49 protein-coding genes (2 of these 49 cut by a window edge) are annotated in these 57,279 nt (G+C 69.9%); 18 read left to right on the top strand and 31 right to left on the bottom strand.

Annotation, left to right across the window (positions count from 1 at the left end; translation table 11 throughout):
- Positions 1-247 carry the 5' end (the start) of a hypothetical protein gene (locus WMF19_RS30940; protein WP_437893673.1) on the bottom strand. Its footprint begins 1,175 nt before the window's first position, so only the first 247 of its 1,422 coding nucleotides appear in the window; the start codon lies at positions 245-247; its stop codon lies off the left edge, out of view.
- A 283-nt stretch (positions 248-530) separates the two neighbouring features.
- Here WMF19_RS30940 and WMF19_RS30935 point away from each other — a divergent pair, with 283 nt between their 5' ends.
- The 4 genes from WMF19_RS30935 (at position 531) to WMF19_RS30920 (ending at position 4,022) form a co-directional block, all read left to right on the top strand.
- Complete coding sequence (locus WMF19_RS30935) at positions 531-809, top strand: hypothetical protein (RefSeq protein WP_437323440.1); 279 nt, start codon at positions 531-533, stop codon at positions 807-809.
- Between the two features lie 540 nt (positions 810-1,349).
- Positions 1,350-2,507 (top strand): sensor histidine kinase, encoded by a 1,158-nt coding sequence (locus WMF19_RS30930; protein WP_437893672.1) that lies wholly within the window; start codon positions 1,350-1,352, stop codon positions 2,505-2,507.
- Positions 2,504-3,160 carry a response regulator gene (locus WMF19_RS30925; protein WP_437893671.1) on the top strand — a complete coding sequence of 219 codons (657 nt, stop codon included), beginning with the start codon at positions 2,504-2,506 and terminating at the stop codon, positions 3,158-3,160. Before WMF19_RS30930 ends, WMF19_RS30925 begins: the two co-directional genes overlap by 4 nt.
- Positions 3,161-3,290: 130 nt before the next feature.
- Positions 3,291-4,022, top strand: coding sequence for a DUF2306 domain-containing protein (locus WMF19_RS30920; RefSeq protein WP_437893670.1), 732 nt, complete (start codon positions 3,291-3,293; stop codon positions 4,020-4,022).
- On the opposite strand, the gene xylA is transcribed toward WMF19_RS30920, so the two are convergent.
- Positions 4,003-5,334, bottom strand: a complete 1,332-nt coding sequence (gene xylA / locus WMF19_RS30915) for a xylose isomerase (protein WP_437893669.1) — start codon at positions 5,332-5,334, stop codon at positions 4,003-4,005. The genes WMF19_RS30920 and xylA overlap by 20 nt on opposite strands.
- Before the next feature lie 1,018 nt (positions 5,335-6,352).
- Here xylA and WMF19_RS30910 point away from each other — a divergent pair.
- Positions 6,353-7,816, top strand: a complete 1,464-nt coding sequence (locus tag WMF19_RS30910; protein WP_437893668.1) for a hypothetical protein — start codon at positions 6,353-6,355, stop codon at positions 7,814-7,816.
- Between the two features lie 196 nt (positions 7,817-8,012).
- On the top strand, positions 8,013-10,457 hold the full coding sequence (locus tag WMF19_RS30905; protein WP_437893667.1) for a substrate-binding domain-containing protein: 2,445 nt from the start codon (positions 8,013-8,015) through the stop codon (positions 10,455-10,457).
- A 34-nt stretch (positions 10,458-10,491) separates the two neighbouring features.
- Here the strand turns inward: WMF19_RS30905 and WMF19_RS30900 are convergent, their stop codons facing one another.
- Positions 10,492-10,935, bottom strand: a complete 444-nt coding sequence (locus WMF19_RS30900; RefSeq protein ID WP_272094341.1) for a DoxX family protein — start codon at positions 10,933-10,935, stop codon at positions 10,492-10,494.
- A 171-nt stretch (positions 10,936-11,106) separates the two neighbouring features.
- Here WMF19_RS30900 and WMF19_RS30895 point away from each other — a divergent pair, with 171 nt between their 5' ends.
- Positions 11,107-12,045 carry a LysR family transcriptional regulator gene (locus WMF19_RS30895; protein WP_437893666.1) on the top strand — a complete coding sequence of 313 codons (939 nt, stop codon included), beginning with the start codon at positions 11,107-11,109 and terminating at the stop codon, positions 12,043-12,045.
- Positions 12,046-12,185: 140 nt separating this feature from the next.
- On the opposite strand, the gene WMF19_RS30890 is transcribed toward WMF19_RS30895, so the two are convergent.
- A complete protein-coding gene (locus WMF19_RS30890; protein ID WP_437893665.1) occupies positions 12,186-14,048 on the bottom strand; it encodes a vWA domain-containing protein in 1,863 nt (620 codons plus the stop codon).
- Positions 14,049-14,377: 329 nt separating this feature from the next.
- On the opposite strand from WMF19_RS30890, the gene WMF19_RS30885 reads away from it, so the two are divergent.
- The 3 genes from WMF19_RS30885 (at position 14,378) to WMF19_RS30875 (ending at position 19,004) form a co-directional block, all read left to right on the top strand.
- Positions 14,378-15,589 (top strand): hypothetical protein, encoded by a 1,212-nt coding sequence (locus WMF19_RS30885; RefSeq protein ID WP_437893664.1) that lies wholly within the window; start codon positions 14,378-14,380, stop codon positions 15,587-15,589.
- Between the two features lie 78 nt (positions 15,590-15,667).
- Positions 15,668-17,362, top strand: a complete 1,695-nt coding sequence (locus tag WMF19_RS30880) for a DUF1592 domain-containing protein (RefSeq protein ID WP_437893663.1) — start codon at positions 15,668-15,670, stop codon at positions 17,360-17,362.
- Positions 17,363-17,531: 169 nt separating this feature from the next.
- Positions 17,532-19,004: a protein adenylyltransferase SelO gene (locus WMF19_RS30875; RefSeq protein ID WP_437893662.1), complete on the top strand. Its 1,473-nt coding sequence runs from the start codon at positions 17,532-17,534 to the stop codon at positions 19,002-19,004.
- A 265-nt stretch (positions 19,005-19,269) separates the two neighbouring features.
- Here WMF19_RS30875 and WMF19_RS30870 read toward each other — a convergent pair whose 3' ends face one another.
- The gene (locus WMF19_RS30870; protein ID WP_437893661.1) at positions 19,270-20,940 is read right to left on the bottom strand and encodes an alpha/beta hydrolase; all 1,671 of its coding nucleotides are present in this window, start codon (positions 20,938-20,940) and stop codon (positions 19,270-19,272) included.
- Positions 20,941-21,156: 216 nt separating this feature from the next.
- Complete coding sequence (locus WMF19_RS30865) at positions 21,157-22,407, bottom strand: hypothetical protein (RefSeq protein ID WP_437893660.1); 1,251 nt, start codon at positions 22,405-22,407, stop codon at positions 21,157-21,159.
- A 477-nt stretch (positions 22,408-22,884) separates the two neighbouring features.
- Between WMF19_RS30865 and WMF19_RS30860 the strand changes: the two genes are divergently transcribed.
- A complete protein-coding gene (locus WMF19_RS30860) occupies positions 22,885-23,730 on the top strand; it encodes a helix-turn-helix domain-containing protein (RefSeq protein WP_437893659.1) in 846 nt (281 codons plus the stop codon).
- Positions 23,731-23,883: 153 nt separating this feature from the next.
- Here WMF19_RS30860 and WMF19_RS30855 read toward each other — a convergent pair whose 3' ends face one another.
- From WMF19_RS30855 to WMF19_RS30845, 3 genes are all read right to left on the bottom strand, one after another.
- Positions 23,884-24,039: a hypothetical protein gene (locus WMF19_RS30855; RefSeq protein ID WP_437893658.1), complete on the bottom strand. Its 156-nt coding sequence runs from the start codon at positions 24,037-24,039 to the stop codon at positions 23,884-23,886.
- Between the two features lie 383 nt (positions 24,040-24,422).
- Positions 24,423-24,794 (bottom strand): hypothetical protein, encoded by a 372-nt coding sequence (locus WMF19_RS30850; RefSeq protein WP_437893657.1) that lies wholly within the window; start codon positions 24,792-24,794, stop codon positions 24,423-24,425.
- A gap of 59 nt (positions 24,795-24,853) precedes the next feature.
- Positions 24,854-25,834 carry an aldo/keto reductase gene (locus WMF19_RS30845; protein WP_437893656.1) on the bottom strand — a complete coding sequence of 327 codons (981 nt, stop codon included), beginning with the start codon at positions 25,832-25,834 and terminating at the stop codon, positions 24,854-24,856.
- A 52-nt stretch (positions 25,835-25,886) separates the two neighbouring features.
- Between WMF19_RS30845 and WMF19_RS30840 the strand changes: the two genes are divergently transcribed.
- A complete protein-coding gene (locus WMF19_RS30840; protein WP_437893655.1) occupies positions 25,887-26,498 on the top strand; it encodes a TetR/AcrR family transcriptional regulator in 612 nt (203 codons plus the stop codon).
- Between the two features lie 338 nt (positions 26,499-26,836).
- Here the strand turns inward: WMF19_RS30840 and WMF19_RS30835 are convergent, their stop codons facing one another.
- The 4 genes from WMF19_RS30835 to WMF19_RS30820 all read right to left on the bottom strand — a co-directional run bounded on the left by WMF19_RS30835 (position 26,837) and on the right by WMF19_RS30820 (position 32,946).
- On the bottom strand, positions 26,837-27,202 hold the full coding sequence (locus WMF19_RS30835) for a tetratricopeptide repeat protein (protein WP_437893654.1): 366 nt from the start codon (positions 27,200-27,202) through the stop codon (positions 26,837-26,839).
- Positions 27,203-27,281: 79 nt separating this feature from the next.
- Entirely contained in the window at positions 27,282-29,876 is a 2,595-nt protein-coding gene (locus tag WMF19_RS30830) for a helicase HerA-like domain-containing protein (RefSeq protein WP_437893653.1), read from the bottom strand.
- Positions 29,877-29,881: 5 nt separating this feature from the next.
- A complete protein-coding gene (locus tag WMF19_RS30825) occupies positions 29,882-32,080 on the bottom strand; it encodes a hypothetical protein (RefSeq protein WP_437893652.1) in 2,199 nt (732 codons plus the stop codon).
- Positions 32,077-32,946, bottom strand: coding sequence for a hypothetical protein (locus WMF19_RS30820; protein WP_437893651.1), 870 nt, complete (start codon positions 32,944-32,946; stop codon positions 32,077-32,079). Before WMF19_RS30820 ends, WMF19_RS30825 begins: the two co-directional genes overlap by 4 nt.
- A gap of 25 nt (positions 32,947-32,971) precedes the next feature.
- Between WMF19_RS30820 and WMF19_RS30815 the strand changes: the two genes are divergently transcribed.
- Both WMF19_RS30815 and WMF19_RS30810 read left to right on the top strand, forming a co-directional pair.
- Positions 32,972-33,241, top strand: a complete 270-nt coding sequence (locus WMF19_RS30815; RefSeq protein WP_437893650.1) for a hypothetical protein — start codon at positions 32,972-32,974, stop codon at positions 33,239-33,241.
- Between the two features lie 91 nt (positions 33,242-33,332).
- Complete coding sequence (locus tag WMF19_RS30810; RefSeq protein ID WP_437893649.1) at positions 33,333-34,883, top strand: outer membrane protein assembly factor BamB family protein; 1,551 nt, start codon at positions 33,333-33,335, stop codon at positions 34,881-34,883.
- 110 nt (positions 34,884-34,993) lie between these two features.
- Here WMF19_RS30810 and xseB read toward each other — a convergent pair whose 3' ends face one another.
- The 5 genes from xseB to WMF19_RS30785 all read right to left on the bottom strand — a co-directional run bounded on the left by xseB (position 34,994) and on the right by WMF19_RS30785 (position 40,322).
- Complete coding sequence (gene xseB, locus WMF19_RS30805; RefSeq protein WP_437791589.1) at positions 34,994-35,308, bottom strand: exodeoxyribonuclease VII small subunit; 315 nt, start codon at positions 35,306-35,308, stop codon at positions 34,994-34,996.
- 4 nt (positions 35,309-35,312) lie between these two features.
- Positions 35,313-36,956, bottom strand: a complete 1,644-nt coding sequence (gene xseA, locus WMF19_RS30800) for an exodeoxyribonuclease VII large subunit (RefSeq protein WP_437893648.1) — start codon at positions 36,954-36,956, stop codon at positions 35,313-35,315.
- Between the two features lie 187 nt (positions 36,957-37,143).
- Positions 37,144-37,767, bottom strand: coding sequence for a glutathione S-transferase family protein (locus tag WMF19_RS30795; RefSeq protein WP_437893647.1), 624 nt, complete (start codon positions 37,765-37,767; stop codon positions 37,144-37,146).
- A gap of 206 nt (positions 37,768-37,973) precedes the next feature.
- Positions 37,974-39,338 (bottom strand): MATE family efflux transporter, encoded by a 1,365-nt coding sequence (locus tag WMF19_RS30790; protein ID WP_437893646.1) that lies wholly within the window; start codon positions 39,336-39,338, stop codon positions 37,974-37,976.
- A gap of 6 nt (positions 39,339-39,344) precedes the next feature.
- Complete coding sequence (locus WMF19_RS30785) at positions 39,345-40,322, bottom strand: phosphotransferase family protein (RefSeq protein WP_437893645.1); 978 nt, start codon at positions 40,320-40,322, stop codon at positions 39,345-39,347.
- 186 nt (positions 40,323-40,508) lie between these two features.
- Here WMF19_RS30785 and lepB point away from each other — a divergent pair, with 186 nt between their 5' ends.
- Positions 40,509-41,954 carry a signal peptidase I gene (gene lepB / locus WMF19_RS30780; protein ID WP_437893644.1) on the top strand — a complete coding sequence of 482 codons (1,446 nt, stop codon included), beginning with the start codon at positions 40,509-40,511 and terminating at the stop codon, positions 41,952-41,954.
- Between the two features lie 221 nt (positions 41,955-42,175).
- Here the strand turns inward: lepB and WMF19_RS30775 are convergent, their stop codons facing one another.
- The gene (locus WMF19_RS30775) at positions 42,176-42,733 is read right to left on the bottom strand and encodes a hypothetical protein (protein ID WP_437893643.1); all 558 of its coding nucleotides are present in this window, start codon (positions 42,731-42,733) and stop codon (positions 42,176-42,178) included.
- A gap of 27 nt (positions 42,734-42,760) precedes the next feature.
- Complete coding sequence (locus tag WMF19_RS30770) at positions 42,761-44,764, bottom strand: DUF4041 domain-containing protein (protein WP_437893642.1); 2,004 nt, start codon at positions 44,762-44,764, stop codon at positions 42,761-42,763.
- A gap of 110 nt (positions 44,765-44,874) precedes the next feature.
- On the opposite strand from WMF19_RS30770, the gene WMF19_RS30765 reads away from it, so the two are divergent.
- Positions 44,875-45,093 (top strand): hypothetical protein, encoded by a 219-nt coding sequence (locus WMF19_RS30765; RefSeq protein ID WP_437893641.1) that lies wholly within the window; start codon positions 44,875-44,877, stop codon positions 45,091-45,093.
- Positions 45,094-45,713: 620 nt separating this feature from the next.
- Positions 45,714-46,838 (top strand): ATP-grasp domain-containing protein, encoded by a 1,125-nt coding sequence (locus WMF19_RS30760; RefSeq protein ID WP_437893640.1) that lies wholly within the window; start codon positions 45,714-45,716, stop codon positions 46,836-46,838.
- 263 nt (positions 46,839-47,101) lie between these two features.
- Here the strand turns inward: WMF19_RS30760 and WMF19_RS30755 are convergent, their stop codons facing one another.
- The 9 genes from WMF19_RS30755 to WMF19_RS30715 all read right to left on the bottom strand — a co-directional run bounded on the left by WMF19_RS30755 (position 47,102) and on the right by WMF19_RS30715 (position 54,691).
- Positions 47,102-48,325: a protein kinase domain-containing protein gene (locus WMF19_RS30755; protein ID WP_437893639.1), complete on the bottom strand. Its 1,224-nt coding sequence runs from the start codon at positions 48,323-48,325 to the stop codon at positions 47,102-47,104.
- A gap of 392 nt (positions 48,326-48,717) precedes the next feature.
- Entirely contained in the window at positions 48,718-49,116 is a 399-nt protein-coding gene (locus WMF19_RS30750; protein ID WP_437893638.1) for a 1-deoxy-D-xylulose-5-phosphate synthase, read from the bottom strand.
- 108 nt (positions 49,117-49,224) lie between these two features.
- Positions 49,225-49,608, bottom strand: coding sequence for a VOC family protein (locus WMF19_RS30745; protein ID WP_437901696.1), 384 nt, complete (start codon positions 49,606-49,608; stop codon positions 49,225-49,227).
- A gap of 310 nt (positions 49,609-49,918) precedes the next feature.
- The gene (locus WMF19_RS30740; protein WP_437893637.1) at positions 49,919-50,473 is read right to left on the bottom strand and encodes a hypothetical protein; all 555 of its coding nucleotides are present in this window, start codon (positions 50,471-50,473) and stop codon (positions 49,919-49,921) included.
- A 420-nt stretch (positions 50,474-50,893) separates the two neighbouring features.
- A complete protein-coding gene (locus tag WMF19_RS30735) occupies positions 50,894-51,433 on the bottom strand; it encodes a carboxymuconolactone decarboxylase family protein (RefSeq protein WP_437323405.1) in 540 nt (179 codons plus the stop codon).
- A 75-nt stretch (positions 51,434-51,508) separates the two neighbouring features.
- Entirely contained in the window at positions 51,509-51,973 is a 465-nt protein-coding gene (locus WMF19_RS30730) for a MarR family winged helix-turn-helix transcriptional regulator (RefSeq protein WP_437893636.1), read from the bottom strand.
- A gap of 108 nt (positions 51,974-52,081) precedes the next feature.
- Positions 52,082-53,404: a hypothetical protein gene (locus WMF19_RS30725; protein WP_437893635.1), complete on the bottom strand. Its 1,323-nt coding sequence runs from the start codon at positions 53,402-53,404 to the stop codon at positions 52,082-52,084.
- Positions 53,405-53,466: 62 nt separating this feature from the next.
- Positions 53,467-54,207: a HEAT repeat domain-containing protein gene (locus WMF19_RS30720; RefSeq protein ID WP_437893634.1), complete on the bottom strand. Its 741-nt coding sequence runs from the start codon at positions 54,205-54,207 to the stop codon at positions 53,467-53,469.
- A gap of 82 nt (positions 54,208-54,289) precedes the next feature.
- Complete coding sequence (locus tag WMF19_RS30715; protein ID WP_437893633.1) at positions 54,290-54,691, bottom strand: type II toxin-antitoxin system PemK/MazF family toxin; 402 nt, start codon at positions 54,689-54,691, stop codon at positions 54,290-54,292.
- Positions 54,692-55,021: 330 nt separating this feature from the next.
- On the opposite strand from WMF19_RS30715, the gene WMF19_RS30710 reads away from it, so the two are divergent.
- Complete coding sequence (locus tag WMF19_RS30710) at positions 55,022-56,362, top strand: serpin family protein (protein ID WP_437893632.1); 1,341 nt, start codon at positions 55,022-55,024, stop codon at positions 56,360-56,362.
- Between the two features lie 24 nt (positions 56,363-56,386).
- On the opposite strand, the gene WMF19_RS30705 is transcribed toward WMF19_RS30710, so the two are convergent.
- Positions 56,387-56,623 carry a DUF433 domain-containing protein gene (locus tag WMF19_RS30705; protein WP_437893631.1) on the bottom strand — a complete coding sequence of 79 codons (237 nt, stop codon included), beginning with the start codon at positions 56,621-56,623 and terminating at the stop codon, positions 56,387-56,389.
- A gap of 77 nt (positions 56,624-56,700) precedes the next feature.
- Positions 56,701-57,279: the final stretch of a xylulokinase gene (locus tag WMF19_RS30700; RefSeq protein ID WP_437893630.1), read on the bottom strand. The gene runs 939 nt beyond the window's last position; only the last 579 of its 1,518 coding nucleotides appear in the window; its start codon lies off the right edge, out of view; its stop codon occupies positions 56,701-56,703.

Genomic DNA, 57,279 nt, shown 5'->3' with positions numbered 1-57,279 from the left:
GCTGGTTGATGTATGCGATGAACGCCTCCTTCTCGCGCGGACCGACGTAGTAGAGGTCGTTGTAGGTCGCCGTCGCCTCGAGCAGCGCGTAGTATTTCTGCTGGTTGTGGACGTTCGAGTCGTCGAAGACGACCATCGGGATCGCATGTCCGTTGCGCCAGAAGTGCTCGTCGTAGAGGTGGATGGTCTCGCCCACGTCGCGCAACCGGTACGTGGGGATGACGAAGAGTGGTGGCCTGTTCTGCATGACAGCCCCAAAGCTAGGGCCGCCGGCTTCAGGAAAACGTCAAGAGTCGTTCGGGCGGCGTCAAGAAGTCGTCAAGCAGAGGGCGCTCGCGGGCTCGGCGACGAGCTCGGGGAGGCCAGACGCGCGAGGGCGTGCGAGCGCCGGTGTCCTCGCGGCGGCCGGGACGCCTGGCGGCGTCATCGATGCGGTCTTTACGCGGGGCAATTGCGTCCTGAGGAGATCTTGACGCGGCGAGGGTTACGTTGTCGCCATCGCCGGCTGGCGGACATCCACGGAGCGCAGCATGAAATCGCCGATAGCCTTTCTCTCCACGCCCTTCAGGGTGCATGCTAAAAAAGACGACCCGTCGACCTCGGGAGATGAACCCCGGACCGACGCGGACCTCGCCGCCGTCTTCGGGCTCGCGTGGCTCGCCTGCGCGCTGACGACGATCTGGATGGTCACGCGGGGCGACACGAGCGGGGACGGGAGCGCGCTGCCCGCGCTCGTCGTGCTCCTCATCCCGTACCTGCTCCGAGACTGGGGTCACAAGCCAGCCCGGAGGCTCACTCCTGGGGCTTGACGTCCTCGAAGCGTTTGGATTTCCTTCTCTCTCATGCGTGGTATGAATTCAGCCGCCGGAACTTCCGGCCAAGGCGCGATAGCCCGGGGGGCGGTCCGTTTGTGGTTCGGCCGGCTGACGCTGATGGCCGCGGTATCATCGTTCGTCGCGTGCGGTTCAGGCGATGGGCACAGCGCCAGCGCGGGCGACACGGCCACGGGGGGCTCGGGCGGCCCGACGAGCAGGGCCTCCAGCGGCTCGTCGGGAGGTCTGAGCGGAGGTAGCGGTGGCGGCGGGGCGGGGGAGGGCGGCTCGGGCGGGGACACGGACCCTGGCGCGACGTCGGGGGCTTCCGCTGGGGGCGCTGGGGATTCCGGAGAAGGCGGCGCCGGAGATCGCGAGAGCGGCCCGGAGGCGCTCGAAGGCAGCGCCTATGAAGGCGGTCTGCTCATCGCGTCGGACGCGGACGCCCTCGCAGCGCGTGCTTACTCTGTCATCAATGGCAGCTCTGCGTGTAACGAGCGTCGATCCGTGGCAGCGCCGAGGATGTGAGCCATCGTCATGAGGCAGGTGCGCGAGTTCTTTCGATCCGTGTGGTCCGAGCCACGAGCACCGCACCCCCCTCGACGCGCCCGGATGGACTGGGTGCTCCTGGCCGTGTTCGCCGCGCTCGGGTCTCTCGAGGTCGCGACCCGGCGCGACCTGCCGTGGCGGAGCGCTTCGCTCGTCCTCTGCCTCGGGCTCCTGCCGACGCTGCTCTGGCGGAGGACCAGGCCGCTGGAGATGGTCGTGATCGCGTTCGGCCTCCTCATGGCGATACAGCTCGCCGTGATGGTGACCGGCAGCGCGTCGCCGGGGCTGTACGCGATGGTCTACATGGTGCTGCTGCCCTACTCGTTGTTCCGGTGGGGGACGGGGCGTGAAGCGATGATCGGGCTGCCGATCATGGTGACCTCGGCGGCGCTCGACATGATCCGTTCTCATGCCAGGACGGGCGACGTCATCGGGGGCTACGCGGTCCTGCTCTCCACGATGGCGCTCGGCGCGGCGGTGCGCTATCGGGATCGCGTGCGTCTGCGAGAGCTCGATGAAGCCAAGCTGGCCGAGCGAGAGCGTATCGCCCGCGACCTGCACGACACCGTGGCCCACCATGTCTCGGCGATCGCGATCCGCGCGCAGGCTGGCCTGGTCGCCGCGTCGGCTCGCCCCGAGGCTCCCGTCGACGCGCTCCGCGTGATCGCGGACGAGGCATCTCGCGCCCTCGGCGAGATGCGCACGATGGTCCGGCTCCTGCGTCGCGGCGAGTCGGCCGAGCTCGCGCCGAGCCCGCGGGTCGCCGACCTCGGACAGCTCGCGGACCCGTCCGCCACGGGGGCTTCCGTCGAGGTGAAGTTGACCGGGAGCTTCGATGACCTGCCATCGTCGGTCTCCGCCGCGATCTTTCGCCTCGCGCAGGAGTCGATCACCAACGCTCGCCGGCATGCTCGCCACGCGACCCGGATTGACGTGGAGGTCACGGCCGACGACACATCGGTACGTTTGCGGGTCACCGACGACGGCCAGGGGGCCCACGGCGGCCATTCGACGTCGACGGGATACGGGCTGGTCGGCATGATCGAACGAGCGACGCTGCTCGGGGGTACGTGCCATGCGGGCCCGGGCCCAGAGCGCGGCTGGACGGTGACGGCCGTACTGCCTCGGAAAGGACAACCCAGTTGAGCATTCGCGTCATCGTCGCCGACGATCAGGAGATCGTCCGCACCGGGCTCAGCATCATCCTCGACGCCCAGCCCGACATCGAGGTCGTGGGCGTGGCCGACAACGGAAACAAGGCGGTCGAGCTGGCGCTCGCTCTCCGTCCCGACGTGTGCCTGTTCGACATTCGCATGCCCGGGATCGACGGCATCGAGGCGACCCGACGGCTCGCCGGCCCGGCGGTCGATCCTCCCCTGGCGGTCGTGGTGATCACCACCTTCGATCATGACGAGTACGTGGTTGGCGCCCTCAAGGCCGGCGCCCGCGGCTTCCTGCTGAAAGACGCCGGTCCCGACCTGCTCGCGCAGGCCATCCGCGCCGCCGCGAGCGGCGACGCCTTGATCGCTCCACGCGTCACCGCCCGCCTCCTCTCCACGTTCGCCGCCTCTCGGCCTCAGCTGCCGCGAGCGCAGCCCGGGGAGGCCCTCACCGCCCGCGAGGAGGAGGTCCTCCTCACCGTGGCCCGCGGTCGAACCAACGCCGAGATCGCCGACGAGCTCCACATCAGCCTGAGCACCGTCAAGGCGCACATCGCCAGCCTCATGACCAAGCTCGGCGCGCGCAACCGGGTCGAGATCGCCATCTGGGCCTACGAGACGGGTCGCGTCCGGGACTGACCCGTCGGCCCGGGGCGAGGTGGCGGTGCACCTGGCCGAAAGTACGATTGCCCCATCGGGCAATCGGCCGACTCGGATCCGACATTTGCGCCAATTGCGACGCAACCATGGCCGTCCCTAGCTTGGCGGCATGACGAACGAGAGCACCACGTCCCCCTCGGCGAAGCGAGACTGGCTCGTACCCGCGCTTCTGCTCGGCCTCAGCGCGGTCCCTGTAGTGGCCGGCGCCTTCCGCCTGGCCGAGCTGAGCGTCGGCGCCAAGGTCACCCCGGACAACGCCCGCTTCTTCGCTGCGCCCGTGCCCATCGTGCTGCATATTTTTAGTGTGACCGTATTCTCGGTCCTGGGTGCGTTCCAGTTCTCCTCGGGCTTTCGCCGCCGGAAGCCTCGCTGGCATCGCATGACGGGGTGGGCCGTCGCCCCGTCGGGGCTCGTCGCTGCCGCTTCGGGTCTGTGGATGCAGGCTTCCTACGAGCTCCCCAGGGGGGACGGCGACGCTCTCGCCGTCCTCCGGGTGCTGTTCGGCTCTGCCATGTTCGCGTCGCTCGTGCTCGGCCTCGTCGCCATCTGGCGGCGCGACTTCGTCGGTCACGGCGCCTGGATGCTGCGAGGCTATGCGATCGGTCTGGGCGCGGGGACTCAGGTGCTGACCCACGTACCGTGGGTGTTGCTCGTCGGCGTGCCGGGCGAGGGCGTCAGAGCGCTCCTGATGGGCGCCGGCTGGGTGATCAACGTCGCCGTCGCGGAGCGGATCATCCGCAGGAGAGCGACATCTCCTCGGAAAGAAAAACAGCCGGGCGCGCAGCTGCGTCGCCCGGCCGTCGTTCCCGCGATCGCTCGACTTATCGGATCCAGCGATTGACGATGTTTTCGTACAGCTCTTGCTGACCGCTCGTGAGCTTGACCTCGCCGCCGGCGTTGCCGATCTCGGCCAGCTGCTCTAGCGTCAGCTTGCCCTGCTCGAACTCGGCGCCCTTGCCGCCGTCGAAGGACGCGTAACGCGCCTTGCGCATCGCCTCGAGCGGCGACTTGCGGATCAGGTCATCGGCGATGAGGAGCGAGCGAGCGAACACATCCATGCCTCCGATGTGCCCGTGGAAGGTGTCGACGAGATCGCTCGAGTTGCGGCGGCGCTTGGCGTCGAAGTTGACGCCGCCGCCCTGGAACCCACCGCTGCGGAGCAGGATGAGCATCATCTCGACCGTCTCGTTGATGTTGTAGGGGAACTGATCGGTGTCCCACGCGTTCTGGTAGTCGCCGCGGTTGGCGTCGATGCTGCCGAGCATGCCGTTGTCCGCGGCCACCTGCATCTCGTGGTCCATGGTGTGGCCGGCGAGCGTCGCGTGGTTCGTCTCGAGGTTGAGCTTGAAGTCCTTGTCCAGGCCGTGCTGGCGCAGGAACCCGATCACGGTCTCGGCGTCGAAGTCGTACTGGTGCTTGGAGGGCTCCATCGGCTTGGGCTCGATGAAGAAGACCCCCTTGAAGCCGCGCGCGCGCGCGTAGTCGCGAGCGATGGTCAAGAAGCGGGCGAAGTGCGCCTTCTCGCGCTTCATGTCCGTGTTCAGCAGGCTCATGTAGCCTTCGCGGCCGCCCCAGAACACGTAGTTCTCGCCGTTCAACGCGATGGTGGCGTCGAGGGCGTCCTTGAGCTGGGCGCCGGCGTAGGCCAGCACGGAGAAATCCGGGTTCGTGGAGGCGCCGTTCATGTAACGCGGGTTGGAGAACAGGTTCGCCGTGCCCCACAGCAGCTTGACGCCCGACTGCGCCTGCTTCTGCTTGGCGTACTCGACGATGCTCTGGAGGCGACGCGACGTCTCGGCGCGGTTCTCGCCCTCTTCGACGAGGTCGATGTCGTGGAAACAGTAGTGCGTCGCGCCCAGCTTGGTGATGAACTCGAAGTTCGCGTCCATCTTCATGCGAGCGCGGGCCAGCGCGTCCTTGCCCTCATCCCAGGGGAAGTTGATCGTCCCCGGGCCGAACGGATCGTGCCCACGCCCGCAGAACGTGTGCCAGTAACACACGGCAAACTTGAAGTGATCCTTCATGGCCTTGCCGGCAACGACGCGGTTGGCGTCGTACCACTTGAAGGCGAGGGGGTTGTCGGACTCGGGCCCCTCGTAGGGGATCTTGCCAACACCCGGGAAGTACTCTCTGTCTCCAGTGACAACGGTCATAAACGGATCTCCAGCTCGTGGTTTGCGTGTGCCTTAGTTCAGAGGGCGCTTTCGACAACGGTGTCCGCGGCAAGCCCCAGGGCTCTGGTCTGCGGGCCAGGGTGGAGGCGGCGTCTCCACGCCCAGGTTGGGCTTCCAGGCATGTTGCGGTTGTTGTGGCTCCAGCGCTCCTCAAGTCAGGTGAACCACCGGCGCGCATCAATTGCGCGCGTGGCGGAATCGGCGGGCTAGCAATAACATGGTGCCGGGTCGGAGGCTAGGGCGGGCCTCCGGCGCCGGGGCCTCGCACCGTCGACTCTGGCTAGCTGTGCCGCGTCAACCTCCCCCGCGCGGACGAGCCGCTGGACCTTACCGAGGTTGCCTGCGTTTCCCTCGCTGGATCCGTCGAGGCGCTCAGGCTGCCGCCCTCTGCGACGCCGGCCGTGTTGGGGGAGCCGGTCCGCGGTGGTGGTCTCTTACAGCCACATGGCATTAAAGCGCCTGGCGGCGGAACTCGACGTGGGCGGCGCCTGGGCAGGGCCAAGCGCTGCGCGACGTCGCCTCGCGAGGCAAGAACTCACCCGCATCTTTTGCCGTCAGCCGTGCTCGCTCGGTCGGTCGGGTCACGTACCAGGTCAACGTGTGCGTGTCAACGCTCGCCAGGACCCGCGTGACGAGGGGGCGGAAGGGCGCAGAGGAGGCGTTGCCGAGCCGCCCGGCCCCCGGTGAGGTGGCGCGTCGCGCGGGGGTGGGTGAGCGGATGTCCTCCATCGATGGCTGTTCTGGGTCAGGGTGCTGGCGTGGCTTCCCAGGCGGCGAGATCTCCGCACAGCAAGCGGAGAGCCCAGGAGCGCTCCTCCGCGCCGAGCGGAGATTCTGCCCCATCAGGGGCCGGTCAGCGCGGTAGCGTGGCGAGATGTCGAGACGATGCATGCGAGTCATCTGGTCTTTGGTTCTCGTCTCCCTGCCCCCGGGCTGCGTTGGCGAGTCGGGCGGTGAGGTGTCGAGCAGTGGCGGAGGCGCATCGAGCGGGGGAGGGGTGTCGAGCGCGAGCGGCGGCGGAGCGTCGAGCGCAAGCGGGGGAGGGGCATCGAGCGCGACCGGCGGTGGAGCGTCGAGCGCCAGCGGCGGAGGGGCGTCGAGCGCGAGCGGCGGTGGAGCGTCGAGCGCGAGCGGGGGAGGGGCATCGAGCACGACCGGCGGTGGAGCGTCGAGCGCCAGCGGCGGAGGTGCGGGCGGGGATCCGGGACCTGGTGCGTGCGGCGTTACCCGGGACCGCGTCCGCATCACCGAGGTCGACGTCGGGGGCCGCGTGATCAACAACGAAGACGAGGCCGCGCTGAAGCCGCTCGTCATCTCGCCGATACCGTCCGGCGGGTCGCGCCTGGCATGGATGAGCGACGACGGACAGGTCCACGTCCTCCAGCTCGACGCCGATGACAAGGCCGCAGGGCGCTCGTTCGGGTTGCCGGCGAACGACTTCGCCGACATCTACGCTGACGACAGCGGCGGCGTGCTGCTGCTGACCCGCGATGCCGAGGGCGGCGGGACACTGAATTGCGGAACGCCCTCGAACCTGTGCGGTACGCCGCCGTCCCCCCCGATCGCCTGTCACGACATGTACATGGTCCGCTTCGACGGCGAGCGCGCGACCTGGGCGACGAAGCTCACGAGCTCGAGCGCCGCGCTGCCGCCCTACTCGACCGGACCCGCCGGGCCCGATGTGTACATGATCTGGTGGTACGCGCACCACGGCCGCATCGCCTTCGACGGCTCGCGCTATGCGGGCTATTTCGGCGCCGCGATCAGCGTCTCGCAAGGCGGGTGCATCAACATCCATCAGGGCGATCGCATGAAGGTCGTCGACGCGAGCGGGGAGCTGCAGCGGGACGGCTTCGACTGGGGATGCAGCCACAGCGGTTACGAGCGCATCCTCTGGGACGACAGCGCCCGGAAGTTCGTGACGGTGTGCAAGACCGACAACAACAACCGCATCGCGTTCGCGCCGAATTACAAGACCATCTATCCGGTCGATCTCGCCTACTCGAACCTTGGAAACCTCGTCACGGCGGCCGGCGGCGGCTACTGGCTCACGACGAGCAATATCCGCTCGGGCCAGCCGGCGGGCGCGAACGGGCTCGCGGACGTCCGGCTGCTCCACTTCACCGACGGCGCCGCGGACAAGGACCTCACGATCGCCAGCGAGGCGGGCATGAACCACCGCGCTCCGCACCTGGCCGCCTATGGCCGCTCCCGCATGCTCGCGGCCTGGGAGACGACGACGAAGGCCGGCGATATCGCCCGCAACGACGCGGCGCGCGCGCTGTACCTGCAGACGCGCGATCGCGCCACCGGCGAGGCCGAGGGCGAGCCGCTGGAGGTCGACGTGCTCGGCAATCGCTACCAGGACTTCGTCGCGTTCCCCGACGGGAGCGTGGCCTTCGCCGCGCCCGGCAGCACGAACACCTCGATCCGAGTTCTGCGCATCCTGCCCTGCGAGTAACGCGCGCCGCCCGGGCGACTCGCCACCTCCACAACGACGCGGCGCGCGCCGCGACGCCCCCGGCCGCCGACGGCGGGCCGCGAGCCGGCCCGCACGCCTGGGGAGAGGGGTAAATCGACCTTGACAGAACTGTGATCGATCGCGCTTTCTGGACCACCGCGTCGCGCGTCGTGACGGCGGATCGAGCGGGACCCGTATGCGCCATGGAGTGGATCTCTTCGCGACATTGCAGCAGATCGTGCGACGGGCCATGGCGATCGCGCCGCGGGCGCCGCGCGGCAGCCTGCTCCTCTGCGAAGGGCACCGCCTCGTCTACAGGGCGCTCGAGGGGTTCGACGCGCTCGCTCCGCAGGGGCTGATCCTCTCGACCGAAGCGTGCCTCGCCAGCGAGAGCGGTCTGCGCGCCCCGCGCGCGGCGCCAGAGGCGGCGGGCGGGATGTGCGTCGTCAGCGCACATGCGTGGTATGAGGCGCACCTTCCTCTCGCGATCGCGGCGGAGGGGGCCGTGCCTGCCGACGCGGGGGTGCTTGTCGCGCCCGTCGTCGTCCGGGGAGCGCCGGCAGGCTACCTCGCCCTGGAGCAGGCGACCCTCGAGCCTCCGCAGGGCGAGCGCCGCGCGATGCTGGAGGTGTTCCTGGACGCCGCCGGCGCCGCGCTGGAGCGGCACAGGCTCTATGACGAGAAGGCGAGATTGGCACAGGAGATTCGCCTTCTCGAGCAGGTGCTGAACGCGGTGGGCACCACGGTGGAGCCGCGCCACCTGCTGGACACCCTCGCTCACGGCATCAAGAGCGTGCAGATCGACCAGCAATGGGCCTCTGTGGATCTGTGGCTGGTCGAGGACGCCGGCGGCGGAGAGGGCGCCGCGGCCGCCTTGGGCGAGCAGGAAGCCCGCGTGTTCCGGGCCAGGCGTTCGGCCCCCATGACGTACTTCCACAACATGCGCGACGGCGCGGTCGACGCCGCGCGCTGCCTGGGCATCTCCGTGGATTTCCGCGTCGGCCCCGCCAGCGGCCCGGGAGGCCAGAGCGAGATCCTCGAGGACGGCATCCGCCGGGGCGTGGACGGCATCATCATCGCTCCGGGCGCCCCCGAGGAGGCCGAGGAGGGGTTCCGGCGGGCGGCGGAGGCGGGGATCCCAGTGGTCGTCGTCGACACGCCGCCGGTGCCGGGCAGCCGGGCCCCGCTTTATATCGGCACGGACAACGTGGCGGCGGGCAGGCTGGCGGGCGAGGTGATGCGCCGGCTGCTGCCGAGCGGCGGGGTCGTGGCGCCGCAGCGGCCCACGAAGGACGCGATCAACACGCGCGAGCGCATCGAGGGGTTTTGCGCGGCGATGGAAGGGGCGGAGTTCACCGTGCTGCCCCCCCACCAGGACAACGACCACGACCAGGAGCTCGGGACGGTGCTCGCGCGGGCGGCCCTCCAGCAGCGGCCGGACATCGCAGGCGCCTTCGGGGTGGCGGGCGGCGGCGGGCCGGCCTGGGGCCGCGCCGCGAGGGAGATCGGCAGGGGCGGAGAGCTCAAGATCGTCGCGTTCGATCTCTTCTCCGCGACGGTCGCGCTGCTCCGCCGGGGCGCGATCCACGCGACGATCGTGCAGCGCGAGTACGATATGGGGTATCGCGCCGCCGAGATCGTCCACCGGATGATCGCTCAGGGCATCGAGGCGACCCTCGCGGAGCTGCCGGCCTCGCGCATCATCCACACCGGCGTCGATTGCGTCACCCTCGAGCACACGCCGTGGTCCACGACGCTCAGCGATCACCTCGCGCTCGACGCGGCCCGCCGCGTCGCGAGCCGGCGCATCGATTGCGACGCAGCCGGCCGGCCGATCGAGGTGCTGTTGATCGGCGTGGCGGCGCGCAGCGAGCCCATCGTCGAGGAGCGCGTGCGCTTCTCGCCGCGCTCGCTGGTCGGCCGTGTGCTCGATGCCGGCCGCCCGATCGTGATCGATCCGGCCGGGCACGACGGGCGAGAGGACGCCTCCCTCCTCCGCGAGCACGCCGGCGCGCGGACGCTCGTCGGCGTGCCGCTGCGGGCGCGGGGCAGCGTCGTCGGCGTCCTCGTCCTGAGCAGCGAGCGTGAGGACGCCTGCGGGAGCGACGACGTGCCGTTCCTCGAGCGCGTGGCCGGCACCGCGGCCGTGGCCATCGAGAACGCCCGGCTGTTCAGCCGGATCTCCGAGCGGACCGCCGAGCTGGAGCGGGCCAACGAGCTCCAGGAGTCGATGCTCCGGACGATCCATGAGCTGTCGAGCCCCGTGGTGCCGATCGCCGATGGAATCCTTGTCATGCCCGTGGTGGGCACGATGGATGCGCAGCGCTCGAGCCGCTTCATCGCGTCGCTGCTGAAGGAGATCCACGAGCACGACGCGCAGGTGGTGCTGATCGACGTCACGGGGATGGCGGTGGTCGACGCCACGGCGGCGAACCAGCTCGTCCGGGCGGCGCAGGCGGCGGCGCTGCTCGGCGCGGAGGCGGTGCTCGTCGGCGTGACCGCGGGAGCGGCGCAGATGATGGTCGCCCAGGGCCTGGACGTCGGCGCGATGGTCACGCACGTCGACCTGGCGCGCGGCTTCCGGTACGCCCTGGCGAAGACCGGCGGCCGCATCCTTTATCAGGGCTCACCGCGGCGGTGACGGGGGCCGATCGGGGGAGCGCCGGGCGGGCGGCTCAAGCCGCGCTCTCGACCGGCCGGAGCTTGCTCTGCTCCGCGCCGACGCTCGCGTCGACGCGCGCGGCGAGCATCGGGCGGAACGCGGCGCGGTACGCGAAGGCGAGGTAGAGCTCGATGGCGAGGATGAACCACGCGAGCGGGTTCCCCGGCGCGAGGAACGTGTGGAAGGCGACGATGTTCACGACGATGGGCGCGAGGAGCGCGAGCGCGAGGGGGACGTAGCGGTTCGAGAGCAACAGCGCGCCTGCGACGACCTCGGTCCCCTTGATGAGCGGGAACATGTACCCGGTCGCCGCGAGCGCGCCCCCGAAGCTGGCCGCGGCCTCCGGAGCCGGGGGCTGCGGCAGGAAATGCAAGAAGCCGTTGAGCCCGAACACGAAGAACACGAGCCCTAGCAGGATGCGGGCGGCGGCGGGGGCGAAACGCTTGACGTTGTTCATGATGAGCCTCGCTGAGGTGTGGCGGGCTCTCCCGAGCGGAGCGCCCACGCCTTTCCTGATGCGCCCTCGCGACGCCCGGTGCTATCGTGCAACGGCTCAACTCAACGTTGCGCTGGCGCAACCTGGCGTGAGCCCTCGACCGACGCCGCCCACCCCTCGTGAGGTCCTATCATGCCCAGCCCCCGCGCGGCAGCCCGAGCGCGCCCTGCCCGGGCGCCCCAGCTCGATGAGATCGCCGCGTTCGCCAGGGTGGCGGAGCTGGGCTCGTTCACCGCCGCGGCGGAGCAGCTCGGGGTCCCGAAATCGACGGTGAGCCGCGCGGTGACGCGGCTCGAGGACGGCCTCAAGGTGCGTCTCCTCCAGCGGTCGCCGCGCGCCGTGGCGCTGACCGACGCGGGCCGTCGCTTCTTCGGCGACGTGGCGCCCCACATCGCCGGTCTCCGCGACGCGGCGCAGGCGCTGGATGCTTATCAAGGGCAGCCTCAGGGCACGATACGGCTGAGCGCTCCCCCGGATGGTGGGGAGTCTTTCCTCGGCGAGATGCTCGTCGAGTTCGGCGCACGTTATCCGCTGCTGTCGGTGGAGGTCGACATGTCCACGCGCCGGGTGGACCTCCTGCGCGAGGGCTTCGACGTGGCGATCCGGGCGATGCGCGAGCTCCCGGACTCCTCGCTCGTCGTGCGCAAGCTGCTCGACTCCTACGTGCAGCTCTTCGCTGCTCCTTCGTACCTCGCGCGCCGCGGCATGCCCCGCGCGCTGGAGGAGCTCGCCGACCACGAGCGGGTGGTGTTCCTCCCCGATGCCCGGCGCGGCCAGCAGCCCGTCGACGGCGCCCGCGCGGTGCGCGACCCGATGGCGACCGGACGCATCGCGACCGACGACTTCCAGCTCATCCGCTCGCTGCTCCGGGCGGGGGGCGGTATCGGGCCGCTCCCGCGCGTCCTCGCCGCGCCCGAGCTGGCGAGCGGGCGCCTCGTCCACGTGCTGCCGGAGTGGTCGCAGCGCGCCGGGACGGTGTACCTCGTCTATCCGAGCGCGCGGCACGTGCCGCGGAACGTGGTGGTGTTCCGCGACTTCGTCCTTGCCTGGGTGAAGCGGCTCGCCTGCTAGAGCGGCGGCCACCCGCTTCGGATACGGGCCCACCTCGGCGTTTTCGGTGCTCAGCGCACGGGAGTGCGCTTCCGCGCCGAAAACGCCGATCTGGGCCCGTCTCCTGTGCGGGTGACCGCCGCTCTGCGACGCTCGGAGCTCTATGGCTGGTTGTCGATCATCTGCTGGAGGGTCGCGGCGATCTCGAGGAGATCGGCGTCCGCGCCTGTCGTGTTCGCGGCGAGGACGGTCTCCCGGGCGGCCGAGAGCGCGCTCGCGCGCCCTCCGGCGTCGAGCTCGACGAGCTGCTTGAGGGCCTCGGCATACGCGATGATCGCCGCCGCCTTCGTGAGGTTGCCGTCGTCGATCCCGAGCCCTCCGAGCGTGGTTTGCTGCACGGCCTCCCTGGCCTCGCCGGTCGTCGCGTCGCGCCAGGTGACGCGGACCCGGTAAGGGTCGTTCGCGCTCGGCAGCGACGGGTCGCACGGGCGGAGGATCTGATACAGCATCATCGAGTCGTTCGGGGCGAGGTGCTGCGTGCGCACCTTGGCCGGATCGGGCGAGTACTCCTCTCCGTAGAACTTCTGGATGCCGAAGTACGGCGGGAGCGTCAGCTCGATCCTCACGTCGCGCGCGGCGACGAGGAGCGTCTCGGCGAACCGGTCGACGAAGACCCGCCTCGCCTCGTCGGCGCTGTCGAGATAGACATACGCGCCGCGGCCGGCGTCGGTGACCACGTCCATGAGCGTGTCGTTCACGCCGTCGCCGACGCCGACGCCGACGAGGTAGATGCCTTCTCCGTCCGCGTCCTCGGCGTTCGCCCCGATGATCGCTTCCTCGGTCACACCGGCGTTGGCCTGTCCATCGCTGATCAGCACGACGCGGTTGATGCCGCCCGCGGTCCTGTGCGCGTTGGCGAGCGCGTAGCCCGCGGCGAGGCCGCTGTTCAGGTCGGTGCCTCCATCGGCCTCGATCGCGCTCGCGACGCCGAGGAGGACGGGGTCGTCGGGGCCCGAGACGACGTGGCCTTCGAGCACGGGGCTCTGCCCCGTATTCCACGTGACGGCGTTCACGACGTCGCCCTCGACGAGCGTCGACGCAATGGCCCGGACGGCGGCCCTCTCGAGCTCGATCGGCTCTCCCGACATCGATCCCGACGTGTCGAGCACGAGCGTGATCGTCATGGGCTCTCGCGCGGCGGGCGCCCGGCTCGACTGCACCGCGATCTGGAGCGCCAGATCGCCCGTGAGCACGCAGGAGCCGAGCTGGGATACGATCGAGAGCTCTCCCGGCTCGGCCGGGGCGAACGAGTACCGGTAGTAATTGAGGAACTCGTGCGTGCGGACGACATAGGGGTCGACCTGCGGCGCGCCGCGCTCGATCTGGCGGCGGACGATGACCGGAGATGCCATCGAGTTCGAGTCGTCGGACGAGAGGTAGAGCGTGAGCGGCGTGGAGAGGTCGACCCCCGCGCACGAGCCGCCGCTGGCCTGCGGCGCGAGCCGGGGCCCGGCGTCCCGTGAACTGCCGGCCCCGCTGCCCGCCGTTGCGCCGCCGCCGGTCGCCGCACCGCCCGAGCCGCCGCTGCCGCCCGAGCCGCCGCTGCCGCCGGCGGAGCCGCTGCTGCCTGCCTCGTCGCCGCACCCGCCGTCGCCGTCGCCGCCGCCGCCGGCCCCGCCTTCGGCGCACCCGCCCCCGGAGCCGCCGCTGCTGCCCCCGGAACCCCCGCTGCCCGTGGTGCCTCCTTCACCCACCGGCGGCTCGCCGTTGGGGTCCGTGAAGCCGCCGCTCGCGCTCGAGCCTGCGCTCGCGCCCGTGCCCGTGCCGGCGCCCGCGCCCACGCCCGCCACCGGGTCGCGCCCGGAGCCGTCCCCCTCGCGGGTCGCGCCGCCGCCGCAGATCGCCGCCGGCGCCTCGCCTAGCTGGAGCGGCTCGTGCGGCGGCGCGTCGCTCGACGAGGAGCAGGCGATCGACAACGAGGCAGGGATGATGAGAGCGAGCGCCGTACGCTGAAACTGTGCCATGAACACCTCCACGGGCCGTGCGCTCTCGCACGGGGGGTGCCAGATAAAATCGTCAATCATTCTGGCGATGGGCACCTCGTTGCGCCACGGTGTTCGGCTCATAATGGCCTGAATCGATTCGAGGTGTGCCAATGTGCGATGGGGCGCGTCAGCCGCGCGCCGGCGAGGAGGGGAGCCGAGCGCCCTCACGGCTCCGGGCCACACGGAGGCGCCACATGGCCCGGGATCGAGCGCGAGAAGGGCGCGGCGATGACCGCAATGCACCGCAATGCCGCCGCGGATGGTGGCTCGGTGTACCCTCCCGCGCCGTGCGTGCGTTCGAGAGTGCCGTGCTCCACCCGCGCTGGCTCGCAGCCGTCGTCGTGCTCGCAGGCGCCCTGACGGGGGGGGACGCCTGGGCGGAGGCCCAGCGCCTGCGCATCGCGTACGAGGCGCACGACGGCTGTCCCGACGCCGAGGCGTTCCTGCGCGAGGTGACCGCGCGCACGGACCGCGCCCGCGCCGCCGCGGCGGACGAAGCGGCGCTCGACGTGCGCGTGCGCATCACCTCGAGCGAGGGCAGGAGCCGTGGCCGGATCACGCTCGGCAAGGGCGAGGACGCGCGCGTCCGCGAGGTCGACGGCGCGACGTGCGGCGAGGTCGTCGCGGCCCTCGCGCTCATCGCGGCCCTCCGGGTCGACCCCACCGCGTCTCTCGATCCGCAACCGCCGGCCGCTGGGCCGCGCTCGTCCGAGGCTCCGGACGCCGGAGGAGCGCCGGACGCCGGAGGGGCGCCGGGCGCCAGAGGGGCGCCGGACGCCGCTCCACCCGCCGCCGCGGATCCAGGCGGTCCTGCGCGGCCGGCCGCGGCCGGCGTCTCCGCCGAAGGAGCGCCCGGCGCGGGGAGCCCGCCGCAGCTTGCGCCGCCGCCCCCGGTCTCGCCGCCACCGGCCGTGCGCCCCGCGACCGTGCCGATCGGCCTGCCGTCACCGGTCGCTGGGGCCTCGCGCTCTCCGCAGCCGCGACGGCCCGTGGAGCGCCCGTGGACGCTCGGCCTCCAGGGGAGCGCGGTGTCCGGAGTCGCCCCCGAGGCGCTGCTCGGCGGGGGGCCCTTCGTCGAGCTGCGCGCCGATCTGGGCCTCGGCGCGGCGTTCCGCGTCGCTGCCGAGGTGGCCTCCACCGGCGCTGTCGATGCCGGGCCGGGCGGCGCCCGCTTCCTGCGCGGGATCGGCCGGGTCGACGCCTGCGCGGACCTCTTCCGCCCGGCACGCCGGCTCTCGCTCGGGCCCTGCGTGGGCGCGGAGGGCGGCTTCCTTCACGGCAGCGGGCTGGTCGGCAAGGCGATCTCCGACGTGGAGGAGGGCACCGTCCCCTGGGCCAGCCTCGGGCTCCTCGCGCGCGTGACCGCCTCGCTCGGGGCCCTCGTGCGGGTCGACGCGCAAGGTGGACCGGAATTTCCGCTGGTGCGGCGATCGTTCGTGTTCGAGAACCCCGCGCAGCTCATCCACGAGGTGCCCGCGGTCACGTGGACGCTCCGCGTCGGCGCCGGTCTCTCGCTCTGATCACCGGCCGCCCGGCGCGCGACGAAATTGTGATCCCCGGGGAGAGACTCGGAGATTGCTACGGCGGGAGGCTTTGTCATGAGGCTCTTGCACGCCGTATCTTCGCTCTGCTGCTTCGCGGCGCTCTCGCTCATCGCCCCTGGGTGCGGGATCACGATCCTGGGCAAAGGCACCGACGCCGACGAGCAGAGCGGCGGCGGCAGCGGCACAGCGACCGGCGTCGGGACGGGATCGGGCGTCGGAGGGGGGGATCCCTGCTTCCCCGGCATCCCGGTGACGTCCCAGATCCCGCGCCTGCTCGATCGGCAGTACGACGCGGTGGTGCGGGATCTGCTCGGCGTGACGACGCTGGCGAGCGCCGGCGACCTCCCGCCGTCTGCGCTCCTCGTCCCCGACTTCGAGGGGGACATGACAGACCCCGCATGGAACGGCTATCTCGCGGCCGCCGAACACGTCGCCGCCGAGGTGATGGGCGGGCCGAACAAACCCAGGTTCCTCGGCTGTGATCCGGCGGCGCCGACGTGCCTGGAAGAGACGATCATCACCTTTGGTCGCAGGGCGTTCCGCCGTCCTCTGCTCGAAGAAGAGGTGCAGAGCCTGCTGCGGCTCACCGCCGTGGAGCCCCGGGGCACGCCCGATGAGATCGCCGAGGCCATCCTCTTCGCCTTCCTCGCTTCGCCCTCGTTCCTCATGCGCCCCGAGCTGACGCAGGACCGCGAAGGAGACGCGATCAAGCTCTCCAGCCACGAAGTGGCGGCGAGGCTCTCGTTCCTGCTGTGGGATTCCATTCCAGATGACATCCTGGACGCCGCGGCCGACGCTGGCCAGCTCGCCACCAAGGCGCAGATCCTGGCGCAGGCCCAGCGGATGATCCAGGACCGCGAGAAGACGGCGCCGGTCGTGGCCCAGTTCCATCGTGTTTATGCCGACATTCGCACGGGTTCGCGCTGGGGGGCGGTCGAACACGACACGACCCGGTTCCCCGACTACTCCCCGGATGTTGTCGCTCCGATGATGGCAGAGATGGACGCCCTCTTCGAGGACGTGGCGTTCGAGGGGGGGGCGTTCAAGGACCTCTTTCTGAGCAACGTCGGTTACGTCAATCAGGACACCGCCCCGCTCTATGGGCTCGATGCGGCGGACTACGGCGCGGAGCTGACGCGGGTGGAGCTCGATCCGAACGAGCGGCCGGGCTTCTTGACCCGCGTCGGGTTCTTGAGCTCCTACTCGCGCCATGACGCCACGAGCCCGATCCTTCGGGGGGCGTTCGTCTCCACCAGGCTGCTCGGGGTCGACCTGGCCCCCGTGCCCGGCGCGAGCGAGACGCCGCGGCCCCCGGGCGAGTTCTCCACGGAGCGTGAGGTCGTCGAGGCGCTGACCTCCCCCACGAACTGCGCGGTATGCCACGACACGTACGTCAACCCGCCGGGCTTCGTTCTCGAGAGGTACGACGCCGTCGGCAAGGTGCAGACCATCGATCCGCTCGGCGGCGCCATCGACGGGACCGCCGATGTCACCTTTGGCGCCAACAACGTCAAGAGGATCACGTCACCCCTCGAGCTGATGAACGAGCTCGCCGCCGATCCGGGCGCCAGGCGCCATTATGCCGAGCGGTGGGTCGCCTTTGCCACCGGGCGGGCGCCCAACGGGAACGACGCCTGCGACGTCGACGGGCTCAGCGCCAGCCTGTCTGTCGACGGCTATACCCTCCTCGATCTGCTCACCGATCTCACCCAGACGGACTCTTTCCGCCTGCGCGTCGCGGGAGACTGAGGAGGGAATACGGTAGGACGAAGAGCCTGTCCGCAAGTACCTCTGCAACCTGACGAACGCCATCGGGGTGAAGGCCGGCGCCGACGGCTTCCCGCGGCGTCCTGGCGCAGCCGGTGACGGGCTCTTCCGGCGGCTTGAGCAGCGGCACCTCCGCGCGTAAGGTTCGCCGATGAAGCTCCCGTTCGACAACACCTACGCCCGCCTTCCCGACCGCTTCCACGCGCGCGTCTCCCCCGCCCGGGTCCGCGCGCCGCGCATCGTGAAGGTCAACCGCGCGCTCGCGGAGGTGCTCGGGCTCGACGCGGAGCAGCTCGCCTCGGCGGAGGGGGCCGAGGTGCTCGCGGGCAACGCGCTGGCCGAGGGCGCGGAGCCGATCGCGCTCGCGTACGCGGGGCACCAGTTCGGCAGCTTCGTGAGCCAGCTCGGGGACGGGCGGGCCATCCTGCTCGGCGAGGTCGTCGGCAGGGACGGCAAGCGGCGCGATCTCCAGCTCAAGGGCGCGGGGCGGACGCCGTTTTCGCGGGGCGGGGACGGGCGCGCGGCGCTCGGGCCGGTGCTGCGCGAGTACGTCGTGAGCGAGGCCATGGCGGCGCTCGGCGTGCCGACGACGCGCGCGCTCGCCGCGGTGACGACGGGCGAGCCGGTCTATCGCGAGGAGGTGCTCCCCGGCGCGGTGCTCACGCGCGTGGCCGCGAGCCACATCCGCGTGGGCACGTTCCAGTTCTTCGCCGCGCGGGGCGACCGCGAGGCGCTGGCCACCCTGGCGTCGTACGCGCTCTCCCGGCATTACCCCGAGGCGGTGGGCAGCGGCAATGACGCGCTGGCGCTGCTCGAGCGCGTCGTCGACGCGCAGGCGACCCTCGTCGCGCGCTGGCTCGGCGTCGGCTTCGTGCACGGCGTGATGAACACCGACAACACGTCGATCTCCGGGGAGACCATCGATTACGGGCCGTGCGCGTTCCTCGACGAGTACGATCCCGCGAAGAAGTTCAGCTCGATCGATCGGGGCGGCCGGTATGCCTTCGGGAACCAGCCGCGCATCGCGCAGTGGAACATGGCGCGGCTGGCCGAGGCGCTCCTGCCCCTCCTGGCCGAGGGCGAGGAGGAGTCCATCCGCCTGGCGACCGAGCGCGTGGAGCGCTTCTCCGCGCTCTTCGTCGCGGCGCACGAGCGCGTCCTGCGGGCCAAGCTGGGGCTCGCGCGCGAGGAGGAGGGCGATCTCGCGCTCGCCGCGGATCTGCTGGAGCGCCTCGCGTCGAACGGCGTCGATTACACGGTCTTCTTTCGCCGGCTCTGCGCTTCAGCGGCGGATCCAGCGGCCGATACGCAGGTGGCCGCCCTGTTCGCGGAGCCCGGCGCTTTCCGCGACTGGGCCGAGTCGTGGCGCCGGCGGCTCGCCCGGGAGGAGGTCGCTCCCGAGGCGCGCGCGAGCGCGATGCGGCTCGTCAATCCGGCGTTCATCCCGCGCAATCACCGGATCGAGGCGCTCATCCAGGCGGCCGTTCTCCGTGACGACTTCGACCCGTTCGAGACGCTGGTGCGGGTGCTCGAGCGACCGTACGACGAACAGCCGGAGAGCGCTCATCTGAGCGAGCCCCCGCAGCTGGACGAGCGTGTGCAATACACGTTCTGCGGGACCTGATTACCCTTCAAGGGTGAAGAATCGCAGGGAATCGATCCTGGTGGTGGTATGGCGTCCTCTCGGTCGCACTCGCTCGACGCGGGAGAGTGCTCGACCAGGCTGCGGGACCCCGAGGCGCGCGCCGCGTTCCTGGCGCGCGGCGTGGGGGGCGTTCGTTCGTGGAGCCCATTCGCGGCGTCCACGCCATCAGCGCCGGCCTGCAGCGGGGTGCAGGTTCGTGGGATACGGGCTCAGCCGCCAGGCAGGCGAGTGAGGCGTGCGTCATTCACCGCCCGAGCCAGCGCGTCCTCTCACGCGCGAGGCGCGCGACGGCCGCCCAGTCGATCGGCGCCGCTCTCCGCAGCTCGTGGGCGGGCGAAGACGGGTTTTCCCACATGTCCTTCGCGCCGAAGAGCACCTCGACGACGGCCGGGTCCTCGTCCCACGCGACGGGCGCGAGGTCGTCAAGGCACGTCGTGTCGATGGGAGCCTCGGGGGCCGCGATGAATTTCGCCATCATCTGCGTGCCGCACGGCGCCGCGCCGGGGGTCTTCACGGGGGACTCGAACGCGACCCCGTGCGGGCTCCAGGGCACGGCCACGAACGTCTGATGAGGCGCGGTGAGCTCGTCGGCCGAGAGCTCCGCCAGATCGATGGGCGTCTGCGGGTCGAGCAGGCCGTTCATCGCCAGGATGGGCACGGTGGAGTCCGGCCAGCCGCTCCAGAACCGGTCGTGCGGGTAGCGCGGCCAGGCCTCGTAGAGCTGGCCTAGCTCCAGCGCCTCCCGCGGGCAGATGCGCTGCGCATCGCAGCGCGCCTGGAGCTCGGCCGGGGTGGGGGCCGGCTCTTCCCACAGCTCGGAGAGGGCCACGTGTGTCCCCAGGAGGATCGATCCCCGCGGCTCGCCTCCGGGCTGCGACATCAGATCGAGCAGCGTCTTCATGTAATGGCCGACCACCTGCACGTCGCCGGGCTCGCAGCGATCGATGCGGTAAGCGAGCGGGAAGAGGTGCGTCCGCAGGCTCCGGATCTGCACGAAGAGCGGAGCGATGGACGCGAACAGCCCGACGTCGGCGCCGAGCTCCGCGCAGTGGCCTTCTGCGAGCTTGCCGAAGAGCGCGTCGAGCTTCGCCCAGGGCTCGGGGCCGAGCTTCGCCCCGCAGGCTGGATCGGCGGCGCAGATCGCGCACAGCTCCTTCACCACCGGATCGTACTGGGTATCGTAACGAGACAGGCGCTGCGCGCCCGGCGATGCGACCGAGTCGAGGATGACGGCGTCGGCCCCGTCGGGGTGCGCCTGCAAGAAGCGCAGCGCGCGCGTCGTCCCGTAGGAGACGCCATACACGACCACCTTCTTGCCCGGCTCGCGCGTCCGATCGATGAGGCGCGCGAGATCCTCGGCGTCGGCCGACGTCGTGAAGTGATCGAGATCGTCGCCCCATCGCTCCTTCAGCGCCTCGATGCAGGCGGGCCACTCGCTCGCGGTGATGTCCTCGCCGCCGTCCGAGCCCGGGTCCTCCTGGACCGGGCAGCCGAGGCGGCCCGAGCGCCCGACGCCGCGGTGCTCGAGCACGTACCAGTCGACGTCGGGCATGACGCCCTGCCACAGCTGCTCGATGACGTCCTTGAACACGGAGCCGGAGTCGCCGGGGCCGCCTTGCAGGAGCCAGACCTGCGCCCTCGCCGCGCCGCCGGGCGCGAGGCGGCGCGATACGAAGACGGGCAAGGCTTCGCCGTCGGGCGCCGACGGGTCGAGGGGCAGGGGGACCGCGGCGCACTCGGAGAGGAAATCGTCTGGGCAGCTTCCCCATGGGATCGCCGAGCTGTCGCCCGAGCCGCCAGCGCCGGCCGTGCCAGCGCTGGCCTGGTCTCCGCCGCCGGAGCAGCCCGTAGCCAGCGCCGCGAGCCCGAGCATTGCGGGGAGGAGCCCCGCCCGAAGGACACGATCGTCGATCATCCGTGAACCTCGCAATCGCCGGAGGGCCGTTGAACGGCGCGGGGTCTCGGTGGTCGTGCGTCGTGACCAGGGCGCCGGCGGCGTCGAACGCGTGGAGGTCGAGCGCCGTGCCCTGTGTGCCCGCTCGTCCGGTTTCCGCTCAACGGCGGTGCTGTTTTTCCGGCCGGGCCGCAGGGCCGAGGAGGCCCCCGGCCCGCCCGGGAGAGGGCCTTCCGCTCAGAGGAGCTTCATGTATGCGACGATGTCCGCCTCCTCCTGGGCGGTCATGGTCGTTCGCCCCCCGAGGGGGGTGGCCAGGATGGGGGCGGCCTCGAACACCAGCTTGTAGTGGTGGACGACGTCCTCCAGCGTATGGGCCGAGTTGTCGTGGAAATAGGGCGCCGTCTCGTTGATGCCCCAGAGGGAGGTGGTCTTGCCGTCCCCCAGGCCGTCCAGGCTGCCGAGGACGAGGGCGTAGGCCGGATCGGCGGCGAGCATCGAGAGGATGCCGTTCTCGAGCCGCGGCTGATAGACGGCGATCAGCGGGAAGAACTGGTCTGGATCGGAGCAGAGGAAGCTGCTCCCGTCCGACGGGCAGACCATATCGTAGCGGCGCATCGGGTTCGGCGTTGGCCGCGTCTCGGTGGTGCCGAGGACCTCGCCCGAGAATCCGGTCAGCACGCCCGTGATCCTCAGGAACGGCCCGAGGACGAACTGGTCGCTGGCCGTGTTCAGCATGGGCCCGCTGTGGCACTGGCCGCAGAGTTTGTTCGGGAGAAAGTGCTTGCGCCCGCGCTTCTCGGACGGCGTGCAGCCACGAGGCAGCTCGGGCTCGGGCCCGCCGTGAGCGTAGCGGCGCAGCTCCCGCGAGCTGAACAGCGTCCTCTCGTAATCGGCTATCTTCTCGAGCTGTCGCCGCGTGGGCGTGACCGTCGGCTCGAAGTGCGCAAGGATCGCGTTCGCGGCCTGCGTCTCGAGGTCGGGCTCACGGGTATCGAACGTGATGAGCGGATCGAGCGCCGGCGAGTTCTTGGTGGAGGCGATGCCTCGGAAGACGGTCACGCTCGTGGCCGCGGGGTCGTCGTGCAGCCAGATGTTCGGCGGCAGCGGGAACTCGTAGCGGATCGTGGCCTCGTTGAGGAGCCGCGTGTAGCTGTTGCCGACGCCATCGTCGCTGTCGATCGGGCGGAAGAGAGGATCGCGCCGGTTGGCCGCGTACCGCCGCTGCACGTCCGCCGGGGACAGCGTGCCTGTCTCCTCGCTGTGGCAGGTCACGCAGCGGCGCCCGTTGCCGCCGAATGTCTCTCTTTCGAAGAGCTGCTCGCCGCTCTGGGCCTGGTGGGCCTGGACGGCGACCGCGACGGCCTCTTCGGAGTCCCACTCCTCCTCCTGCCCGACGCAACCCGCGGCGCCGGCCCCCAGCAGCGGGACAAGGAAGAAGAGACAGGCCAATAACACGCCTTGATGGGAATTGAACTTGAGTTGCATAAACCCTCCCTGGTGATGAACTGACAGGGGAGCATCGCCCGGCACGATCCCGGTGTCGTGATCGCGCCGGTCGAGAGACGCGCGCCCATACCGGGCGCGCAGCCATCATGTTCGATCTAGATCATGGTGAATTCGGGCGTCCGCGCGAGGTTGCGGCGCGCCGCGATAAGGACCCCCGGGTGACCTCGCAGGTATTCAGAAGAACGAAGGACTTCCTGGCTGTCAAGCGAGCTCAACCATTTCTTGCCCGTTCCACATGTGTGCATGTCGGGGCGCCCACGCACGCCGCGTTCTGCTCCTTTTGTGACGCCGCAGACGCCTCTGACGTCGCACCGACGGAATCTCGAAAGCCTGGCCAGGCCGATCGAAGACCCAGCCATTCCCTGTCGTCGCGCCCGGAGCCATCCTCCGACGGCGCTCGCGGGGGATCCTTCGGGATCCTGCGCGGTCGGCGCGTGTTACCCTCCGACGATGGCCATGGAGTCGCAGCTTACAATTGACGCCCTCGAGAACGGCGTGATCCACGTGCGTGCCTGTCGCGCGCCGGAGATCCGCCCGATGCGGCGCGCTGCCGTGCACACCTATTCGGTCCTCGCCTTTCACCTCGGCGGCCGCGTGCGTGTGGAGCACCGTGGCGAGCTGGAGCTGACGGCGGGCCAGGTCCACCTCGTCCCTGCCGGTGATGCCCACCGGTGGCTCACGGCGAGCAAGGCGGATCTGCGCGGCGTGGCCTTCTGTCGCTCGTGCCTCCCCCAGGATCGTTTTCAGGAGCTGCTCGCCCCGCTCGATCGCGTCCGGCGCGGGGCTTTCCCGGTCGTCGAGCTGCCGACCAGCAGGCAGCCCCACGTGCTCGGCCTGCTCGAGGAGCTCGAGCGCGAGCTGTCGCGATCCTCGGGCATGCTGCCCGTCGTGGCCGAGAGCCTCCTCGGGCTCCTGCTCGCCGAGATCGTGCGCGCCGCCCCGCGCGACGCCGCTCCCCCCGAGGCCCCGTCGATCGTCGCCGAGGCGCTCGCCGTGATCGAGGCGCGCTGTCTGGGGCCGCTGACCCTCGGTGAGGTCGCCCGCGCGGTGCGCCGATCTCCCGCGTACGTCACGACCGCGGTGAAGCGGTCGACGGGGCGCTCCGTGGTGGCGTGGATCCTCGAAGGCCGCCTCGCCGAGGCGCGGCGTCGCCTGCGCGACACGGACGAGCTCGTCGAGATCATCGCCGAGCGGGTCGGCTATGCCGACGCCAGCCAGTTCAGCCGCCTCTTCCGCCGCCGCCACGGCGTGGCCCCGGCCGCGTGGCGCGCCCGCGAGCGCGCGCTGCCTCGCCCTGCGTGATTGTCCGCGAGGCCTGTCACGCCGAGCGCGATTTCCGGCCGGTTCGGGCGCCGGGAGCCCCGGGGCGCGGCGCGCTTCTGACGCGATCGCCAGGCGGCTTTGCTGCGCAGGTGCCTTCTGTGTCGCCCCCGGTCAGGCGGGCTCCCGGGCCGGTCACGGGGATGCGGCGACATCGATGCGGTGGGCATCGACGACCGCTTTCCAGAGTCCATCGTCGTGGACGAGACTCACGGCAAAGCGCTCCTCGTCCAGCTCCACGAGGATGGGGTCGGACTCGTCCCAGCTCGCACCGGCGAGGACGGCGGCCACACAGCCGGCAGCAAGCTCATTGCAGCATGCATCCTTGAGCGCAGAGACCGTGGCGCGAGCCCAGCCGGTCCGAGCATCGAGCAGCAGAGCGACGGTCGCGGACGGGAATGCGCGCTCGAGATGGGGGAGCGCTCGAGGGGCGGCTGACGGATCACCTCCAGGTGTGGCGATCAGGACGAAGAGCTCGGAGGCGCGGAGGTCACCCTGGAGCGCAGCGCTGTAGCGAAAGAACTGAGGGCTATGCTCGACGCCAGGGACCGGAAGCATGACGAAGCGGCCCGGCGCGACAGCACCTGCTCCCGGATATCCGGGCGGAACGAGGAACCCGTCCTCGATTGGCTTCACCTGGACCGAAACGCCGTGCTGGCGCGCCGCGCGCGCCGTCACCCCGGGCCCCGCAGCGCCTCGACAAGCGCCTCGACCAGCGCGCGCACCGGGAGCGAGGGCGACCGCTCGCCGAGCAGCTCGAGCACGTCCTCGTCGTCCTCGCCGCACGAGAGCTGTACGGCCGCGACCACGGCGCCATCGCGCTCGACCGCCAGGTCGAAGATCCCCTCCTCGTCGCTCACCGGCGCGCCGAGCAGCGCCGACAGCCGGCGGCCCAGGAGCTCGGCCAGCGGCTCGTCACCGTCGAGGCCCGCCTCGCCGGGCTCGATGGTGGCCTGGACCGCGCGCGTCGGTGCCCCGCTCACCTCGGCGCCCTCGCGATCGAGCCGGAAACGAAAGCCACGTGCCTCGAAGAACCCCGTCGTCACCGCGCGATCAAGGCACGCCGCGGGCGAGCCGGCAAGCGGGGCGGGTGATCCACGCCCATTCAGCGCGCCGCGTACTTCATGACGAACGAGGGGTACCGATCGCCGACGATCGCGCCCGGCGCGAACGCAGCGTCGAGCTGCGCGAGCTCGTCCGGGGAGACGCGCACGTCGAGCGCCGAGAGGTTCTCGTCGAGCCGCGCGCGCCGACGGATGCCGACGAGCGGCACGATGTCGTCGCCGCGCGCGCGGAGCCACGCGATGGCCAGCTGGGCTGGCGTGCAGCGCTTCCGGGCGGCCAGCTCGACGAGCGGGCGAGCTGCGCGGACATTCTGCTCCAGCGCGTGTCCTTCCATCCGCGGCGCGACGAAGTGCGCGCCAGGGCTCGGCGCCGTCGCGCCGCTGAGCAGCCCGTCGGCGAGCACGCGGTAGGCGACGATGCCGATCCCGAGCTCGCGCGCGGCCGGCAAGATCTCCGCTTCGATGAAGCGGCACGCGAGCGAGTACTCGATCTCGAGCGCGGTGATGGGGTGCACGGCGTGCGCGCGGCGCAGGAGCTCCACGCCGACCTCGGACACGCCGACGTGACGGACCTTGCCCTCGCGCACGAGGTCGGCGATGGCGCCGATCGTCTCCTCGAAGGGCACGTCGGGATCGGGTCGCCCGGGCTGGTAGAGGTCGATCTCGTCGATGCCGAGGCGCTGGAGCGAGTAGGCCGCGAACGTCTTCACCGTGGCCGGGCGGCCGTCCATCCCAAGGAACTTCCCGCCCGGGGTGCGCAGCATGCCGAACTTCACGCTCACGGAGGCCCGGTCGCGCCGGCCTTCGATGGCGCGTCCGATGAGCGCCTCGTTGTGCCCCATGCCGTAGAAATCGGCGGTGTTGAGGAGGTTCATCCCGGCGTCGAGCGCCGCCTGGATCGTGGCGATGCTCTCGGCGTCGCTGTCGGCGCCGCGGCCGGGCGACATTCCGCCGCAGCCGAGGCCCAGCGCGCCGACGAGCGGGCCGTTCTTGCCGAGATGCGTGCGCGGTATCATGGGCATCGTTCAACCCCCCCTCAATGTTAGAGCGAACGCTCTATCAATGAATCGCCGCATGCGCACTGTCAACCCCGACCAGCACGAGAAGAAGCGTCGCGAGCTCCTCCGCGCCGCCCTGCGCCGCCTCGCCGCGGAGGGCGTGCAGGCCTCCATCGCGAGCATCTGCGCCGAGGCGGGCGTCAGCCCCGGGCACCTCTACCACTACTTCCCGAGCAAGGAGGCCATCCTCGAGGGCATCTTCCAGCTCGTGCTCGACGAGGCGGCCACGCACCTGTCGGGTGACGTACGGGACGCGCGCGACCTCCCCGCGCTCGTGGCCGACCTCTACGGCGGCAAGGGGCCGTCCCTCCTCTTCGATCTGCTCGCCGAGTCGCAGCGCAACGCCGCGATCGCGGATCGGCTCCGGCGCCACAGCGCCGAGATGAAGCAGCTCCTCGCGAGCGCGATCGTGCGCGGACAGGCCGCCGGCCTCGTCGACGACACGTTGCCGGCGGCGGCCCTCGCGACGATGCTGCTCGCCGTGCTGGATGGCAGCAAGGCGATCCGGCTGCGCGATCCAGCCGTCGACGGCGGCCACGCGCGCGAGATGCTGCTCGCGCTCGTTTCGCGCGTGCTCGGCAAACGGCCCACGTCGCCGACCGCAAGCTCCGCGACGGCAGCCGATTGACCGCGCGCGATCGCGCTGCGACCCATGATCGCGCTGCGAACCATGGCAGCCATATGAACGAGGGCCTCGGCGACCGGGTTCAGGGATCTGCTTGTCCCTGGCTGTCCACCACAGAAGCGAGCGGCGCGCGGGGCAACCTCACCAGACCGGCTTTCCTGTCCGCTTGAGCGACCGGAGGAAGCGCAGCCGATCGGCCTTGGGCGGCAGCGGATCCGAGCCCTGGGCCTCGACGATGAGGAAGCAGGGCGAGCAGCATCAGAGGAACCCTCCTCCTTCTTTCGAGCGCGCTCTTCATGGAAGCGCCTCGTGTCGCGGGCTTTCTTGGGATGTCACGAGCTCTACACGTCCGGCTGATGCTCGAGGCCGAGCTCGGCCGCCAGCCGGTAGAAGTGCTCCGCCTCCTCTCGGTTGCCAAGCAACTCATGGGAGCGGCCGAGGTTCACATACAACGAAGGGTAGAAGCTCCGGACACGTTCATCGTCGACTCTCCTTGCGCGAACGAGCGCCTCTCGATTCCACGACATCGCCTCCTCTGGCGTGTCCTGAAACCGTGCGACGTAGTGCGCCGCCACGCAGGCGTCGTAGTCGTCTTTGCAGACAGCCCACGCCTGACGGTAGAGCTCCCGGGCATCCTCTTTCCTGCCTTCGAACTCCGCCCGGGTGCCCTCCGCGCAGAGTCGAATCACGGGATTATCCAGGTCCATGCACCACCGTCGTGCCTACCTCGATCCCGGGGAGTGCCTCGCTGGTGAGGAGGCATCGACCCCGCCCGCGCTCGCCGCCTCACCCGCCTGTGCCACGGAGCCCCGCATCGGTGACGGCCCGCTCCACGCGGTCGGGCGACCACGCGCCGGCGTGGCATGTGAAGAGCGTTCGCCCCTTGAACGCGCGGCCCGCGAGCTCCGCGGGCATGTCGGGCCAGCGCGCGACGAAGCTCCCCTTCGGCGCCCCCTTGCGCGCGGCGACCCACGGAGGGGCCCCGCCCTCGATCGTGAACCAGTCGATCACGCGCTCCACGTCCTGGGCCGCCTCGAGCCGCCCGATGAGCTTCGTGCTCGTGTTGCCGAAAACGTTGTAATCCACCGATCGAGGGCTCTGGGTGCAGAGCAAGCAGCCCACGCCGTACTTCCGGCCCTGGGTGAAGAGCCGGATGAGCGGCTGCTTGGCGGGCGGCTTGCTGCCGCCGGCCGGGATCCAGTCGCGCGCCTCGTCGATGTAGAAGAGCAGGTTCACGCCGCCGGAGGTCGCGTCCACGGTCGTGATCATCCAGCGGTACAGCTCCGTCGCGAGGGCCGCGAGGAAGAAGTGCTTCTCGTCGTCGTTGCTGAGCGCGTTCAGGTAAACGACGTTGAGCGGGACGCGCCCGGGCTTCGAGGGCCGGAGCAGCTCGGTGAAGTCGAGGCGCGTTCCCCCCGAGAAGAGCCGCGCGGACGGGCCTTGCACGAACGTGTTGAGCTTGCGCGCGAGCCGCTCGCGCTCGGACTTGCGGATCAGGCTGTCGACGTCGTCGATGCCGAGGTCCTCGGGGGCGGTGACGGCGGCCACGATGTCCCTCAGCCGGACCGGCGCCGCGCGCGGCAGGTGCCGCAGCACCTGGTAGAGGAACGTGCGCTGCGACTCCTCCTCGCCGCCGCACGCGCAGAGGCTGACGAGGTTGGCCGCCACCGCCACGAGCAAGCCCTCCTCCTCCTCGGCGCGGAGCGCGGGGTTCGTGATGTGGGAGAGCTCGCCCGCGCTCGGGAGCCGCAGGGGGTCGAGGCAGAGCCGCAGGCCGTGCGAGGACCCGGGCGTGAGGATGCGCGGCTCCATCCGCTCCCTCAGCTCCTCCCAGGCGCGGTGCAGCTCCGGCGGCACGTCGGACGGCGGGCGCGCCTCCATCATCTGGACGAGATCGCCCTGGGGGTCGATCGCGACGACGGGGACTCCGGCGCGCAGCGCTTCCTCGGCGATGACCTTGGCCATCCACGTCTTGCCGCTCCCCGCCGCGCCGACGACCGAGACGTGCGTCCGGAGCACCGCAGGGTCCACGCAGACGGGCGCGCCGCCGTCGTCGAAGCCGAGGAGCATGCCGGTGACGTTCGCAGTGCGGGCCTCCGGCGGCCTCGCTCCCGCGTCGAGCGCCGCGGGGGTCGAGCGCTGGCCGCCTGGCGGCGCCTCCGGCGGCTTGACGCTGGCACTGCCTGGCGGCGCCTCGGGCGGCCTGGCGCTGGTACTGCCTGGCGGCGCCTCGGGCGGCCTGGCGCTGGTACCGCCCGGCGGCGCCTCCGCGGGCGCCTTTCGCCCACGGCCCCGCGCCGGCGCCGGCGCCGGCTTCGGGCGCTCGACGGCCGGCTTCACGACCGCCAGCGCCTCGTCGAGCTCGGGATCGTCCTCCACCATCGGCTCGTCCGCGGCCGGCTCGTCCGCCGCTGGCGCGCTGGCGGCGGCGCGCTCGCTCCCCTCCGGCGCTCCGCCGCCGCGCGTGGCCTCGAGCGCCGTCCAGCGCCTGTCCCACGCGCCCACGTCCTTGTGGCCTAGCTGCGCGACGCAGGCCCCGGAGCGCTCGTGCTTGCAGCCGCCGCAGTACGCGCGGTCGCCCGGCGGCGGGAGCCCGCCCGCGCCCGCCGCGTGGTCGGACCAGGCCACCATGCTGGCGATGAGCTCGTAGACCTTGCCGCGCTTCGCCTCGATCTCCTCCCAGCGCGCCTCCCGGACGCTGCGCGTGGGGTGCAGGTAGAACACCGCCACGTCCGGCCGCGTGCCGTGCTGGTGGTGGTGCATCAGCGCGTACGTGAAGACCTGGAAGAGATCGCTGTTCGGGGAGGTCGCGGGCGTGAGCTTGTAGTCCACGATGCGGTGCTTCCCGAGCCGCGGATCGAAGTACACGTAGTCGATCGCCCCGGTCACGTGGACGTGGACGTCCTCCCCCACGTGGAACGTCACGTCGACCCGCTTGCGCGAGTCCCCGAAGAGCTGCGCCCGGAGCTCCGCCGCGGGCAGGCCCGCCGCCCTCGCGTGCGCCGCGAGCCGCGCGAGCTCCTCCATGTAGAGCTGCACCGCCGAGATGAAGCCCAGCCGCAGCGGCACGGGGCGCGCCGCGAGCGCGTCGAGGTTCAGGCAGGAGGCGTTGAACCAGCGCATCAGCGCCTGCTGGAGGCCCGGGGCGTCGCCGGCGGCCTCCAGCGCCGCCAGCACCTCGTCCGAGCTCGCCGCGGCGGCGTTGAAGCGCTCCACCGCGGTGTGGAACAGCGCGCCGCAGCCGGGCGCCTCGCCGCCCTTGCGCCAGATGCGGCTCACGACCGTCCGCCCGTCCTGCCGCTCGGCCGTGGCGCGCGCGTCGAACCAGTGCAGCCTCGGGCACGTCGCCGCGACGCGGAGCTGGGTCACGTTGACGTGCACGAGCCTCACTTCTTGCCCCGCAGCTGGACGAAGAGGTCGTCGTCGGTCGCGGTCGCGTGGACGTGGCCCTCGTCATGGAGCGCCTGCGCCGTCTTCTTGATGTGCGACCACACCTCCGGGAAGCGCTTCTCCTGCAGCTTCTTCCGGCTCGCGAAGATCTGCGCGAGCTCCTTCGCCATCAGGCCGAGGCGCCACGACAGCTCGGCCATGATGTGCTCCCGCGTCTGCTGCGGATCCCACGCCGGGGGCGGCGTCGAGTCCCCGCCGCCCTTCACGATCTCCTCGGTGAGCAGCTCGCGCAGCAGCGGGTGCGCGAGCAGGAGGCTCTGGCGCTCGAAGGACGCCAGCACCTCGGCCTCGGTCACCTTGCGGTACTGCCCGCGCGGGTGCTCGATCTCGAGGTCGTGGCTCCTCGCGGCGCCGAGGAGCCCCACGAGCGAGTCGAGCTCCGCGTGCCCGGCGAAGTCGAGGGTGAGGTGGAGGAAGCGCTGTCGGCCCAGCTTGCAGAGCGCGTCGTACGCGGCCTTGCCGGCGCCGCCGAGCCGCAGCGGCCGGCGCTCCTCGTCGGTGACGAGGATGCGCTTGTCCGTGTGCTTCGTGTCCTCGACCATGCGCTGGAGCGGCAGCCGCGCGCCGTGCCCGCTCGGCGCGCAGAGGAACGTCACGCCGGTGGTCACGACGACGCCGTCCGCGCGCTTCTCCTTGGCCACGAGGTGGTGCGCGGGGGCGGCCTTGCCGCGCTTCTTCGCGGTCGCGTGCTCGACGCTCAGGAGCGTCGAGGCACCCTTTCCGGCGCACCTGGCGAGCAGGTGGTGCGTCAGGCTCGCGAGGTTGTCCTCGTCGGGCGGCAGCGACGCCTGCTGCAGCCGGCGGCGGGTCGTGCCCTCGACGAGCTTCTTCTTCACCTCGGCGTCGATGACGTCCTCCAGCTTCGGAGCCGGCGGCGGATTCGGCCCGATCTCCGGGCCGGGCCACTCCTTGAGCCAGCGCTTGCCGCCGACGGCCGCGAGCCGATCCTGCTGCGCCTCCCAGCGGTCGCGCGCCCAGAGGATCGCGTCCCGCGGCCGGAGCTCCTGCACGCCGTCGAGGCGCCGCTCGAGCCACGCGCTGCCGAGCGGGAAGAGCCGATCGCGCTTGCGCGCGGCCATGAGCTCCTCGATCTCCTTCTCGTCGAAGCCGGAGAGCGCGGCGTCGAGCCGCCCCTCGAGGATGGCGCGGGCCTCCTCCGGCGAGATCATGTGCAGCTCGAGGATCCGCTCGGCGATGCGGTCCCACGCGGCCGCCGGGATCACCTCGCCGGTGCGCAGGGAGAGCATCGACTGCTTCACGCCGGAGACGATCACGACGAGGTGCTTCGCCCGGTCGAGCAGCGCGTGCGCGTAGGACATCAGGGCGCGCACGGCGTCGGCGTCGAGGTTGTCGATCTGGTCGAGGCAGAGCACGAGCGGGAGCTCGGCGAGGGCGCACAGGTGCGAGAGGACGTGGAGGACGCGCTCCACCGCGGCGTCGTCCGCGAGGGCGAGGCCGTCCTCCCCGGCCGCCTGGTCGAGCAGGCGCGCCTCGTCGGGCCCGAGGGTCTCGCCGGAGAGCCACAGCACCGCCGCCTGGGCGCGCTTCTCGGCGCCGGCGTCGCCGAGGCTCGCGTGCGACGTCCCGGTGAGGAACGCGTTGAGCACGGGGATGACGGCGTTCTGCGGGTCGATCTTGGCGCCGAGGCGGGCCAGCGCCTCCTTGCGCGCGTCGATCTCCCTGGGCCCCGTCATCATCTTGCGGCCCTTGAGCGCGCCCGTCCGGATGACGGCGCGGTTGAGGACCGTGTACAGGCGCGACTGCGTGTAGTCGCTGCCGCGGTGCCCTGCGAGATCGCTGACGGTCGCGCTGAGCACGTACCGGAGCATCCGCTCGGGCGAGGCGAGGATGTTGTGCAGGTAGACGACAGTCGCCTTGTCTTCCCCGGCCCACTGGAACAGCCGCGCGAGCAGGTGGCTCTTGCCGACGCCGGGCGCGCCGATGAGCAGCGCGCCGATGCTGATCGGCTCCTTCGCGGCGTCCTGCACGACGCGCACGAGCTTGGTGAAGGCGTTCTTGTGGATCGACTCGACCGTGGCCTCGCCGCCCCCGACGTCGGTGATGCGGTGGCTGCGGAACGGGTTGGTCCCCCGGACCGCCGCCAGGAAGCGCTCGAACGTCGGCTCCTCGCTCATGCGTCGTCCCTCCGCGCCACGTAGACGAACAGGTTCCCGGCCTCCATGATGCCGGCCTCGCGCTCCGCCTCGGCCATCTGGTGGTGGCGCCCGTCGGACGGGTCGAGCGAGTAGCGCCGCTGCCGCCGGAGCGCGCCGAGCTCCTCGTCGAACGTGGCGCGCGGGATGTCCGGCAGCGCGGCGCGGAGCGCGTGGAGGGTGACGTAGTTGAGGCGGCCGGAGGCGCGGTCGAGCGAGGAGAAGGCGGCGTCGAAGCGATCGGCGAAGGAGACGGCCGGCGCGCCGGGGCCGCTCTGGGCCGAGCCGCCGGTGCTGCTGGGGGCCGAGCTGCCGGGGCCGTCGGCGGCCGTGGGGCGGGCGGCGCCGTCGGTCGCGATCGCGGCGGGCCGCGCCGGCGCGCCGGCGGCCGGGAGGACGGCGTCTGCGAGGAAGAAGAACAGCGGCTTCTTCCCGAGCAAAGCGCCGATGGTGCGGGGGAGCCGGCGCTCGGTGATGCGCTGAGCGAGCGCTGCCTTGAACGCGCGGCCCAGGGGAGTCACGAGGCCCTTGGGGAGCTGCGCCACGTCGACCGCGGGAGCGTCGGCCGTCCGCGCCGACTGGAGCTGCACCTCCAGGAGCCGATCGGACTGCGCGATCGCCTCCAGGTCCTCCGCGAGCAGCACCAGCGTGGCGCCGGGGGCTGGCTTCTTCTTGCCTCCCGCGGCGCGGGAGAGCAGCACGCGCCCCTTCGCCTCCCTGGTCGTCAGCGCCTTGCTCGTCACCGCGAGCGTGTCACCGGTCAGCTCCGCCAGCCGCTCGAGCGTCGGCGGGTACGACGCGCCGCCGAGCTGCTTCTGGGACTCCAGGACGCCGAGGAGCCTCGGCACCGGCGAGGGCGGCGGCTCCTTCTTCTTGCGCGCCGCGCCCTTCTGCCTCGCGGGAGCCTTCGGCGCGGCGGCCTTCCGCGGCGCGGCGGCCTTCTTCGGCTCCTCGGCGCTGCTCTTCCTCGCTGCAGTGGTCTTCGTGGTCGTCGCCCGCGAGCGCGGACTCGATGTGCTGTTCCGGTTCGTGGCCCACCTCCCGAGTGGCCGAGATTACCCCGGTATCCAGCCATGGGAAGGGGCTCCGCGCCGCCGCGCCGCCTTTCTCTATCCGATTGACGCCCAGCTCGATTCCGCGTGACCTAGACTCGGGACCTCGTGCTGCGGAGGCGACGGAACTGGCGCGTCGCGCGGCCGATCGCCGCTCACCTCGATGCCCCGGGAGGAGCACCATGAAGCGTATCTTCTGGGTCCGGTCCGCGATCGGGGCCGCCGTATGTCTTGCCTTCCTCAGTGTCGTCCTGGGGAGCACGGCCATGGGCACGGGCGCCGGGCGCTGGACCGTCTATGGCTACGATCTGGCCAACACGCACTACGCGCGCGACGAGCACGACATCGGGCCATCGAACGTCGCATCGCTCGCCGTGAAGTGGGCCTTCACCACGACCGGCATCGTCCCCGCGACGCCGGCCGTCGAGCACGGCGCGGTCTACTTTCCGGACGGGGGCGGCAAGCTGTACAAGCTCGACGCCAGGACCGGGCACCCGATCTGGACGCGCACGATCGCGGGCCTCACGGGCACGGCCGGCGCCGTCTCGCGCACGACCCCCGCGCTCCACGGCCACACGCTGTTCCTCAGCACCCTCGCCGGCGCGCACATGATCGCCGTGGACACGCGCACCGGGGCGCTTTTGTGGAAGAGGCAGCTCGACACGCACCCCGCGGCGATCCTCACGCAGTCTCCCGTCGTGCATGGCGGCCGCGTGTACGTGGGTGTCTCCTCGCGCGAGGAGCTCTTCGCGGCGGACAACGCATATCCGTGTTGCAGCTTCCGCGGCAGCGTGGTCGCGCTCGACGCGGGGACCGGGGCGGTGCTCTGGAAGCGCTACACGGTTCCGGCCGGCTACACCGGCGGCGCAGTCTGGGGCGGCGCGCCCGCGCTCGACCTCAAGCGCCGCACGCTGTACGTGACCACCGGCAACAACTACACCGTTCCGCCGTCCGTCTCCGCGTGCGTGGAGGCCGCCGGAGACGACACCGTCGCCGCCGAGGCCTGCCTTGCGCCGGACGACTATATCGACGCCGTCCTCGCGCTCGACCTCCGCACCGGCGCGCTGAAGTGGGCGCGGCGGCTCCAGGGCTTCGACGCCTGGACGGGAGCCTGCTACTTCGGCGGCAACTGGTGCCCCGATCCGGCGGGCCCGGATTACGACTTCGGCACGGGCGCCACGCTCTTCACGGCCGGCGAGGGGGCGGAGCGCCGCGATCTGGTCGGCGCCGGCCAGAAGAGCGGTATCTTCTGGGCGCTCGATCGGGACGACGGGAGCGTGGTGTGGAGCACGCTGGTCGGTCCCGGCGGGGAGCTGGGCGGCATCATGTGGGGAGTCGCCGTCGACGAGAGCAGGATTTACGTGCCGATCGGCAACAACGGCCAGGTCGAGTACACGCTGCAGCCCTCCGGGGAGGTCATCAACTGGGGTTCGTGGAGCGCGCTCGACGCCGCCACGGGCGACATCCTGTGGCAGACGCCCGATCCCACGCCGGGCGCGCAGACCAGGGGGCCGCTGACGGTCGCGAACGGCGTGGTCTACGGCGGCTCGATGAGCGGCGACTTCCACGCGCTCGACGCCGAGACGGGCGACGTCCTCTGGAGCCATCCGGCCGACGGCTCCGTCAACGCCGGGCCGGCGGTGACGCGCGGTATGGTGTTCTGGGGGAGCGGCTACGAGAGCTTCGGCATCGGCACGCCGGGCAACACGCTCTTCGCGTTCGACTTGCCGTAGCGCTGCCCGCCGCCGGACGGCGGACGCCGGAGCCGGCCGCGCCGTTGTGCCAGGCGCGGGCGCCGGTGGCCGTCCGTCGGCCACGAAGCCTTTCCTCCTCCTGCGCCCGCCTACTCGTCGTCTTCGTCGTCTTCGTCGTCGTCCGCGTCCGTGGTCACGGGCGCCTCGCGCTCGAGCTGCTCTGTGATGGTCTGCACCTGGATCTCTGCGGCATGGATCTTCTGGCGGCAGAGCGTCACCAGATCCGCGGCCTCCTTCACGAGCGCGGAGAGCGCGTCGATGTCGACCTGACCTTCCTCGATGTTCTGCAAGATCTCCTCGAGGCGCGACGACGCCTCGCCATACGAGGCCTCTTTTGCGGCGCGCTGCGGGCTTGCCGTGTCCCCGTCGGACAGCTCCTTCGTCCCGCGCTTCGGCTTTGCCATGACCCTATGTCTCCTCCGATCCATCCGAGCGAAGCCGCAGCACGCCCTGCTTCAGCTCGGCGATGAGCATCGTCCCCTGGGGCGCGCGCGCCGCGTCGGTGAGCACCGCCCCTTCCGTCGTGCGCAGGATCGCATATCCCCGCTCCACGACGCGCCGCGGATCGAGGAGGCGCAGGCGCCGCTCGCGCGACTCGAGGCGCTCGGATTCGAGCGCCAGCCGCCGGGACGAGCGCGGCCCGAGGAGCGAGGCCATCTCGTCGACCCGATGCGAGGCTGCGTCGAGATCGCGCCTCGCCCCCTGTCGAAGCTGGCGGACCGCCTCCTGGAGCTGGCCCGCGCGGCGCGCGATCAGCAGCGACGCGGAGCGCGGGACCCGGGCCGCCCGGCGGGTGAGATCCGACGAGGCCGACCGGAGGACCCGCCGGCCCTGATCGAGGATGCTCAGGAGCGACGACTCGACCTCATCCCTCGCGTCCGAGACCCGCTTGACGAGCATCGCGGCCGCGGCGGTCGGGGTCTTCTCGCGAAAGCCCACGAAGTCGAGCGCGGAGATGTCTCGCTCATGGCCGATGCCGACGACCACGGGGAGCGGGAACGTGGCGACGGCGCGGGCGATCGGCTCCGAGTCGAACCAGGCGAGGTCGGTGCGCGAGCCGCCGCCGCGGCAGATCAGCAGCACGTCGAGCTCCGCGGCGCGCGCCCGGAAGTAGTCGAGGGCGTTCAGGACCGACGGCTCCGTCTGCCGCCCCTGGACGCGCACCCCGTGCGCCACGACGCGGAACGCGAAACCTGACTCCCTGAACGTGCCGAGCACGTCGTTGTAGGCGTCCGAGCCCAGGCTGGTCACGAGGCCGACGCGGAGGGGCAGGGCGGGGAAGGGCAGCGAGCGGTTCCGATCGAGCAGCCCTTCCTCGGCGAGCCGGCGGACGATCTCCTCTCTCCGCCGGGCGGCCTCGCCGAGCGTGTAGCCCACGTCGAGGTCCTCGATGAGGAACCGGTACGAGCCCCAGGGGACGTACAGCTCGACGCGCCCGCGCACGCGGATCTGGATCTCGTCCTCGATCTGGAACGGGTCGCCCGCCGCCGCGAGGCGCCGCTCGATCTCGGCGCGCGCGCTCTCGAAGAGGGTCGCCTTGACCTGGGCGATCTCCTTTCCGTTGGCGTCGCGCTCGACGAGCTCGAAGCCGACGATGCTCTTGTGGGCGGCCCGGTTGTACCCGCAGACCTCGCCCACCAGCCAGATCGAGGCTGGAAACGCCGCCTCGAGCGCGGCGCGGACCTGCCCGTTGAGCTTCGAGACGGTGAAGTCGGACGCGGCCATAGCTGGCCTCGGCCGAGCGTCCCCGTCGCGCGGCTCATCGGCTCGGGCCGGCTCCACGGTGGGGATCGGCGTGACGCCCCCTTCGTCGAGGGCGAGGGCCCCGCCGCGTTCCCGGTAGAGGCGCTGCGTCACCTCGCAGAAGCCGAACCCTTCGGCGTGCAGCACCTCCACCACCGCGACCACGTGTGTCTCCGGGACGCGCCAGGTCTTCTGTTCGGGATTCCAGCGGCGGGACGGGAGCGACTTCACGACGTCCACCAGCCTGCGATCGAAGGCGAAGTGGATCTGGAGGGTCCCGGTCCCGTCGCTGCTGACGCGGCGGCTCATCGCGCCACTCTATCATCGCGGGTCGCGCGCGGGCATCGCGGGGGATCTCCCGGCCGAGCGTGCGCCGCGCGGTGGCCGAGCGTGCGCTGCGTGGCGGCCGGGCGCGCGCCGCGCGAGGGCACGCGCCATGGCGACGACGAGCGGGCTCTCGGACTGGAGGACGAGAGCTCCTCCAGCCAGCTGCCCCTCACGCCTTGAGGCTGGCGAACGCCTGGGCGATGCGCGGAGCCGCGTGCGGACGGGCGTACATCCGATCCATGTAGGCCCGGAGCTGCGGGAAGCCGTCCAGGAGGTGGATCTCGTTGGCCCAGTCGAGGGTGTAGGCCATCACGAGATCGGCGACCGTCACGCTGTCGCCGACGACGAACTGCCGCTGATCCATGTGCTTCTCCAGCACGTCGGCCATGGCCTTGAAGTCCTCGCAGGCGACGGGGATGTCGCCTGGCTGGCGTTTGTCCTCCGGATACAGAAACTTGTGACGCGCGATGCGCCACAGCGGCTGCTCCAGCTCGGTCGCCGCAAACAGCAGCCATTGGTTGACCTTGGCCCGCTCCCTCGGGTCCGTGGGGAGCAGGCCCTTCTCGGGGTACTTCTCGGCCAGGTAAAGCACGATGGCAACGGACTCGGTGAGCACGAGGTCGCCGTCGACGAGCACGGGGAGCTTGCCGGCAGGGTTGAGCTTGAGGAACTCGGGGCGGCGATTCTCGCCTGCCCGGAGGTTGACCTGGACGGTCTCGAAGTCCACGCCCAGCTCCTGGAGCGCCCAGCGCACACGGATCGAGCGGGTAGGAGCGAACTCATAGAGCTTCATCGATGCCTCCCTCCTCAGCCGCGCGCCGCGGCTGGTATCGTTGCTTCTGTTTACTTACGTCCGGCCCTGCTGTGTTTTGAAATGAACGGTGTCGGCCAGCAGGTGAATGGCCGAGTGTATAGCCGCACCTTGCGACGAGTGTCAACGGACACATTCGCGGTGCGCAGACGGCCTCTGCGCCGCATTTCGGTGGCCTGGAGCCAGGCTCAGCCGGCGTCAGGCGCTCTTGCCATGCCATGCCCAGAACCAGCGTGGCTATTCTTCAGAAAGAGGAAGGAGACGATGCAAAGAATCAGCTCCGAGATCGCCTCGGAGGCCCAGATACCGGTCAGGGAGAACAGGCGGGAGGCCAGCAGCAGCACCGGCAGCTTGACCAGGAGGATGCCTCCGAGGGTGAGCAGCAGCGCCTCCCTGGCCCGGCCGACCGACTGGAACGAGGCCGCCGTGACCATGGCCACGCCGGTAAGCGGGTAGGAGAGCGCCAGCAGCCGCAACGCGGTCTGCCCTTCGGCGATGATCGCGCTCTCCTTCGAGAGCAGGGCGATCAGCGCAGCCGGCATCACCAGGCAGACGCCGCAGACGAGCGATCCATAGACGACCGCGGCGCCAAGGGAGAGCCGGATGGCCTCCCGTACCCGCTCGAGCTTCTTCTGGCCGAAGTTGTACCCCACCAGCGGCTGCATCCCCTGGACGATGCCGGTGAGCGGCGCGAGCAGCCCGGAGTAGAGCCGGCCGACGATCGCGAACACGCTCAGGGCGCTGTCGCCGCCGATCAGCCTGAGCAGGTTGTTGGTGACGACGGCGATCAGGCCGACGCTGGCGCTCTTGATGAGCGAGGGGGACCCGACCGTCACCACCTCGATGATGATGGGCCAGTCCGGCTTGAAATAAGACGCCTTGATGCGATAGGAGCGGTTCTTCCTGAAAAAGAAGAAGTGGACGCCCATGCCGGCCGAGGTGGCCTGGCAACAGACCGTCGCCAGGGCGGCGCCCGAGACGCCCATCTGCAAGACGATGATGAAGAGCCAGCACAGGGCGATGTTGACGCAGATGGGGATGATCCACTGGGCGGTCGAGTACCTGGCGTTGCCGTCCGCCCTGACGATCGCCGAGTAGCCGGTGCCGGCGATCGCGCCGAGGAAGATGATCCGCCCGTACTCGATGGCATAGGGCGCGATGCTGTCGGTGGCCCCGAGCAGATGGACGATCGGCTCGATGAAGACCGAGCCCAGGACCGTGATGGTGATCGCCGCCGTCCAGAAGATGAGGAAGGTGTTCGCCACCGTTCGGGAGGCCTTCTCGACGTCCTGCTCGCCGAGCGCCCGGGAGACCACCGAGGCGCCGCCGGCCCCGACGGTCGTGGCGACGGCGCCGAGGGCGATCAGGACCGGCGAGATGATCGAGGCCGCCGCCGCGGCCAGCGAGTTGACGCCCACGGAGAGAAAGTAGATGTCCGTGAGGCTGTAGATGGCATAGACCAGCAGCGAGAGCGTTGTCTGGGACGACATCTCCAGCAGCAGCTTCCCGACCCGCTCGGTCCCCAGACTTTCAACCCTGGAGCTCTCGCCCATGAGCGTTCAGTTCGCGCTCAGCCAGGCCATGTGTTCGCCCATCCACTGCCTGGAGAGGTCGAGGACGGAGTCGGTGTCGTAGTTGCGGTAATAACACTCCGTGTTCATGACGAGGGCGAGGTGCAGCGAGTAGAGGCGGCACCTCCGCTCTTCTTCGAAGGTGAAGGAGGTCTTGCCATAGCCGCGCATGCTGCTGTTGATGCCCTCGGAGGAGAGCAGCCGGAACTGGGCCTCCATCAAGGGATCGGCCCAGAGCGCCCTCTCGAAGTCGATGATGCCGGTGACCCTGCCTTCCTTGACGAAGACATTGGGGTTCCAGACGTCCCAGTGGACCAGGCGGGGCGTGGCGACCTCCTCCAGCGCGGGGGCGTGCCTGAGAACGGCGGCGCGGATCTCGTCGTAGCCCTGGTCATACACAACGCCTTTCCGGGCGCCGTCTTCCAGCACCGACTCCATGATCTTGATGAACGCCTCTCTCCAGGTGCTCGCGCGCAGGTCCGGGTTCCCATCGTAACCAAAATAGGTGCCGGTGAAGCCGTTGATCTCCCGGACGATCTCGCCGATGTGCAGGTCGATGGACGCCTGCGCCTCGGGGGAAAGGCTCGATTTCACGTGCTCGAGGTTGTCCCCGGCGACCTTCTCCATGAAGAAGTAGTCCGAGTCGCACAGGTCGCGAGCGTCATCGAAATGGTAGATCTGGGGCACCGGGATGGCCGGGTTTCGCCGGACCAGGCGCATGGCGGCGACCTCGGTGGTCATGATGTTCTTCTCATAGAACATGACCTCCGCATCTCTGGGCGGCGCGATCTTGAGGATGACCTCCCGGCCGTCGGCGAGCCGGACGCTGTAAGCCGCATTGAACCAGCCGTCTTTCAGCTCGACCACGGCGCCTTCGCCGTCCGCGAGCGCCATGCCGTCAAAGGCCCTGGCGACCATGGCGGCGATCTGCGGGCGTGACTTTGTGTTCTTGGTCTTGCTCTCCACGGTCTTCCTTCGTCGATTGGCGGCCCTTGTGATGAGCGAAATGGCGTCCATTGTGCTGGATCCTGGGAAGCTGTCAAGTCACGACCTGGAGTGTGCCGGTGCCCGGAGCAGGAGGGGCAGGAGGGACCAGAGACGCCCGCGTAGCCGGCGGGGGCTCACGCAGGTTATCGTGTTATCCTGCGCCCTATGCCGACATACGATGCCGAGGAGAGCTGGAGTCGCAGGGAGCTCACCATGCGCGTCAACGCGCCCTGCGCTCGTCGCATCTTCTGCGGTTCGTTCCTGGTCGCGTCCGCCCTCGCGGCGGGCCATCTCCTCGCAGGCTGCGGCGGGAGCACGCCCGGCCCGAGCGCGGCGATCGGACCGGCGCCGACGGGGCCGGCGGAGCCCCAGCCGGTAGAGGATCGGCGGACGTTCGCCGAGCGGGCGCCTGCACGGACGCGTTTGCTCGCGCAGATCGAGCCGAAGGCTCTGCCCGCCGCCGACGTCAGCGCGCTGCTCGGATGGGGCGCCGCGCGGTGCGGCGTGGACATCGAGCGGAGCATCTCGCGGGTTCAGATCGCCGTCGCCGAGCCAGCGGAGATCCGCGCCGACATCCTGGGCTCGCTCACGATCGAGGACGTGGGCTGTCTCCTCGAAGCCGAGCAGGACGGCGAGAAGCTCCGCGCCGGTCCGCTCGAGATCGTCCCGCTGCCCCACGGCGGCGTGCGCGTCGCGACGCCCGCCGCCCTCGCTGACGGCCCAGGCGCGAAGGAGGCGCTCGCGCGGCGGCTGGATGAAGCGCTCTCCCGCAGCGGCGCCGCGGTGGTCGCCGACCTCGGGTCCACCGATGCCGCGATCGAGCTCGTCGCGACCGTGACCGATCACCTGGAGGCGAGGCTATCGTCGCCCGGTCGCTCCGACGCGCCGCTCGCAGGCGCACGGCTCGCGGAGGCGCTGGCGACCGCGCGGCAGAGCGGGACGGCGGGCCTGGAGGCGCTCGAGATCGCGGCCGCTCCTCCCGACGGCTTCGTCCTGAGGATCAAGATCGCGACGGACGTCGCGCGCGCCGCGGGCACGGCGCTCGCCGTGCGGCGGCACGTGATCGAGTCCTTCAAGGTGCCTTCTGGGAGCATGAGCCCGACCGTGATCCCGGGCGACCACCTCTTCGTGCTGAAAGACAAGCGTGGCGAGCGGGCCGGCCGGGGCGACGTCATCGTGTTCCGCTCCCCAGCGAACCCGAGCCAGCGCTTCATCAAGCGGATCATCGCCACCGGCGGAGATCGCGTTCAGATCGACGAACGAGGCCTGCGGATCAACGGTCGCCTGGTGCCTTCGGAGCTCGTCGACGCAGAGCACGTCATCTCGGGAGACGACGGGCAGATCCAGGCGCTCTGGCAAGAGACCCTCGACGGGAGGCGCTATCCGATCTTGCGCACCCCCGGCGTTCCGGCGTCGAGCGCCCCGATCGATGCGACGGTGCCTCGAGGGAGCGTCTACGTCATCGGCGATAACCGGGACAACTCGCATGACTCGCGGCATTTTGGCCCCGTGTCCGTCGAGGCCATCGAAGGGGTCGCCGCCGTGATCTACTTCTCCATCGACACGAACGGCCTGGGCCGCTGGGAGCGCATCGGGCTCGCGGTGCGGTAGGGGGCTCCTCCGAGGCGCCTCGCCGACGCGACGCGCACCTGATTCAGCGTCCGCGGTAGGTCGGTCCGCGGACGTCCTCGAGCAGACCCGGGCGCGTCGACGAACCGGCGTTCAGCAGCCCACGACCGAGCGACCGAAGAGCGCGATGTCAGGCGTCCGTTGCAGCGACAGGTTAGCGGACCTCCGGTGCAGCGGATGTATTGGAGTTACATCGTTGAAGGTCAGCCCGTCGCAGATCCGGTTCGAATTGCCCACCACGAACGAATCCTCGGCAGAGCGATGTCGACGAAGTACGCATCTTCCTCGGCGTGCCTGGCTTCGGCATCACGCTTCATTTGCGCAGCATTCATCGGGTCCGGCTCGAGCTCGTGTCTGTGGATTCCCCCGAAAATCCGAATGATCTCGGGGTTGGGCCCTGCCAATGCCCACCCCTTGAGGACCTGCAACAGCTCGTGCCGAAAGGTTTCGTCGAGCCGGTCGAGTACAGCGTCGATGCCCTTGTCAACAGCCACGTCGAGGTACGCGTCGAGCGCTTCCCCCATGGTGATGGATCCTTCGTCCCACCGTGCGCGTACGGCGGCCACGCACACGTCGACAGTCGCGTCTTGAAGGTCCTGCAAAAGCCTGTTGTAGATTGGCACTTGGACGTCGCCTTCACGTATCGGGAGGTGGCACGGAGGTCCGCTCAACGCCGTTGCGATGTGCTGCCGGCGTCCGACCGACGAAGGAGGGAGGTCGACGGTCAACACCATCGCATTGCTGCGCAATTGGGTGATCATGAGGCTTGATCGCGCGCACGGTGCCCTTCACGGCTCGCCCGCAAAGGAGCTCACCGCGGGAGCGAGCTCTGGCGGTGGAGCAGCAGCGAGCCCCGTGGGAGACGCGTCCGCAGCCGCCTGCGTCTTCCTGTACTCCTCGGCCGCTGGAACGAGCAGGAACGTCACGAGGCCGTGAAGCCTCTGGACGGCGTCGCGGATTTCCTCGAGCGTGACGCGGAAATACTCTTTGCGATGGTTCACCATATTGACCCGGCGAGCCGCGAAGGCACGATGGAGCTTGCCCTCCAGCGCTGGCGCGTCCTCGGAGTAAATGATCGCGTGCACATCGAACGGGAACGGCACCGACGCGTCGCCGAGCTCTTCGACACGCTCGAGCGGCTCCAGCCGGCGTGTCATGCCGATCTTGTAGATGCCGTCACCGAACGAACCGATGTTCGACAGCACGTAGACGTGGCCGGACTTCGTCAGCTGCGCGCGCGCGATCGCCTTCGCTTTCCGATCGAGCGCGTCCTTGAGGTCGGTTTCGAGGCGGTTCACGAGGGCCTCGAGCTTCTCGTGCTGCTTCGCCGTCGCGGCCCGCGCGAGTTCCGCCGAGGCCGCTTCGACTCCCGCTGCCTCGATCCTGGCTGCCTCGGCGGCCGCAGCGGCGTCCACGGCGGCGAGCTCCGCGCGCGCCCGAGCGAGCGCGGCTGCCGATCTGGCTTCCTCCTTCTCGGCATCGGCCTTGGCGCGATCGATCTCCTCCTGGGCCCTCTGCTCCTCGCGCATCTGCTCCTTGATGCGCTTTTGCTCTTCCTTCTCCTGCTGGACCTTCTCGCGGTGCTCGTGCACGAGGTGCAGCTCGGCGAGCTTCAGCTCGAAGTACCGACGCGAGATGAAGACGCGCTGGACCTCGCCGAGCTTGTTGATGTCGTCGTAGGCCTTCGTGATCCGCTGTTCCAGCGTCGTGACGTTGTCATACCGAACCTTCGCGATCGCAGCGTCGCATTCACCGTTGAAGGCGCGCAGCATCAGCTTCGACTGCTGGCGGATCATCTTCTTGCCCTCTGCTGCGCTACCACCGACGGACCACTTCGTGTCGCACGGCGCCGCCTTGTCCTCCTTGATGAGCATCTGCTGCTCGTCGCGCGTTCCCTTGAGGCGGGCGGTGTATTGTGCGGACGACTCGAACCCATACTTGGGCGCGTAGAAACCGAACGACTGGATGTCGAGAGCCTCCTCGATGGACCGAAGCGCTCGATCCGCGACGTCGAACTCCGCCTTGGCGCGCACGATGTCGCCTCGGATCCGCTCGAGCTCGTCGGGATCACGCGCCGCCGCCCTGAGTGCCTCCTGGGCGGCCCGGAGCTCTCGATGCGCTGCGGTGGTCGAGTCCTGCGCTGATTTCGCCTCGGCTTGCGCCCGGGCGAGATCGCTCTGAGCGGCCCTCAACTCGGCGCGGAGCTGTTCCAGCTCCCGTGCGGCCGACGGCAGCGACTGCCCGGCAACGGGAGCCGCGAACGGCGGGGATTGCGCGGGCGGCACCGAGACGAGTGCTGGTCGGGCCACAGCCGCGGGCTGCGGCGCTGGCGCCGTCATTGACGAGGGTACACGCTGCGACGGCGTTGGTTGAGGCGATGGCAAGGTAGGGAGCCAGACCACCACGCCGAAGGACCCCTGATTCGAGTGGGACGGCGGATCGAGTTGCGCCTGACAGGCCACGTGGGCTCCGTACCGGCCATATAAACTAGCGAAGACGGGCTTCCACTGAAAGGCCAGCTCGCGCGGCAGATAGCCAACCTTCCCACCGAGCATCCAGACGATGATGGCGTTCGGGTCGTGCGGATTTTGCGGATCGGGTAGCAGCCATGCTTGCATGAGTGCGTCCGTTCGACCGTGCACGGCCGAGACTACTCGTCGCATCTGGTCCGGGTTATATACCTCGCCGACGACCTCATGGCGCAGGCACCTTGGGCCAGCGATCCATACGGCGCGTTGAGCGTCCACGATCTCAATCGAGTGCGGGATAGCCAGGTCGTCGAAGGGCTGCATCCAATGTGCTCCATCCATGAGAGGTCGGAATGTCTACCCCTGTTTCGAAGGCGAGATCGGCGAGCTTTTCCGCGGAAGCGGCCTCCGGCTCCTCGAGGCGCTTCCGATTCGTGTCGAAGATGTCGACCGTCGATCGACGGCAACCCATGGTGCGCCGCGAAAAGGGACAGCACGATCGGCCGGCCTTGCTCACCGCTCGAGCGCGCGACGAGCTGCGCGCCCAGCTCGACGCCGTCGCGCGGCGGCGCAAGAAGGGGCTCGCGCGGACCACGATGATCTCCATCCACATCATCGACCGCGGCCTTCTCGGCGTCATCAGCCCCGCTTGACCGCTGGCCGCCGCCTCAGCGCGGAGCGCCTTGCGCTCCGACCCCGCCCCGTCGTTCCGCCCCCCACGCATCGTGGAAAGGTAGCGTACCTGACGCTTCCCCCGCCTTGTCAAGGAGACCAACGCGTGCTCGTGCGGGCTCCACACCCGGACGACGGCGCGAACGGGCTTTCGATGCCCCACCCGCCGAGCCGAGAAAGCGGCCCTGTCGCGCGCGGTTTGCTCCGTGCCCTCCCACCGTCACCGCCCTGAGCTGCGCGAGGTCCTGGCGTTCGCCGCCACCCCCCTGACGATGCACGAGATCGCCGCAGCGCTTGCGCTTCCAAGGTCGACGGTTGCCACGCGGGTCTGCCTCGTCGCTCGCTCCCTCACCCGCCGGCTGAGGTGGCGGCGATGATCCGCGCCGCGCAGCGCGCCCCCGCGAAGGCGCTCCGCGGAACTCCCTGCGCCCGCGTCCCGCGCGGCGCCGCGGGTCGCCCTCCCAAGGAGGCCCCATGCGCGAGGCAGCCGACCCGCGCCGCCGCCACCGCGCTGCCGCGGCGGTCGCCGGCCTCGGGTCAGCCGATGCTGCGATCGAGCTCGTGTCGAAGCGCCTCCACGGAAACGTGCGATACCTGACCCGTGTCCCGCGTCGCTCTCATCTCCGACCTCAACCGTGCCTTCGATGCCCGGGCCGACCCCCGCAACGTGGCCATGATCCGGCGTCGCCATGCGTTCTGGGCCGAGCTCTCCCGCCTTCATGGCTGGGATCTCGCGGTCTGCGACGTGGCTCTGCTCGACGCGCCGCAGGGGGTCCGCGGCAGTGTGTCCTGGGTCGATCTGCCGATGCTCCCGCGCGCCGCCTACCAATCCGTCTTCGCTCGGGCGGTTGCTGCCGGTGCCGCGTGCGTTCTCGACCTCCCCGACCATGTGGAGCGGGTCCTCGGGCTCGATCGATTCCACTCGGTCCTCACGAACGCCGGTGTCCCCACGCCACGCACCGCGTTGCTGCCCGTGGACGCCGCCGTCGCTGCCGCGATCGACTCTCCCGCGGCCGTGCGCCGTCTGTTGACCGAGGCGATCTACGGCGCCCTCTTCGATGCGGAGATCGATCCCCAGGCCGGGGTCTTCGTCCGCGGCTTCTACTCGTCGGCCAAGTCCGCCAACCCCGAGCTCTACTACGGCAACAACCAGGCGGATATCGAGGCCACGGTCTTCGAGGTGGTCCGCCGCCTGCGTGTCGCTCTCGATGTTGGTGGCCTCGCCTTGCGCGAGCACCTCGACCTCGAGCGCATCGAGCTCGCCACCCTGCCCGGAGACCGCAACGCCATCCGGGTGCCCTTCGAGGTGCGGCTGACGGTGCTGGGTGGCCGTCTCCTCATGGCCAGCTACCACGGCCCCTTCGAGGTTCTCATCGACGACGCGCGCCGGCACCTCTCCGATGAACTCACTGCCAGGAGCGAGGTGGTGCAGCGGGCGATTCGCGACCTTGTCCCAGCGCTCCTCACTGCTGATCTTCCGGCGAACTACGTGGCTGACGTAGCCTTTGCTCGAGGCGGCCAGGCATTGGTTCTTGAGCTCAACCCACTCTATGCCGCGGGCTACAACGTGCCCTCCGCGCACGCCCTGCTCGTCGCTGCGCTCGGCGCCGACCTTGCGCACCGCGCCGGGTACGCAGCGCTGCCGTGGACCGAGATCCTCGACAGCGCTGCGACACTCGCCGGCGAACGTGTTGAGCAGAGCCCGGCGGTATGGCTGCTCGGGTAGTGGCCGACCCCTCGCATCCTGTTCTGTCGTCGTAGGTGAGTGCCTCCGGCGTCACCCCGCCATGCTACAGCGATCGCCCAACGTCCGGCGTTCAGCTGCGAGCGCCAGAGGGAGACGCAGAACACCGAGACCGCCCGGCTAACGACCAGCATTCACCCGACGGGGCGCGCTGCCGAGCACTGCTCGGCAAGGCGCCCCGTCGGATGCAGCGCCGAGTTAGGTCAAAGCCATACGACAAGAAGCTGACTCGATCATTTGACCCCTCAGAACGGAATATCGTCGTCTTCAGCTGGTGGCGGCGACGCGGACACGGGGCGCGAATAGCGAGTCGCCGCGGCTGCCTTTCGGCGACATTTCTGGCAACCCTTCTCCCCGGTGTCAATATCCATATCCTGCAACATCAACCAAGAGCCGCACTGTTTGCACAAAGGAACATCGTAGTGCTTTCTGCCGCACGAGCCACAAAACTGGTCGCCTCCAAACGGGCGACCGCAGCCCTCGCATGGATACGTCAGCTGGTTGCCGCACTTCTTGCAAAATGAGTCCGTGGTGTCGGCAATAACGCATGGTGCTCCGTAGTATCCCCGTTCCGTCCACTGGGCGGCCTCGCACTTAGTGTTTGTGCACAGGGCGGTTGAGGGCTGCTCGGGCACGATGGTAGAAATCTCAAAACGCTTGAGCGCGCGCCGAAACGCATTGGCGCTTTCATATCGTTCGTCGAGTTTCGACTGACACGCCTTCTTGATGACGGCGCGCATAGGGGCAGCCACGCCTGGAAGATCCTTGTCCAATGTATCGACGTTGATTCGGTTGTGTCCTGCAAGCATTTCAAACAAAATTACTCCGGTCGCGTAGAGGTCCGATCGCGGGTCGGCTTCGCCTCCGGCATGTTGCTCAGGAGGCATATAGTCCCACGAGCCGACTCGTCCACCTTGGCCTTCTGCAGTAACGCGTGTAAGTCCGGCGCCGCCCTCGAGGCTTACCCCCACCGAGAAATCGATCAGGTACACGTGTCCTGTCGACTGAACGAGGATGTTTGCCGGTTTTACGTCGCGATGGACAATCTTAGCAAGGTGCGCCGCGCTCAGCGCGCCAAGAACGTGCGATGCGTACGCGACCGCTCGTGAGATATCAAGACGACGATCCCTTTTGATTACATCTTCGAGCGTCTCTGCGTCGATGAACTCCATGACGGTGTACGGTACGGTGCGCTGGCCGAGATTCAGCTCGCCGCGAGTGAGCACAACTGGGAGGGACGGATGGCTCACGCGTCCCAGGAGTCTTGCCTCACGCTCGAACCGCTTTCGAAGAGCCGCACTCTTCGTAGCGATGGGGTTGTCGAACACTTTCACAGCGACATCGCGGTCAAGCGATGCTTGGTGGGCTCGGAAGACCGTTCCTGACAACCCAGAGCCGATTTTTGCCTTCAATTCGAATCCCCTCGAACGGAAGGGCTCGATATACTCGACAGGCAGCTGCTCGGCCATTGTTCTGATCCTATCATATGCGTGTGAGCCGCGGAAGCGTGCGAACGAGACGCGAAGGCGGAGGGCCGATGCGGTGTGCACGTGTCCGACGTGCTCCCACCCAACTCCTCGCTTTAAGATCGTCCGTCACAGGATGCTGCTCGTCGACGGGCCTGACGAACTGCTGCTCTGCTGCGGATCGAGTTGCCGCGCGGAGCACGGCGGCTCGACTCGTCACCAGCAGCGGCTGGTTCGGCGGTCAGTCGGATCGCTCGAGCGCCGCAACGCGCTCCCGCGCCGTCAAGTCGGAGGACGAGGCGGCTCGGGGTCGACGGCACCGGGGAGGCGGGCCCTCGATGCGCGGAGGAGGCGCGCGGCGGTCGCCACCCCGTCGCCATCGGCTGCGTCCGCGATCATGCGCTCGGCCGTGGACGGGCGCGGCCCCGGACCCGCTCGTCGTTGCGGCGTGTGGTGCCGGCGGTCCGCGTCGAGGCGCCCGCGCGGTACTCGGTGAACTCCACAAGGTCGGGCCGCTCGCGGATCCGCGTCCAGTACTCGACCCTGGCGTCCTCGTCGATCTGGACGACGCCGCCGTAGAGCTTGTCTGCGCCGTCCTTGCGTGGGCCGGAGACCCAGTATGCCTCCCGGGTCTCCTCGTCGATGCAGTTGTACTTGTATCCGCTCCCCGTCTTGGCCAGGTGGCGGCCGCGGTAATGGTACGTCCGCCCCGATCGGGAGAGCTCGACCCAGCCGATGCGACCGTCGCCGTCGAGCCCGCCGGACTTGTTCTCCACGTACATGATCCGGCGCATGGCGACCTCTCTCCTCCGTTTCTATCACGACTCGAACGAGCGCGCCCGGGCGTCTCCTCCCGTCCGGCGGAACGACGAGAGCCCGGCGAGCTCGGACGGGCCGCGCGGTCAACGTTCGTGCAACACCGCCTCCAGCCGGTGGCCGTCGGGGTCGCGAACGAAGGACGCATAGTAGCCGGGTTCGTAGTTCTCGCGAATGCCGGGCGGTCCTTCATCGACACCGCCCTTGCTGAGGGCTTCCGCATGGAAACGATCGACCGCCTCGCGACTCGGGGCGACAAAGGCGAGGTGGAAGCCGCGACCGGGAGCCTTCGCGTCAGGACCGGACGCGACGATGGCGAAGGGCGGCTCAGCTTCGTATCCCTCGGGCCCGTACCCCACGCTGCGGGCGTTTTGCGAGAGCCGGACAAAACCGAGCGGCGCCAGACAGGCGTCATAGAACTCCGCAGCACGCTCGAGGTTCTCGACACCGACCGAAACGTGATCGAACACGAAGACTCTGGCGTCCTTGGGCATGGGTACGAGGTACCTCTTGCGGTCCTCTGCGGCAAGCGAGAAGGTGCAGGAGGCGCTGCACGAACGCGCCGGAGAGACGGGTGTCGAGCAGACATCCGAAGACCGCCGAGGACACGATGCGCCTGGTGCTCGCCGACGAGCGGCTCCGCTCGACGAGCGGGGCGCCCCTCAGTCGAGGCCTGCGTCGTACAGCCTGATGACCTTGTTCATCGTCTGGCCCGCTCATCGGCCCGCGGCTCTGCCGCCGCGTGTAGCGCGGCCCGCAGCAGCCGCGGGTTGGGCTGCGTCAGTACTTGCGGGAAAAGGCACGCTCGACCCACGCCTGAATCTCCTCGTGAGAGCTCCCCGGGCCGGGTCGATCCGTGCCCGCGACGCGGCCGCGGATGTCGGCCATCGGCTTCGAGCAGTCGGTGACGCGTGAGATGCGTCCCGCCTCGAGCTCGACCTCGAGGACGTGGGCGTATTTCCACGCCGGGTGGAAGCCCATGTGAACATAGAGCTCGCGCAAGAAATCGCGCGCGAGGAGCAGGCCGCCGCTGAAGGGGACGTGAAGTCCGACGCCAACGTAGGCGGCCGTGAATCCGAAGGGCATCTTCGGCTTCTGTGACACCTTGTCCAACAAGGGAGGCGCTTCGCCTTCCAGCGCGACGTTCAGGCCGTCGAGGTACAGGGCGTTGTCGCGAATTTCATAGCGACAAACGAAGCCACGCCAGCACGCAGTGCTCGCCGAGCGAACGCGAAGTCCATGGCTCGCCGGGTCGAACAGATCGCCGCCGTTCACGCCCGCCAGGCTCCAGTCAGCGCCCGCATAGGCGACGATGTCATTGATCTGCGCGGTCATCCAAATCCTCTGTCTGCCCAGCTCCGCTTGCTGCCGCGCGCACGTGGGCGGCAAGCGGAGTCGGGCAACTCACTGGTGGTCCGGGTTGCCATCACGTAGATCCTCGATCTGACACGCTGCCAGGGCTGGCGCTGCTATTTCTCGCCCTCGGACACCTCGGGTGGTCCGGACCGCGGAGCGGTTCGGGAGGAGGCGGAGCCGCGTGGACCGGCGGGGATGCCAGAGGCGGAGGCGGACTGGGCCGACAGGGCGGCGCTTCTTCCTGAGCAGCGCGCTCGGGCGGCGGTGAAGCCTGCGCGGATGCAGCCGGAGGCCGAGCGGGCGCAGGCTCCGGAGCTGCGCGCACGGGCGCCTCCGACAGGTCAGGCCCGCGGCCCGGCCAGGACGGCTCGGGCTCTCGGCCCCGTGCTTCCGTGCGGATCAGCGCAGCGCGTGGGTGCGGGTCATCCGGTTCGCGAACGTCGACAGCGTGTAGGTGCCGATACCGACGATCACCTCCAGGGCCTGCTCCGCGGTGAAGCCCGCGCGGAGGAAGGCGTCGAGATCGGCGTCTGGCACCTCTCCCCGCTCGCGCAGCGTCGCCTCGGTGAACGCCGCGAGCGCCTGGAGGCGCGCGTCGGGCGCAGGCCTTCGCTCGAACAGCGCCGCGGCGACCTCGGGGGAAGCCCCCGCGCGGAGGAGCAGCCCGCGGTGCATCGTGCGGCAGAGATCACAGCCGTTCTCGCCAGCGACGACCATCACCACGACCTCGCGCTCGACCGGCGAGAGCGTGGCCCCCTCGAAGACCGAGAGGAGCTCGTCGAAGGCGCGCACCAGGAGCGGCGACGTCGCGAAGCGCGCGGAGGGCAGCGGCAGGAAGCCGAACTTCCGCGAGGTCCGCTCCAGCGCGGGGCGGGCCGCCGCGGGCGCCGTGTCGAGCGTGTGCGCAGGAAAGTGAGGGGAAGCAGCGGTCTGGCTCATGCGGGTGTCTCCTGAATTGGTTGTCTATGCAATTAATTGGTCGTGAAGAAGGCGGCGCGGAGGGCCTGGATCCTTTCAGCCCTCGGGCTCGAGGTTCGCGAGGATGCGCTGCAGCGTGCGCCGGGTCGTGAGGAGATCCTCCTCCGGGATGCCGGCGCGCAGCGTGTCCACGAGGGCCATGGCCTCGCCCGACAGGGCCTTGCGCAGCGTTCGCCCGCGCGCGGTGAGGTAGACGAGCCGCGCGCGCCGATCCGTCGGGTCGAGCCGGCGCTCGACGAGCCCGTCGCGCTCCATGAGCGCGACGATCCGGCTCATCGTGGGCACGTCCCGGAAGGTGCGCTCGGCCAGGTGCGTCTGCGTGACGCCCTCCTGCTCCCACAGGCGGACGAGGACCATCCACTGCTCGGGCGTGATCTCGACGCCGTGCGCGCGGAAGCGCCGGTACATCGCGGTGCGGGAAGCGAGGTAGACGCGCGCCACCCAGTAGCTGAGCGCGTTGTCGAGGACGATCCCCCCTTCGGCCGTGAACTGGTCGCGCATGATGGCCCAGCATACAGCGAAGGATTTGGTTGTCAATGCAACTAAAAACGTGATGCGCAGCACGGCCCGAGCGATGCGAGCCGACCAGCCTCTCGAGCGACATGGCTCTCAGCGCGCCGCGAGCTGGGTCTCGAGCAGGTGCACGAGCACGCCCCGCCGCTCGTACATCGACGCGTGCGACGGAAACGATCTCCCCGACTGGGCCAGAGGACGGAGCTCCGCGTAGATGGCGTCCCTGGCGATCGGCTCGACCTGGAACGCCGAGCTCGTGGCCGGCAACAGGTAGCGCGGCACCGCGGCCGGCCCGGCATCCCTGGAGACGAGCAGATCGCGCACCACGTCGTCGCGGGTGATGAACTCCGCCCACGCGGCGGCCGCGGCATTGCAGGCTGGATCGCCGGAGCATCCCTTTCGCCGCACGAAGGCGTCGGTGAACAGGAGGGGCGTGGCGCTGGCCCCGAGCGGGATCGTCGACACACGCAGCCCCGCGACGGGCATGCCCTGAGCCTTCATGAGCGCGACGGTCCGATGCAGGCGCTCGCTGAATCCCCAGTACCCGATCGCGCTGCCCTTCACGAACTCATCGACCGGAGCATCCTGCGTCTCGTCGTACGTGCCGTCGATGCATGGGTTGTTGTCACCCTTCCGACAGAGCTCGGCGAGCTGCTTGAGCGCCGCTGTGCTGGCGGCCTCGAGGGGCGGCTTCAGGGCATTGCTCAGGGCCGCTGGATTCGTGGCATCGAGCCCGTTGTCGACACGTGCGTCCAGGTAGAGGGCGGGTAGATCCCAGCTGCTCACGAAGTTCCCGAGCAGGGGCTTCCCGCTCTCGCGCGCGGCCTTCACGAGGCCGACGATGCTGGAAGCGGCATCGAGCTTCTCGGATCTCGTGACCAGGAAGAACCCGCAGGTGAGATGGGGGACACCCCACCAGGCGGGCTTGCCGCTTCCGTCGATCTCGGTGCTGCCTGACCTGGCTGCGGCGAGGTAGTCCCGCTCCGGCACCGAAGGCCACGGCTCGAGGACGTCCGCGTCGATCAGATCTCCCAGAACCACAGTGTCGATCTCGACCAGATCGTAGCGACCGGACGCAAGCCATCCGGCGAGGCGCGTTGGATTGTGGTAGCTGTCGTCGGACTTGACGAGGCGCAGGTCGAGATCGATCGCCGCATGCTCCGATTCGAACCCGTCCTCGATCATCTTTCGCAGGGACGCGAAGGCATCGCCGGCGGCGTCTGGAATCCAGGGGACGAGGGCCACGCTGAGCTTCGTACGGCCAGGCTTGCCGGAGGAATCGGCCGACGAGGCCGCCGGAGGCGCTGTGGGGGGCGGGCAGGGCATGTTGGCGGCGGAGGTGCCAGCCACGCCGCCGCAACCGGCAGCGGAGAGCGCGAGCACGGCGAACTGCAGACAGGCGCTCGGTCGTCGGAGCATGGTCATGTCGTCCATGGACGGAGGCGCTGGCACGGCCTCGCGCGTGCGTGAAATGAAGCCGTTCAGGGGGCACCCTGGGTCGCACGAAGCTCCCGTACGAGTCGCTCGATCATGAATCTCGATTCGTGCCACGAGGTATCGCTCCGGCTGAGCGCGGAGATCCGGTCCAGGAGCTCGTTCATCTCGGGCAACAGCGCGGCCGCATCCCCTCCAAGGGCGGCGACCGCGCGCAGCCAGCTCTCGAGCCGATAGGCAGCAAGCCGAGCGTCGAGCCGTGGACGCGACGCCGCAAGGACCGGCGCCAGCGGATGTTCATCGCCGCTGCGCGCGAGCGCCTCCACCGCCAGCCAGCGCACCGTGAACAGCTCGTCGGAGAGCGCACGACGGAGCGCCGGCGCCTGCTCGGGACACGGCGCAGCGCGCGCGAGCACGCGGGCTGCGGCGAGCCGCACGATGGGCTCCTTGCTCGCGAGCGCGTCGGCGACCGTACCCAGAACCGGCCGGGAGACCACCCCGGCCTTCTCGAGGGCGGAGAGGGCGGCTCGCTGGACGTCTGGACTGGCCGCAGATACCCAGCGTGCCACGCACTTCACACCACGCTCGGTCGGGGCGACCGGCGGCAGCCGCCGTCCGAGCGACACCCGACATGGAACCGGGCGGCCCCACGCCCCGGCGAGCGCGAGCAGGAACCGCTCAGCCTTCGTCTCTTCCCCGGAGAGCCGCTCGATCGCCGCATCGATTCGCGCCCGATCCTGGGCAAGCGTCTCTCTGAAGGCTACCTCCGGGTCGCCGTGGTGAGGCATTCATCCTCCTCCCCAGGAGCCGCGCTCGCCCAACGTCGCTGCCTCGGTGACGTCGACCTGCCCCACGAGGTGTCCCCGCTCGCTACCGCCTGAAGAACGACGCCTGCTGGAAGCGCAGGCCGGCCAGGATCTGATCCACCCGTGCGTCGGACAGCGACCCGATCCGCTCGCCAAGGCGGGCCTTCTCGACCGAGGAGATCTGCGACACGACCACGACGCTCTGCCTGGGGAGGTTCCCTTCGCCCACATCGAGCAGGACATTCCCAGGCTCGTTCGCCCGGTGCAAGTTCGACGTCAGCGCGCATACGACCACGGTCGCGATGCGCGAGTGGTTGAAGACGTCGTCCTGGACCACCACATGGGGATGGGAGTAGCTCGGGACAGGCCCCCGCGAGTCGTCGGGCCCTATCCAGAACACATCGCCGCGATCGATCCGCGCCGAGCGCGTGCCTGCCGGTTCTCCTGCTCCTGCGTCCGTCTTCATGTGCCTCGCGCGTCGGCAGGAAGGATGGTCCGTGGCGCACCTCGGCGCAACCCGCTCGCGCGGCACGATCTTCCCAGCCCACCACGGGATCTGCCGAGGTGGCGCAGGCACATCGACCGCGCCGATCCATCGGTTTCGGCGTCACCGGGCCCTCCCCGCCCACCCGTGAGCTCCGCTGAGGGCTCATCTTGGCACAATCTGCTCCAGGCTTGCCGGGTGTGCGCGTCTTCCCAGGACAAACAGGCGAGTTTTCGGCGCAAAAGCGCTCTGGCACGCAGGCTGCTAATCCCTGGCATCATGAGAACATCAATTGTCTTGGCGACCGTGCTCATGTCGGCTCTCGCGGGGTGCAGCTCGAACGATGGAGGCGGCACCGGCGGTGGTGGCCCGGACCAGGGAGAGGGCGGCTCGGGCCCGGGAGGGGGCGGCGGGGCCGCCGAGTGCTTCGAGAAGAAGGCTGGGTGCGTGCTGCCCTCGGACGCGGCGCGGATCGAGAGCCCGGTCGTCTCGGAGGAAGATCAGGTGTTGCTGACGCGCAACAACGCGAGCTTCGCGCTTGACCTCGGCCGCGTGCTCCCCAGCGCGAACGGGAACGTCGTCTACTCGCCTTACAGCATCTCGACGGCGCTCGCGATGACCTACGCGGGCGCGCGGACCACCACGGAGCAGGCGATGGCCGCGGCGATGCGGTTCGAGCTGCCGCAGGAGCGGCTGCACCCGGCGTTCAACTACGTGGATCTCGAGCTCCACAAGCGCGCCGAGGGCTCGAGCAACGTCCAGGGAGGCGGCTTCCGGCTCCACACGGCCAACGCGATCTGGTCGCAGATCGACCTCCCGCTCGAACAGCCGTTCTTGAAGGTGCTCGGCGAGAACTATGGTGCGCGCGTGCGGCTCGCCGACTTCGGTGCCCCGGACGAGGCCGAGAGCCTCATCAACGCGTGGGTGAAGGACCAGACGGAGGGCATGATTCCGGAGCTCCTCAAGAAGAACGTGAACTCCGACACGCTCGTCGTGCTCACCAACGCGATCTACTTCGACGCCGCGTGGCAGACGCCGTTCAAAGAGGACGCGACGAAGGCCGGGGAGTTCCAGCGCGGCGACGGCACGAGCGTCACCGCCCAGATGATGCACGGCACGCAGGAGACGCGCTACGGCGCCGGCGACGGCTGGGAAGCAGTGGAGATCCCCTATGCGGGCACCCCTGTCTCGATGTACCTCGTCCTGCCTGCCGAGGGGAACGCGGACGCGCTGGCGGAGTCGCTCGACGGCGAGGGGCTCGAGACGATCATCGCCTCGACGCAGTCGCGGTCGGTCGATATCACGATGCCGAAGTTCTCGTTCGGCACCTCGGCCTCTCTCAAGAAGGCGCTGACGGATCTCGGCATGGGGGCCGCCTTCGGCCCCGGCGCCGACTTCTCGGGGCTGCTCCCGGTCGAACCGGGCGAAGATCTCTTCATCCAGGACGTCATCCACAAGGCGGTCATCGACGTGGACGAGGCCGGGACCGAGGCCGCGGCGGCGACGGCGGTCCTCATCGGCGCCACGGGCTCGGGCTACTTCCCCGAGCCAGCGGAGATCGTGCTGGACCGGCCGTTCTTCTTCTTCATCAGCGACCTGCCGACGGGGGCGCTCCTCTTCGCGGGGCGCGTCAACGATCCGACAGCGCACTGAGGAGACGTGAGGCAGGCGGGATCTTCATGACGCCTTCAGTGGAAGCTCGACCTCCTCGGTGCGCCAGGCTGCATACGTGAGCGCCGCCAGCACATCGTCCTTCTCGACGTACGGGTAGAGATCCAGCACCTTCTCCACGGAGTGTCCGGCCGCCAGCAGTCCCAGGATCGTGCCCACCGTGACCCTCATCCCACGGATGCACGGGCGGCCTCCCATCACTGCGGCGTCCTGAGTGATCCTTGCGAGCAGTTCCGTCGCCATGCCCTGGAGGTTACCCTGTCCTCGGACACATGGCACCGGCCCAGCTCGCTCCTTCGGGAGAGGAGCGCGCGCCGGGGCTAGTCCCTCGTGAAGGCCGAGAGGCGGCGCAGCAGCCCCGAGAGCTGCGGATACATGTCCCGGTAGATCCCCAGCAGCGCCGCGTAGCGTTCCCGGCGCGCGGGATCGGGATGGAACGTCGCCGTGGCGCTCCCGCGCATCGCCTTGGCGGCCGCCTCGATGCTCCCGGCCAGCCCGGCGCCGGCGGCCGCGCACATGGCGGCGCCCAGACAGGCGGCCTCGACCGTCTCGGACCGCTCGATGGCGACGCCCGTCGCATCGGCCATCACGGCGCACCAGAGGTCGCTCGCGGCCACGCCGCCGACCGCGGCGAACTCCGCGACCTCGATCCCCGCCGCGCCCCGCATCAGGTCCAGCACCAGCGCCTGCTCCAGCGCGACGCCCTCGATCAGGGCGCGGTAGACGTGGCCGCGCCCGTGCGCGTCCGTGAGGCCCAGGATCGCGCCGCGGGCGTCGGGATCCCAGTGGGGGTTCATGGCGCCCTCCCAGTAGGGCAAGAGCAGCAGGCCGCCGCTGCCGGGCGGCAGCGACGCCGCCTCGGCCTCGAGCGCGGCCATCGCGGCGCCGTCGCGCGGATC

Origin of the sequence: Sorangium sp. So ce124 (genome assembly GCF_051525235.1) — a bacterium.
GTDB lineage: Bacteria > Myxococcota_A > Polyangia > Polyangiales > Polyangiaceae > Sorangium > Sorangium atrum.
The sequence above is the reverse complement of the archived record's forward strand: the minus strand, read 5'-3'. Positions and strand labels throughout refer to the sequence as shown.

Excerpts from the sequence above, each read along its gene's own strand:
- WMF19_RS30935 (WP_437323440.1), top strand. The coding sequence starts at position 531 with ATGAAATCGCCGATAGCCTTTCTCTCCACGCCCTTCAGGGTGCATGCT.
- WMF19_RS30930 (WP_437893672.1), top strand. The coding sequence starts at position 1,350 with ATGAGGCAGGTGCGCGAGTTCTTTCGATCCGTGTGGTCCGAGCCACGA.
- WMF19_RS30920 (WP_437893670.1), top strand. The coding sequence starts at position 3,291 with ATGACGAACGAGAGCACCACGTCCCCCTCGGCGAAGCGAGACTGGCTC.
- xylA (WP_437893669.1), bottom strand. The coding sequence starts at position 5,334 with ATGACCGTTGTCACTGGAGACAGAGAGTACTTCCCGGGTGTTGGCAAG.
- WMF19_RS30905 (WP_437893667.1), top strand. The coding sequence starts at position 8,013 with ATGCGCCATGGAGTGGATCTCTTCGCGACATTGCAGCAGATCGTGCGA.
- WMF19_RS30900 (WP_272094341.1), bottom strand. The coding sequence starts at position 10,935 with ATGAACAACGTCAAGCGTTTCGCCCCCGCCGCCGCCCGCATCCTGCTA.
- WMF19_RS30895 (WP_437893666.1), top strand. The coding sequence starts at position 11,107 with ATGCCCAGCCCCCGCGCGGCAGCCCGAGCGCGCCCTGCCCGGGCGCCC.
- WMF19_RS30890 (WP_437893665.1), bottom strand. The coding sequence starts at position 14,048 with ATGGCACAGTTTCAGCGTACGGCGCTCGCTCTCATCATCCCTGCCTCG.
- WMF19_RS30880 (WP_437893663.1), top strand. The coding sequence starts at position 15,668 with ATGAGGCTCTTGCACGCCGTATCTTCGCTCTGCTGCTTCGCGGCGCTC.
- WMF19_RS30875 (WP_437893662.1), top strand. The coding sequence starts at position 17,532 with ATGAAGCTCCCGTTCGACAACACCTACGCCCGCCTTCCCGACCGCTTC.
- WMF19_RS30870 (WP_437893661.1), bottom strand. The coding sequence starts at position 20,940 with ATGATCGACGATCGTGTCCTTCGGGCGGGGCTCCTCCCCGCAATGCTC.
- WMF19_RS30865 (WP_437893660.1), bottom strand. The coding sequence starts at position 22,407 with ATGCAACTCAAGTTCAATTCCCATCAAGGCGTGTTATTGGCCTGTCTC.
- WMF19_RS30860 (WP_437893659.1), top strand. The coding sequence starts at position 22,885 with ATGGAGTCGCAGCTTACAATTGACGCCCTCGAGAACGGCGTGATCCAC.
- WMF19_RS30845 (WP_437893656.1), bottom strand. The coding sequence starts at position 25,834 with ATGCCCATGATACCGCGCACGCATCTCGGCAAGAACGGCCCGCTCGTC.
- WMF19_RS30840 (WP_437893655.1), top strand. The coding sequence starts at position 25,887 with ATGCGCACTGTCAACCCCGACCAGCACGAGAAGAAGCGTCGCGAGCTC.
- WMF19_RS30835 (WP_437893654.1), bottom strand. The coding sequence starts at position 27,202 with ATGGACCTGGATAATCCCGTGATTCGACTCTGCGCGGAGGGCACCCGG.
- WMF19_RS30825 (WP_437893652.1), bottom strand. The coding sequence starts at position 32,080 with ATGAGCGAGGAGCCGACGTTCGAGCGCTTCCTGGCGGCGGTCCGGGGG.
- WMF19_RS30810 (WP_437893649.1), top strand. The coding sequence starts at position 33,333 with ATGAAGCGTATCTTCTGGGTCCGGTCCGCGATCGGGGCCGCCGTATGT.
- xseB (WP_437791589.1), bottom strand. The coding sequence starts at position 35,308 with ATGGCAAAGCCGAAGCGCGGGACGAAGGAGCTGTCCGACGGGGACACG.
- xseA (WP_437893648.1), bottom strand. The coding sequence starts at position 36,956 with ATGAGCCGCCGCGTCAGCAGCGACGGGACCGGGACCCTCCAGATCCAC.
- WMF19_RS30795 (WP_437893647.1), bottom strand. The coding sequence starts at position 37,767 with ATGAAGCTCTATGAGTTCGCTCCTACCCGCTCGATCCGTGTGCGCTGG.
- WMF19_RS30790 (WP_437893646.1), bottom strand. The coding sequence starts at position 39,338 with ATGGGCGAGAGCTCCAGGGTTGAAAGTCTGGGGACCGAGCGGGTCGGG.
- lepB (WP_437893644.1), top strand. The coding sequence starts at position 40,509 with ATGCCGACATACGATGCCGAGGAGAGCTGGAGTCGCAGGGAGCTCACC.
- WMF19_RS30775 (WP_437893643.1), bottom strand. The coding sequence starts at position 42,733 with ATGATCACCCAATTGCGCAGCAATGCGATGGTGTTGACCGTCGACCTC.
- WMF19_RS30770 (WP_437893642.1), bottom strand. The coding sequence starts at position 44,764 with ATGCAGCCCTTCGACGACCTGGCTATCCCGCACTCGATTGAGATCGTG.
- WMF19_RS30755 (WP_437893639.1), bottom strand. The coding sequence starts at position 48,325 with ATGGCCGAGCAGCTGCCTGTCGAGTATATCGAGCCCTTCCGTTCGAGG.
- WMF19_RS30750 (WP_437893638.1), bottom strand. The coding sequence starts at position 49,116 with ATGCGCCGGATCATGTACGTGGAGAACAAGTCCGGCGGGCTCGACGGC.
- WMF19_RS30740 (WP_437893637.1), bottom strand. The coding sequence starts at position 50,473 with ATGACCGCGCAGATCAATGACATCGTCGCCTATGCGGGCGCTGACTGG.
- WMF19_RS30735 (WP_437323405.1), bottom strand. The coding sequence starts at position 51,433 with ATGAGCCAGACCGCTGCTTCCCCTCACTTTCCTGCGCACACGCTCGAC.
- WMF19_RS30730 (WP_437893636.1), bottom strand. The coding sequence starts at position 51,973 with ATGCGCGACCAGTTCACGGCCGAAGGGGGGATCGTCCTCGACAACGCG.
- WMF19_RS30725 (WP_437893635.1), bottom strand. The coding sequence starts at position 53,404 with ATGCTCCGACGACCGAGCGCCTGTCTGCAGTTCGCCGTGCTCGCGCTC.
- WMF19_RS30720 (WP_437893634.1), bottom strand. The coding sequence starts at position 54,207 with ATGCCTCACCACGGCGACCCGGAGGTAGCCTTCAGAGAGACGCTTGCC.
- WMF19_RS30715 (WP_437893633.1), bottom strand. The coding sequence starts at position 54,691 with ATGAAGACGGACGCAGGAGCAGGAGAACCGGCAGGCACGCGCTCGGCG.
- WMF19_RS30710 (WP_437893632.1), top strand. The coding sequence starts at position 55,022 with ATGTCGGCTCTCGCGGGGTGCAGCTCGAACGATGGAGGCGGCACCGGC.
- WMF19_RS30705 (WP_437893631.1), bottom strand. The coding sequence starts at position 56,623 with ATGGCGACGGAACTGCTCGCAAGGATCACTCAGGACGCCGCAGTGATG.